Genomic DNA, 57,671 nt, shown 5'->3' with positions numbered 1-57,671 from the left:
AGATGGCGCTGCTGCTCAACGACAATGCGGTGTGGGGCCAGTCGGACGCGCCATTCTCGGTTCCGCTGCTCGGCTATCTGATGGGCAGCGATGGCGTGCCGGGCGTGTCGCTCCAGGAAGCCGGGAAGGCGGTCGCTTTCTATTGGGGCGGCGCGATGGTCGGGCGGGCGATCGGCTCGGCGCTTCTCGCGGTGGTGCGCGCTTATGTGTTGCTCGCGGTCTTCACAGTGATCGCCGCGGCGATGTGCGGCTATGTCTTCGCGGTCGGTGGCGTGTCGGCCGGGTTCGTCGCGCTTTCGATCGGGCTGTTCAATTCGATCATGTTCCCGGTGATCTTCACGCTGACGCTCGAACGGTCGAGCGGGTCGGCGGAGTCCACCTCGGGACTGCTCTGCACGGCGATCGTCGGCGGAGCGCTGTTGCCGCTAGTGGTAGGTTCGGTCTCCGACCAGCACGGCTATGCCTTCGCGTTGATCGTGCCGGCGGCCTGCTATGGGGCGCTGTTCCTGTTCGCGATGCTGGCCGGGCGCGCGCCCATCGTGCGGCGGGAGGTCGCCGGAACCACGCAGCATTGATGCGGAGCGTTCAGGCCAGCTGACAGATGTCGAGCACGTTCATATCGTCATAGTCCTGATTCTCGCCGGCCATGATCCAGATGAAGGCATAGGCGCTGGTGCCCACCCCCATGTGGATCGACCAGGGCGGCGAGATCACCGCTTCGCCTTCTGCCATGACGATGTGTCGGGTGGCGTCGCCTTCGCCCATGAAATGCATCACGCGCCCGGTCTCGGCATCGTCGAGATCGAAGTAGAAATAGATTTCGCTGCGGCGCTCATGGACGTGCGGCGGCATCGTGTTCCAGACGCTGCCGGGCTTTAGGATCGTCAGCCCCATCGCCAGTTGCGCGCTGTCACACACGCCGGGGATGATCAACTGGTGGATCGTGCGATCGTTGGCCTCTTCGCGGCTGCCGCGCTCGAGCATCCTGGCGCCGGCGAGCGAAAGCTGGCGCGTCTGGAAGGTGCGGTGCGCCGGCGACGACGCGAGATAGAAACGCGCGCCGTCGCCTGCAAAGCGGACATCGCGTGCGCCCATCGTGACGTAGAGGCTGTCCTTGGGGCCCAGCGCGAAGGCTTCGCCATCGACCGTGACGATGCCGGCGACGCTCGAGACGTTGACGATGCCCAGCTCGCGCCGCTCGAGGAAGGGGTGGCCCGCGGCCGATGCGGGCTCGGTCTGATCGGGCAGGCGAACGCTGCCAACCTCGACCATCACACCGCCGATCACCAGCCGATCGGCATGCGTGTAGTTGAGCACGCACTGGTTTGGACGGAACAAGTCGCGGATCAGGTAGCGGTCACGCAATTCGTCGTTGGAGACGCAGGCCATCATGTCCGGATGGGTGGCGTAATAGGTCCGATCGAACATCTTTACTCCGAAGCCGACGGGGCCCGACAAGCGTCAAGACACGGCCCCGAGTAGAGGAACAGCCGAGGGCGGCGTTCCACTCGCGAGGTCCGAAGATCTCGCGAGTGGCCGGCGCCCTTCAGGGTATCAGTTGGATTTCTGGAAGACCGGCGGAGTGTACGCGCCGCTGGTCGCGACGTCCCACACTTCGATCCGCGCCCATTTGCGGCCGCGCAGGTTGACGCGCTTCTCGATCGTGCGGGTGCCGAAGGGCGCGCCATCGCTCAGGTCGATGCGATCGCGATAGACTTTGTTGCCGTCGCCGCTGACGATCTCGGCGAAGGCGAGAGGGAAGGTCCACTCGATCTTGGCGCGGACCATGTTTTGGCCGAACGCGACTTCCTCGCCGCTCTTCGCGCCGTCGATCGTGAATTCGGGGATCAGAACTTCGCCGGTGGTGGTGAAGAACTTGCCCCCGCGCAGTGCGCCGAGCACCGACGACCAGCCATCGGCATAGCGCGGAAGCGGCCCATCAAGGCGGAGGTAATTGACGTTCATGTGTGCGTAGAGCTCGCTTTCGTCCGAGATCTGGAACACGTCGACTTCGCCGGGGGCGTATTTGCGTTCGGAAGGCTTGGCCGCCCAATTGTTCATGTCGTCGAGCGTATCGAGCACGCGCGACCCGAGGCGTGGCTGCGCATAGTCGGCGGGCATTGCCTTCCATGCGCCGCCCAGGAAGCGATCGCTCTTGAAGAAGGGCGTGTGCCGATGCGCGTCGGGGAAGCCGAACGAGCTCTTGATCCGCGGATGCGCGGTCCACATCAGCCCCTGCTCGGCCTCCATCAGCTTGAGGACGTCGTCCTCGGATCCGACATGATAGACCTTGCCGTGAACCGGATCATTTTCGACGAAGGGCTGCCCTTCCTTGCGGTCGAGCGTCCAGTTAACGGGCTTGGGAAAGAAGCTGATCCAGTGCCCGCCCAGATGGACGTTGGGCTCTTCGCCGGGGAGGAGCAGGAGGCGATCGTCGGAGAGGCGCGCGGTTTCCGCATGCATCGTCTTGAGCAGGGTCAGCCGGTCACCGGCGCGATCGAGCGATTCCTTCGACAGATGAAGTTCCGCCAGGTGGACGATCTCGACGTTCATGTCCTTGAAGCGCTTGATGAACGCGGGCGATTCCAGGCCGTCGGGCACGCCGGTCGACTGCTGGAAGCGCTGCCGGTTCAGAAACTCTTCGGTGTGCTCGACATGATAATGGCTGGTGAAGGTGCGGTGGCCGGCGAGCGGCTTGAAGCTGTCGTTGCGCGTATAGGCGAGGGCCGCCTGCGTCGTGGTCGCCGCGTCGCCGCCGTCGGGGAGATAGAAGACCCCCATGTCCTGCATGGTCCCCGGCGGGGCGTTGACCCAAGGCACGTAGCGACGATCGCCCTCCAGCGTCTGGCGCAGGCCGAAGCCGGTACGGCCGCGAAGCTCGCGATAGTCGCGACCGTACCAGGTCGAATTATCGTTGTTGGCGTAGTCGAGCGGATAATAGAATTGGTGCGGCGGTGGCACGATACCGAGCGCGCCGCCGTTGGTGCCCTCCGCGACGATCATCCGCGCGCGCACCTTGGGCGACGTTGCCGGGGTGCTCGATGCACCCGCTTCGCGGCGAACGATCTGGTTGGACATGTCGGTATAGGCGATCGACTTCCACGGCAGCGGCGCCGACGCCGCGGCAGTGAGGCCTGCGTCGAACGTATAGGCCGTCGCGCCGCGCTGGGTGGACATGACCATCGCCGCGCGGACGAGGCGTGAGCCCGGATAGATGGTGAACTGATAGGTGCCGGCGAAGGGCCCCGCGGTCGCGCCGCCGACGATCACCTTGGTATAGCCGCCCTCGGCGCGCACGCTGATGTCGCTGCGGGCCAGACGGAGCGGGAAGCTCTCAAACGAGCGGTTGCGGGGATTGTCGAAGAAGACCGTCCAGCCCTGCTTCAGATCGCGCGTGCCGACGGTGATGACGCCCGCCGGATCGACGTCGCCGAGCACGGTCTTTCCGGCGATCGAGATCGCGCGGACCAGGGGCTTTGCCGGATCGAGCGAGAGCGTCAACTGCGCACGCTCACCCTGTCCCGACGGCCAGTCGAGCGTCACCGAATCCTGCGCACGCGCGACGCGAACATCGCCCGGCAATGCCCGATCGGACTGGTTGAATACCGTTGCGGGGGTCTGGGCATAGGCCGCGTCGATCGCGGTCAGGCTGCCAGCCGCCAATATCGTCGCCAGTTGCAGCGCCCCGAGCATCCGTTTCTTGTTCAAGACCATCTCCTATGTCCGCCGATCCAGGTCGGCCTGTCCTTGTCCGCGGCCCGTGCTCTGCCCATCGGCTAATGGGTAGCGGCACGGGCCGGGCATGCGTCGATCCCCTCAGAAGTTGAAGCGGACCCCGAGCGAATAGGTCGTGTCGTCGTTACGTACTTCGCGAACGAAATCCTCGCGCGATTCGAAGTTCAGCGTCTTCTGGCCCGTTACGTTCGTGCCCGCCAGGCTGACCGTGATGTTGGGCGTCACGTCATAATTCAGTCCGAAGTCCAGGCGCCCCGCAGCACGAATGCCGTTGAGGCCCACCGGAATCGACGCCGGTCGGAGCGAAAGACCGTTCGTGATGTCGCCATCAAAATATTGCGAACGATAGGTGTAGATCGCCCGCGCCGAGATGCCGTACTTCTCGTAGATGACACCGGCGTTGAAGTTGTATTTGGAGACCCCGAGCAAGGGCAGGCCCTGAAGCCGGTCACCCGGCGTAGTCACTTCGCTGTCGATGATCGTGAAGTTGCCGATCAGTCCGACGCCGTTGAGCCCTTCCGGAAGGAAGTCGAGGAACAGCTGGCCACCCACTTCGACGCCCTTGATCGTCGCAGAGCCCAGGTTGCGGGGAGTCGAGATCACATATTGAAGATTGTCGATCGTGCGAGCCTCGGTCCCGGTGATCACGCGATCCTTGATGTTCCGATAGAATGCGACCGCCGAGACATAATTGCTGCGGCCAAAATAGTATTCGAGCGAGGCATCGAAGCTGTCGGCCTTCTGTGGCCGCAGGTCCGGATTCCCGCCCGATCCCGAATTCTGGATCGTGTTTACGTAGGACACGACGTAGCTGAGGCCCGGATTGAGCTGGCCGAAGCTAGGCCGCGAAAGGGTCTTCGAATAATTGAAGCGCGACTGGAGGCCGCCGCCGAATTTGATCCTGGCGCTGGCGTTGGGCAGCAAATCCGTGTCGCTGGTTTCGCGATTGACTACGACGACGCTCGACGTGCTCGTTGCCGGATCGGTAACACGGCCGGCGCCAACGATGGTGCGATTGGTGCGCGTCAGGCGTGCGCCGACCAGGCCGTCGACCGAGATCGTATCGCTCAGGGAGAAGCCATAGGCCGCTTGCACGAAGCCCGCATAATTCTTCTCCTGCGCCTCATAGTCGCGCGTCGGATCGAATGCCGGAGTGTTCGGCGAGACGCGGTATAGTGTCCGCAGCTGCCGCTTGATCGATTCCTGCAGCAGATATTCGGGGTCGATCTGCAAGTAGGACGCGCCGTCGTTCATCTGCGGAACACCGGGCGCCTGCACCAGGATGTCGGCCGGCAGCCCGGCGGTAGCCAGCGGCGTTGCGAAGGAACCCCCGGGGGCCTGCGGACCACCGAGATATTGCTCGAAGGTCGCCTTGCGACGGGCGAGGCGGACGCCTGCCTGGATATTGTCGAGGAAGCCGCCAATCTCATATTTCACGTCGCTCATGACCGCGAACAGCGTGCCGCGGCTGCGGTTGATGTCCTCGGTCATGCCGTTGAGGAATGCCAGCCCGGTGGGATCGTTGATGGTATTGCCAGGTGTCGTCGCCTGGACCGCGTGATTGACGTCGCGGACCTGTACGAGCTCGGGGATGCGCTTGCCGATGTCGATGCGGAAGCTGTTGTTCCGGTTGGTCGAGGCCTCATAGGAGACGTCGGTGTTCCAGGTGACGTTCCCGAACTCCTTGTTGAAGCCGGTCGCGATTACGTAGATGTCAGTCCGCGCCTTGTTGGCCACGGTGGCGGTGTAATATTCGACATTGCGCGCGGTGTAGCCGGTGGCGTTGCAAAGCGTCTGGCGAGTGCCGGTGGCGGAGAAATAGCCATCGTTGCCGACGTTGAACTCCTCGCACGTGTCGCCGGCCTGCGCTTCGAACGACGTGCCGGTGAAGGCGCGGAAGGTCGGGCGCGCCTGGAAGACGTTGCCGCGATATCCGGCGAAAAGCCCCTCGACGTAGATTTTGGTGGTCGTATCGGGCGCCCATTCGAGCGAGAAATTGGCCTGCGGGCGCTCATATTTGCCGAACTCAACGCCGGCCGCGAAGCCCGTCGGCGCATGGAGGTTGCGCGTCGAGCCCGCCGGGGCGTTGTTGGTGCTGCGGGTCCAGTCATTCCAGGCGATCGGTCGCGCATATTCGTTGCGCTGGTAGGAGAGGCCGACCATCGCCGCAATGTCGCCGATGCCGGTCGACCAGCGATCCGCCACTAGCAGGCTCACGGCCGGATTGAGCGTATTGTCGGACCCCGCCTCGACCATATAGGTCGCGCGCGCGCTCCCGGCGATCGTCAGCTCCTTGAAGTCGAGCGCGCGGCGCAGGCGCAGATTGACGCCGCCAGCGACACCGCCTTCGATCCGCTCCGCGGAGTTGGACTTGTAGACGTCGACGCCTGCCAGCGCCTCGGCGGGGAGATCCTGGAACGAGAAGCCGCGGCCGACGCCGGTGAAAATCTCGCGCCCGTTCAGCGTCGTGATGATATCGTCGAGGCCGCGGATGCGCGCGCCGACGATCTCGTTATTGCCGCCGACCACGACCTGAACGCCGGGAACGCGCTGAAGCGCGGCTGCGGTGGTCACGTCGGGGAGCTTGCCGATGTCCTCGGCCACGATCGAATCGACCACGGCGGTCGATTCGCGCTTGATCTCGGCGGCGCGGGCGAGGCTCTGGCGGATCCCGGTGACGACGATGTCGTCCTGCGCTGGCTGATCCGCGGTTGCTTGTTCGGTCAGTGGCTCAGCCGCCGGGGCAGTTTGCGCCGCAGCCTGTCCGATTGTCATTGGCGCGCTGCCGATAAGTGCAATCAGCGCCGCTGAGTCGCGAAGACGTACCTTCAATGATCCTCTCCCTGTAAGATGTCATACAAATTTTCGACCGGTTCATTCTGTTCTGCCGGCCGGTTTTTCGGCGCCTGATTTTGCTCAGCCGCCTAAGTTGCGTTGGTGGTCTGGCGGGCTCCGAAGGCACTGCTCGCCGACATGAAATCGTGCAATTCGCGGTGCCGCTTCAGGCTTCCGCTCATGTGCGCATGCGCAGCTTTTCGGGCGCGATCGCGATCGCTCCGGATGATCGCCTCCAGTATTGCCTCATGCTCGGTGCTGATCACGGCCTTGTAACTATCCCCGACATAGGCCTGGCCCTGGCGCAGATAGAGCGAGCGCGGCGGCACCAGCCGGACGCCCAGGAAGTCGATCAGCTTCGCATAATAAGTATTCTTGCTCGCGCGCGCGATGACGCTGTGGAACTCGACATCGGCCTTGACCGAATCCTCCAGGCCCACTTCCGATTCGGCCAAGATCTTGAGTTGCTGGCGCATATTCATGAGATCCAGCTCGCTGCGCCGCTCGGCTGCGAGCGCGGCCATCTCGGTTTCGACGCAGAGGCGGAGCTCGAGCAACTGGATCACGTCGCTGAGATTCTCGACCTCGTCACGGGTGACCTGGAACGCCTGATAGCGTGCGGTGTCGCTGACGAAGAGCCCCTTGCCCTGCCGGGCTTCGACCAGACCTTCGGCGGCTAGGCGTGCGACGGCTTCGCGGATCACCGTCCGGCTGACGCCCAGTATTTCGACGAACACCCCCTCTGTCGGGAGCTGCGATCCGGGCCGATGCGCGCCCGAGAGGATGCTGTTGCGAATATGCTCGCACGCCGCCGCGACCAGCGACGGGCGACGTTTGCGGTGCGACGGGCGTTCGTCGTCGGCGGCGTCGATGCCGGCTTGCCCCATGTCCACTCTCCCACGCCGGCGCATTGGCGCGCCGTGCCTGTCCAATGTACCCATTCTGAGTCATATGACAACTTAAATAAATTCAGTTTCTAATGGTATTCGCAAAATGGCTAGGCGGAGGCTCCGTGCGAAGGCATGGTGGCCGCATTCGCCGACTCGTCCGAAGCCGGCTGAACAGGAGAGGTCGATGCTGAATTTGATGGCTCGTGCGAGCCTTGCGGCGCTGTTGACATTGCTGGGCACCGCCGCGGCGCTGCCTTGTTCGGCCCAGGTCGCCGAGACGCCGGTTATGCCCGCCGTCGCGGGCTCGTTGCCCCCGCCGCCCAGCCGCGAGCCCCAGGCGGCCGTGGTCCTCGCCGACTATCGCTATGATGATTTGCTGTGGGAGAATGACCGCACTGCGCATCGCATCTACGCCCACGCGCTGGAAGCAGCGGAACCGCCCTCGGGTTCGGGCATAGATTCGTGGGGCAAGAATGTTGCATGGCCCTTCGCCGATCGACAACTGCGCAGCGGCGATCAGCACAGTTATCGCGGCGAGGGTCTCGATTTCTACAATGTCGGCGCCACGCGCGGTGCCGGGGGTCTCGGCATCTGGCACGACAACAAGCTGTGGACGTCGCGCAACTATGTTCGCCATCGCATCCTGTCCGGCAGCGGAAAAGCGGCGGACTTCACCGTCGATTATGCGCCCTGGCCGGTCGATGTGGGCCGCAAAGTCTGGGAGACACGGCGCTTCACGCTCCCGCTCGGCACCCATTTCACGCGGATGGTCTCGACCATTTCGTCCGATCGCGCGGAGCAGTTGCTTGTCGGCATCGGAATCGGCAAGCGGACGACCGGGCAGGGGGCCGGCGAGGTCAGCGTCGATCGTGCCAAGGGCTTGCTCTCCTGGTGGGGACCGGAGGATGGCGACCATGGCCGGATGGCAATCGCGATCCGAGTCGATCCCGCCGCGATCGCCGAGGTGCGCGCAGACGCCGACAATCATCTAATCCTGCTGCGCGTCACGCCGGGCAGGCCCTTCGTATATTATTCGGGCTCTGCCTGGCAAAAGGGCACAGGTGGTTTCCGCACGCGTCAGCAGTGGGATGCCTATGCCGGCGGCGAGAAGCTGGACTTCGCAATCCCCAAATGAAGTGAAACCACAGGGCAAGGCTCCGCTACCGTCCGCGGTTACGGGTCGCTGGCTATTATACGATATATATGCTTTCTATCTCGTCCGCACGGCGATACAGTTGGCATAACGCGGACCGCCAAGATCGATAAACGATGGCGAGGGGAGGGTGGACGATGAGAAGGATGGGCCGCAGCGCGGTGAACTTCTATCCAGGCGGGATTTCGCGATGGAAGCGAAATAGTGCTGGGCATCGATCTGCTTTCGCACGTCGGACTTCTACCGCGAACAGGTTCGGTTGGCCAAGTATCGCAACCGCGGATGCGGGGCGAGGCTGTTTGCGATTACCATGGCCTGCGGCAAGTCCCCTCAGAGGAGAATCGCACGTCTGCATCGACGCTCATTATCGACGCACCCTAGGAATCAGAATCGGCGCCAGCGTGATCGCGGCCCGCCGCCAATACGGGATACTATAACATGATCCGTCGCACTTTCCTTTTTTCGTTCGCTGCCGTCACGCTGGTCATCGGCGCAACGCCTGACGCCGAAGCGCGAGATGCCTGGACCAAGCAACAGGCGAACGATTGGTACGAACGGCAGCCCTGGATGGTTGGCGCCAATTATGCTCCGCGCACTGCGATCAACCAGTTTGAGATGTGGCAGGCGGATACTTTCGATGTCGCAACGATCGACCAGGAACTCGCCTGGGCGAACTCCATCGGCATGAACGTCATGCGGGTCTATCTTCACAACATTCTGTGGGAAGAAGACCCGCAGGGTCTGAAGCGCCGCATGGATCAGTTCCTCACGATCGCGGACAAGCATAAAGTCCGCATCATGTTCGTGCTTTTCGACAGCTGCTGGGATCCGGACCCTGTCTCCGGCAAGCAGCGGCCGCCGATTCCGGGGGTGCACAATTCGGGCTGGATGCAGGCCCCCGGCGCCGCCCGCCTCGCCGACAAGAAGCAGTATGACAAGCTTATCGCATATACCAAAGACGTGGTCGGTCATTTCAAGAACGACCGCCGTATCGTTGCTTGGGATGTGTGGAACGAGCCCAATAATGGCGGGGGTGGCAATTATAAGCCGACTCCCAGAAAGAAGGAGCTCGTTGCGGGCCTGCTTGGCCAGGTTTTCGACGCCGCGTACGGCGCGGATCCGGTCCAGCCGCTGACCAGCGGCCTGTGGATCGGCGAAAATTGGGACAAGCGGGACACGCTGGATGCCGTCGAACGGATCCAGGTGGACCGCTCCGAGGTGATGAGCTTCCACGACTATAACTGGCCGGAACAGTTCGAGAAGCGCGCGAAGCAGATGCTCAGCTACGGGCGCCCTGTATTCTGCACCGAATATATGGCGCGTGGTAACGGATCGACCTTCGACGGCTCACTGCCGCTGGGCAAGAAGCATAATATCGCGATGATCAATTGGGGGTTTGTGGACGGCAAATCGCAGACGCGTTTGCCTTGGGACAGCTGGAAGAAGCCCTATACCTATGACGAGCCGACAATCTGGTTTCACGAAGTATTTCGGGCAGATGGCAAGCCCTATCGTCAGACCGAGGTCGACTTGATCCGGCGCCTTGCATCAGCGCCCAAGGGCGTGGTCCCAGCCACGGGCAAGTGATGCGGATTGTTGGCTTTGCGACCCTGCTGGCGATCGTTCCGCTGGCAGGGTCGGCGCAGGACGCGAATTCGGTTTTCGCCGGAGCCGACCCCGATCTGGAATATGCCGAAAACCGCTACTGGGTCTACCCGACGGGAGGCGGCGGCCTTTGGGCATGGTCGTCGACCGACAAGGTGCACTGGGTCAGGCAGGACCTGCTGCTCGATCTCCAGAACATTCGATGGGCCGCGGACGATGGTGCCGCACGCCATCATCTCTGGGCACCCGACATGGTCCGCGCCAACGGCCGCTGGTACTTCTATTTCTCGATAGGGCCCCAAAATCCGACGCCGAGTCGCCTCGGCGTCGCGACCTGCAAAGGCCCCTCCGGTCCCTGCGCCGATAGCGGCAAGCCACTCTTCACGGGGGGTAACGGCTTCGAAGCGATCGACCCTGCGGTCTTCATAGATCCAAAGAGCAGGATCCCCTATCTCTATGCAGGCGGCAGCGCCGGAGCGAAGTTGCGCGTGTGGGTGTTGAAACCCGACATGGTGACGATCGAGCGCGAAGTGAGCGTTGTCCAGCCGCGCAACTTCACCGAAGGCGCCTTCATGCACGAGCGCCGCGGTGTCTATTACCTCTCATATTCGGCCGGCAGGTGGAACGACGCCTCTTATCAGGTTCACTATTCCACAGCACCATCCCCGACGGGGCCGTGGCGCTACCGCGGTACTATACTGCAGAGTGACCGGACTCATAAGGGACCTGGCCATCACAGCTTCCTCCGCGATCCTGCCGGGGGCAATTGGCTTATCGCCTATCATCGCTGGGAAGGGCAGTCCGGAGAGGGCCCGTATAAGGGCAGCCGGCGCGTCGTGATCGACAAGATCGGCTATCGAAGGGACGGATCGATTCTTCCAATCCGGATGAAGTGAACCGGTTACTGCGACGCGTCGATCGTTGCCAACTCGACTTGTTCCATCAGCGCCAGCACGTCGCCGATCAGTGCCAGCATCGCGCCACGCGCCGCACCGGGATCGCGTGCCACGATCGCGTCGCGCACCGCGGTATGATCGGCGATGTTCGCTGTCCGCCCCTTGATCCGGTTCGTAAAGCGGATCGACGTGCGCAATGCCGTTCCCACGACATCCCGGAACTGCGCATAGAAGGGATTGCCGGAGGCGCGCAGTATGGCGACGTGGAACGCGATGTCGGCTTCCAAAGGCTCCCCATGGCCCTGTTCCGCCTCATTCATCTGCCGGAGCCCCTCGGAAATACGCTTCAAGTCTGCCGGCGTCGCGAATTGCGCTGCAAGGGCTGCTGCCTCCGGCTCTATCGCTACCCGAAGTTGGTTGAACTGGCGCAGAAGATCTACCGAGAACCGCCGCTCAAGGAGCCAGCGCAGCACGTCGGTGTCGAACAAGTTCCATGAAGTCGCCGGTTGCACAACCGTCCCTTGACGCGGCCTTGCGCTCAGCAACCCCTTCGCGGTTAGCATCTTTACTGCCTCACGCGTCACCGAGCGGCTGACGCCGTGCTGCTTCGCAAGCTCAGCCTCAGTCGGAAAGGCTGCGCGCTCATAATGCCCAGTAACGATAGCCCGGCCGACCATATCAAGCATTCCGTAGGTGAGGTTGCGACCCAGTTGCGACGGGGGGTCCCCGACCAAGCTTGGATAGTTGATGTTCATCGCGCTGCCTCTAACCCTCCAAACTTTTCGAATGTCAGAACGCCTTCCCAACAATTGGAAATTGTTAGCGAAGTTGGCCTGTCGATCAAGTCCAATTAATATGACAAGAACGCCGCTTCGTATTGATGCAAGTTCTGGTTTGCTCCACTAGCGCAGCCTCTTCACGGCGAGACACTGGTGGACGGCCTGCGATCGTGACGCCGGGGGCCCTGACCGAGCGGCCAGGCGCGATCCTGCAACGGCGAAGCGAGCTTGCTTAGCGGGCCTGATCGGGGAGCTTGACCTCGCTTCCGAGGCACGAGAGTGGCATGCCAACCGCATGCGGGCCGATGTCGCCGGCCGCGCGCGCGCTCCGCGCCCCGGCGTTCCACCTAAGTTTTGCCTCACTCCTTGCAGGCGGAAAAGCCGACACATTTTTCCGCCTGCAAAGCCGGCTTCAGAACCGGACGCGCGTTCCAATCGTGTACACCGTCTCGTCGCCGTAGAGCGCGTAGTTGAGATACTCCTCGCCGCGATACAGGGAAGTCTTGTTACGCAGAATGTTGGTGCCCCCCACGTCGAGCCTGAATGAATCGGTGATGTCATAGCCGATGCTGAAATCCAGCCGGCCGGCGGGGCGGGCATAAGCGAGCAATGTCGGCGTGAATACTTCGTTGACGCGCGCGCTGTCGATCGGACGGAGCTGTACGCCGCCGCTATTATCCTCATTATAATAGCTGGAGCGATAGGTGTAGATCAGCCGGGCGCTAAGGCCCTGCTTGTCGTAGAGAAGTCCGGCGGTGTAATTATATTTCGAGACGCCGAGCAGCGGGTTGCCCGCGAGCGGATCGTTGCCGGTAATGTTCGAATCGACCAGCGTGAAGGCGCCCTGCACGCCTAGCCCGGAAAGCGCGCCGGGCAGGAAATCGAAGAAATATTGACCACTTGCCTCAAGACCTTTGAGGTTCACCGAGCCGACATTCCGCGGGCTGCTGATCAGATAATTCAGTCCATCGATCGTTTCTTGCGTCGCCGAATTTACAACTCGATCCTTAATCGAACGATAGAAGCCGGTGAAAGCAAGGTAGCCGCTCCCGAAATAGTATTCGGCGGTGGCATCGAAGCTGTCGGACTTTTGCGGCTTCAGGTCCGGATTGCCGCGCGAGCCCGTGTTGAGCAGGAAGACGTTGCCGACCAGGGTCAGCGCCTCCGCCGGATTGAGCGAGGCGAAGTCCGGCCGGCGGATCGTGCGCGAATATGACAATCGCGTCTGGAACCCGCCCGGGAATTGCAGGCGGGCAGTCGCATTGGGCAGGAAATCGGTATCGGACGTATCGGCGCCGATCGGCACGATACCGGCAGTGGTCCGGGTCGATCCGTCGATGCTGCGGTCGGTTTTGGTGACGCGCGTGCCGACGACGCCATCGAGCGTAAGCGCGCCGATCGGGACTTCATACTTGGCCTGGACATAGGCACTGTAGATATTCTCCAGCGCGTTGAACTCCTTAGTGGGGTCATAGTCCGGCTGGCGCAGGGGCAGGCGGAACAGCGCGCGCAGCTCGTTACGGCCCTCCTCCGATCGCAGATATTCGGGATTCACCCCCAGGAATTCCTGGCCGCCATTGATGCGCGGGGCATAACCGATCGTGCTGATGAAGTTCGGCGACAGTCCGAGCGAGGATACCAATCGAGCGGTAGATTCGGTGGCGGTGCCGATATTGCCGAAGCCGATCGACTGGACGGTATTGGTCTGCTGGACATTCCGCAGCCGCGCCTCGCGCTTGGCGAAGCGGACGCCAACCTGCAGCTCTTTCAGAAATCCGCCGACTTCATAGCCGCCGTCGAGACGCGCTTGGAAGAGCGAGCCCCGGCCATCAGTGAAGTTCTGGTTGATCGAATTGCGAAGCGACAGGTTGGCCGAGCTGAGCGGACGGGCGGGATCCAGGGTGATGCGCGGACCGTTTTCGTCGTCGGTTTCGAGCAGCATCGTGGGCACGCGCTGGCCGACCTCGGCATTGAAATTTTCGGTAAAGGCGTTTGACGTCTGATAGGCGACGTCCACCGTCGCCTTGGCGGGCCCTTCTTCGAACTTGAAGCCTCCGGCGACCATCTTGTTGCGCTGAGTAACCTGATTGGAGGAGGAATTCTGGTTCACGACGATGTTGTTGAACCGCGCACTTTTGATGTTGCACAGATTCTTGACGGTGAACGGCTGCAGCGACTGCGTTCCGTTGGCATTGTTGACGGTGGTGGGGTTGGTGCCCCCGGCGTTGACGCGCGTGTCGAAGCATTGATCGCTTGCGGGCACGACGTCGGTCATCGTCGTGCCGTTGGTGAAGGGCTGGGGGTTGAACCCCGCAAAGCCGGTCGTGCTGCGGAAATAGGTGTACAACCCTTCAACATAGGCCTCGACTGAAGGCGCGACTTGCCACTGCAGCGCGCCGTTGACCTGCCAGCGCGTGACTGTGCCGACGTCGGGCATGTTCTGGATGACCTGGGGGATCAGATATCCGGGATTGTTGAGCGGAGCGCTGCCCGAATCGCGCCGTTCGGTCATGTTGCTGGCGCTGCGGATCGTATCGGTCTGCGCATAGGTGGCATTGATGAGCACGCCGATCTCGCCCGCTCCGGTGTTCACGCGCGTCGTCGCGAGCGCGCCGAATTGCGGATTGCTGGCATCGACGGTCAGGCCGTAATTCTGGCGAGCAGTGAGCACGACGGTCGGCTCGCGGAAGCTGAACGGGCGATTGAGCCGCAGGTCGATCGCGCCGGCGACGCCGCCTTCGATCTGGTCGGCGGTCTGCGACTTGAACGCGTCGATCCGCGCCAGCGCTTCGGCGGGCACATCCTGCAGGTCGAAACCACGCCCGGTGGTGGTGATGACCTCCCGCCCGTTCACCGTCGTCAGGATATCGGTCAGGCCGCGGATCCGCACGCCCGACAATTCATTGTTGCGGTCGTTCTGCACCTGAATGCCGGGCACGCGCTGCAGCGCCGCGGCTACGGTGGGATCGGGCAGCTTGCCGATATCGGTGGCGACGATCGAGTCGACGACCTGGACTGATTCGCGCTTCACTTCGGCGGCGCGCTCGAGCGACTGGCGAACCCCGCTCACGACGATATCGCCACCATCGCTATCATCGGCTGCCGGGGGTTCCTGCGGCGATGCCTGCTCGGTGCCCGGGTTGGCGGGGGTGGTCACCTGCGCCCAGGCAGGCGCCCCAATCGAGAGGGCTGCCAACGAAGCGGCACACAACAAGCCAGTACGCATCTCATTCTCCCTAGTTCGCGCAGTGCGCTTTATGTTTTTGAAAGCTTTCAACGGGGCTCTTGCTGCCCCGGCCGGCGTCAACCCGTCGGTTTCGCCGTTGGATCGGGGAGGCCATAAAGCGGCCCCTCCTCGAAGTGCGGCGACCCCTCGACCGCATTGGTATCACCCTGCTTCTCGCGCCAGGCGGTCAGCTTGGTGCGAAGCGACCCGAGCAGCTTGGCATGGTGCGGATCGGCGGCCAGGTTGCGCTGCTCGTTCGGATCGGCGCGCAGATCGTACAGCTCTTCCGCCGGGCGGCGATAATAGCTGTCGACGATTGCCTTCGCGGCGGGATCGCGCTGCGCGGCCTCGCGCCAGGACGGGAAATATTTGCCCGAATCGACGCGCTTCACCCACTGGTCGATATGCGTCGTGTAGACATAATTGGGGTTCAGGTTGCGGATATATTTCCAGCGATCGGTCCGCACGCTGCGCATCGGATAGACGTTGACGTTGCCGTCATTATTGTGGGTCGTATAGATCTCGGTACGGCCCTTATAGCGGGCCGGCTGGCGAAGGAGCGGGGCGAACGACCGGCCATCGATCGTCGGCGATGGCTTGCCGCCGCCCAGATCGACCAGCGTCGGCAGGATATCGACCCAGCTGACCATCGCGTCGGTGCGCTGGCCCGGCTCTACCTTGCCCGCCCAGCGAACGATCATCGGCACGCGGGTGCCGGTGTCGTAGAGGTTCCACTTGCCGAACGGCCACTGCGCGCCATGATCGGAGGTGAACAGGACGACGCTGTTCTTGCCGAGGACCTGATCGACAGTGTCGAGCGTCTCACCCACCTCTTTGTCGAGCCGGCCGATCGCTGCATAATAGCGTGCGCGAGATTCGCGCGTTTCGGGCGTGTCGACGGTTTTGGGCGGTAGTTTCAGCGCGGCCGGATCATATCCTTCGGTCGAGACCGGCCAGGGCACGTGCGGCCAGTTGCTGCCGACGAAGATTGCGAGCGGGCGCTTGTCCTTGCGCGCCTTGAGCCATTTGATCGCGGAGGGGATGCCCTCGGGATCGTGAAATTTGTCGTGCTCGAAATGGTCGAAACCATACAAAGCGGTCTGCTGGTAATGTGCGACCTTGCCGAACGCGACGACCTGATAGCCGAGCGCCTGGAGGTAGGAAGGCAGCTTGCGCACGTCCTGGCGCGGCGGCTTCTGGTTGGATACGGCGCCGTTTCGCGCGGGCATCAGCCCGGTCAGCAGCGCCGCGCGACTGGGGGCGCAGGCGGGCGAGGCCACGAAGGCGCGATCGAAGGTAATGCCGCTTGCGGAGAGCTTCGCAATGTTGGGTGCGCGCGCATTGACGTCGCCCCAGGGCGCGGCGTCCATCCCGAGATCGTCGGCGAGGAAGACCACCAGATTGGGGGGCGTCGGGGCTTCGCGCTGTTCGTTCTTGTCCCGCGCAAGAGCGCCGGTCTGGCTCAGTGCGACCAGCGATGTCGTCGCGATCGCGCAGCGAAGGATGTAACGCAACTGCATGGAATGCCTCCCCGTTCTTCCGGAGCCGTTTGCCGGCTCTCGTAACGCAGGCGTAGCAAACATTATTTATCACATCAATGTGATTTTGAGTGTTTGACAGCAGTAGGGATGGCCTTTAGTCGGTTTGATTATAAGATAAATAGGTTCTCGTTTCTTCGAGGACAAGAAATCAAGCCGGGGGAGTGACATGCGGGCACAATGGCAGACATCGCTTCGGGGCGCTGTCGGACTCATCGGCTTCACTGCCGCGTCCGTAGCTCTGGCGCAGGCCGGCGCCCCGCCGCCCAAGCAGCCCGTCAATTCCGCGACCAACACCGCGGGCTTCACCCAGCCCGGTAGCGTCGAGACCGAAGGCCCGACCTATGTCGGCCCGATCGTCAGCAAATGGGGCAAGGCAGTCACCGCCGAAAATGCCTGGCGCAGCTATCCGCGCCCGCAGATGGTGCGCCGCGACTGGCTCAATCTCAACGGCCGTTGGGATTATGCGATCACCAAGGCGGCCGCTCCGCAGCCGACCAAGATGGACGGCAAGATCCTGGTCCCCTTCGCAGTCGAATCGCGGCTGTCCGGTGTGGCGCGCAAGCTGCTGCCCGATAGCCGGCTATGGTATCGCCGCAACTTCACCTTGCCCGCCAGCTGGGCGAACAAGCGCACCCTGCTCCACTTCGGCGCAGTCGATTTCAAGTCCGCGGTTTGGGTCAATGGCGCGCTGGCCGGCACGCATATCGGCGGATCGGATCCGTTCAGCTTCGACGTCTCGCCCTTCCTGAAGCCCGGCGCGAACGAAATCGTCGTCCAGGTCGCCGACCCGAGCTCGACCGGCGAGCAGCCGCGCGGCAAGCAGACCCTGGAGCCGCGGGGCATCTGGTACACTGCGGTCAGCGGCATCTGGCAGACCGTCTGGCTCGAGCCCGTGCCCGATCTCCACATCCAGGAAGTGCGCGCGGTGCCCGATATCGACGCGGGCACGCTCGCCGTCGATGTCCTGCTCAATTCGGGCGGCAGCCCCTCGGACGCGGTGCGCGTGACCGCACTCGCCAAGGGCAAGGCGATCGCGTCGACGGTGGTGCGAGGCAATCGCCGCGCGACGCTGGCCATCCCCAATGCGCGGCTGTGGAATCCCGACGATCCCTATCTCTACGATCTGCGCGTCGAACTGATCAGCGTCACTCCGCCAGCCGGCGCCGGCGATCCGCGCAACGGCCTGGCGCCGATGACCAAGGCCGAGACCCAGGCCTTTGCGAAGGCTCCGGTGGTCGGCGGCGTGCGCGACAGCGTCGACAGCTATTTCGGCATGCGAAAGATCTCGACCGGGCCGCACCCCGCGACCGGCAAGCCGACGCTGCTGCTCAACAACAAGCCGCTGTTCCACAATGGCGTGCTCGACCAGGGCTGGTGGCCGGAAAGCCTGCTGACCCCGCCGTCCGAGGAAGCCGCCGCGAGCGACATCATCTTCCTGAAAAAGGCCGGCTTCAACATGCTGCGCAAGCATATCAAGGTGGAGCCCGCGCAATATTATCATGATGCCGACCGGCTCGGCATGCTGATCTGGCAGGACATGCCCTCGGGCGCGTTCGGCGACCAATCCGTGCGGCGCGGCAGCGAGACCCAGGCCACCTTCAGCTCGCCCGCAATGGCGCAATATCAGGCGGAACTGGCGCGGATGATCGGCGCGCTGCGCCATTTCCCGTCGATCGTCATGTGGGTGACCAACAATGAAGGCTGGGGCCAATATGACGCCAAGTCGGTGGGCGCGATCGCCAAGACGATGGACCCAAGCCGGCTGGTGAATAATGCCAGCGGCTGGCTGGATATCGAGGGCAGCGGATCGGACGTCTATGACATCCACACCTACGACGAAGTGCCCGTAGCACCCGAGCCGCATGGCGATCGCGTGCTCGTCACGGGCGAATATGGCGGCGTCGGGCTGCCGATCGCCGACCATCTCTGGTTCACCGACCGTGACGCGCGCATCTATCAGTTCGCGACGGACAAGAATGATTATCGCGCCCGCTACAAGCGCAAGTTCGACGAGATCGTGCGCCAGGCCAGGGAGCTCGGCGTCGCGGCGGCAGTCTATACCCAGACCAGCGACGTCGAGGGTGAAGTCAACGGGCTGCTGACCTATGACCGCGCGGTCGAGAAGTTGCCGGCGGCCGAGTTCAAGGCGATGGCCAAGCCACTGTTCGACGACAAGAAGTAAGGGGGAAGCGACCGTGACCGACCTTTCTTCGCCTCGTCTGGGTCTGGTGCTGCGCCGCTCGCTCGCGGCCTGCACTGCGCTCGCCATCGCCACCACACCGGTTCCCGCGCTGGCGGGGCCGGGCGGGGCGAGGACAAACACGATCCCGGCGCCTGTCCAGACGGCAAAGCGCCCGAACATTCTGTTCATCCTCGTCGACGACATGGGCTTTAGCGACCTGTCGATCATGGGCAACAAGAAGGTCCAGACCCCCAATATCGATCGTATCGCGCGCGAAGGCGTGCTGATGACGCAGTTCTACGATCCGGCGCCGATCTGTTCGGCGTCCCGCGCGGGCTTCTTCACCGGGCGCTTTCCGGCCGAAGTGAACTTCCTGAGCTATATTGCGGGCCGCGAGAGCAATCGCGCGCTGGGCCAGGCCGATTGGCTCGATCCCAAGATGCCCAACATCGCTCGCATGCTGAAGGGCGCCGGCTACGCCACTGCGCATATCGGCAAATGGCATATGGGCGGCGGCCGCGACATCGGCGATGCACCGCGTCCCACCGACTATGGTTTCGACCGGAGCTTCACGACCTTCGAGGGGCTCGGTCCCCGCGTGCTGGTGTCCGACGAGGAGCGCGACCTGGCCGAGCAATCGGACAGGCTCGGCAACGGGCCGCGCTTCTGGGAGATCAAGACCAAGCTCACCGGGCTGTACTGCGACATGGCGGTCAACTTCATCGGCGAGCATTCGGAGGAGCCCTGGTTCGTCAACCTGTGGCTCAACGACGTCCATGACCCCTGGGCGCCGGGCGATGATGCGCTCCGCGACGTGATGGGCCGCGGCGACAGTTCGGACGACGATCGCATGCTCGCGACGCTGGTCAAGATGGACAAGACGTTGGGGCGGCTGTTCGAACGGCTCGAGCAGATGGGCGAGATGGACAATACGCTGATCGTGTTTACCTCGGACAACGGCCCCCTGTCGCTCCAGCGTTATTATCAGGGCGGCAAGACCGCGCCGGGCAGCGTGGGCACGCTGCGCGGGCGCAAGTGGAGCAATTATGAAGGCGGCATCCGCCAGCCGATGATCCTTTATTGGCGCGGACAGGCACAGGCCGGCTATCGCGACGAGCGCACTGTAGGCCACGGCGTCGATCTGCTGCCGACGCTTGCGGCGATCGTCGGTGCGAAGGTGCCCGCCGACGTCGACGGGGTCGACCTGTCCCCGGTGCTGCGCGGCCAGCCGATCGCCGAGCGGCCTGCGCTCTATTGGGGCTATGGCAAGGAGGGGGCGTCGAAGCAGCCGCCGCAGCCGCATCTGCCGCACGATGCGGCTCCGCCCTTCGCGATCCGCGACGGCAATTGGAAGCTGTTCGCCGGAATGGGCGGCGCCAACCCGCAGCTTTACGATCTCGCCGCCGATCCGGGGGAAACGACCGATCTCGCTACAACGCAGCCGGGGGTGCGCGATCGGCTGCTGGCCAAGCTCAAGACCTGGATGCAGTCGCTGCCGAAGTGATTTGCGGCGGGTCCGCTAGTCGCGGATGATGCAGCGGAAGCCGATATGCCCGGTCGAGGAATCGACCATTTGCGGGTGGCGCGCCGCTGGGCGATACCGCTGGCAGTAATTGGCGGCGCATAGATGCGATCCGCCCTTGAGCACTTTGCGCGGGATCCGCACGTCGCGCATTGCCGGATCGAAGCTGCCGCCGCGCGTGCCGCCGCGCGGATCGACTTCGGCGCCGCCGCAGCAGGAACGCACCGGCCTGGCTTTTCCGGCGGCGGATCGGTCCGAATACCAATCGGTCGTCCATTCCCAGACATTGCCTATCATGTCGTGCAGCCCGTGGCCGTTGGCGGGATAGGTACCGACAGGCGAAGTGCGCTCCCAACCGTCGAGCAACTGGTTGGCGAAGGGGAACAGCCCCTGCCAGTAATTGGCGAGCATCGCCCCGCCGGGCGCGAGTTCGTTGCCCCAGGCATAATCGGCATCCTCCAGCCCGCCGCGGGCCGCGAACTCCCACTCGGCCTCGGTCGGCAGTACCTTGCCGGCCCAAGCGGCATAGGCTTCCGCATCGGCGAAGCTGACATGGACGACGGGATGGTCATCGAGACCTTCGTTGGCGCTGTCGGGCCCCAGCGCATGGCGCCAATCGGCTCCCGCCAGGAATCTCCACCACTGGGAAGAATCGCGCGTATCCACCGGCACGGCGGTGCGATGAAAGACCAGCGATCCGGCATAGGCCAGGTCGGGGTCCAGCCCTGGATAGTCCTTGGGGTCGGGCGGCACCTCGGCAGTCGTGACATAGTCGGTTGCCGCGACGAAGGCCGCGAAATCGCAATTGGTGACCGGCTTTCGATCGATACGGAACGGACGCACCGTCACTTTTCGGCGCGGTGCTTCATCTGCGTAGAAGCGCTCCGATCCCATCAGGAAGGTGCCACCTGCCAGGGCCACCATGTCATCGGAAATCGGCTTCGTCGTCATGGGTTTAGACATAGGACCGCCGGCGCCCGGCGCCCGGCGACCAGCCCACCACAAGGTTTGCGACCCGAGGGGTGGGCTGGTGCGGCACGCACGTGGTGCCGCCGATCAGATGCGAATGCGTATGCCGAGCGAATATACCGTCTCGTCATAATAGCCTTCGAACGACTGATATTCCTGGCCCAGATAGGTGACCGTCTTTGCGTGCAGCAGGTTGGTGCCGCCGATGTCGATGCGGAATGCGCTGGTCACATCATAACCGATGCTCGCGTCCAGGCGCCCGGCGGGGCGGGTGTAACCGAGCAAGGGCGGCACGAAGACCTCGCCGACCCGCGCCGGATCGATCGGGCGGACCGAGATCGAGCCGGTCTGATCACTGTCGAAATACTTCGAGCGATAGGTGTAGATCAAGCGCCCCGAGAGTCCGCCTTTGTCGTAGAGCAGCCCGGCGGTGTAGTTATATTTGGACACGCCCTGCAACGGGAAGCCGGCGAGCGGATCGTTGCCGCCAATCTCCGAATCCGCCAGCGTGAAGGCACCCTGCACGCCGAAGCCGGCCAGCGGGCCCGGCAGGAAGTCTAGGAAATACTGGCCGCTGACTTCGATACCCTTCAGCGTCGCCTCGCCAAGGTTGCGCGGACGCGTCACATTATAATCGATGCCGCCGAAATTCTCGACCGCGGGGCCGCTGATGACGCGATCGGTGATTTGGCGATAATAGCCCGCCACCGCGATGTAACCGCCGCGGAAATAATATTCGAGCGTCGCGTCATAGGCGTTCGACTTCTGCTGGCGCAGGTCGGGATTGCCGGCGCTGCCGGCGCTCTGGACGAACGGGTTGTTCGACAGCGACAGGATCACCGACGGATTGAGCTGACCGAATTCGGGGCGGCGGATCGTCTTGGTATATCCAAGGCGCGCCTGGATGCCGTTGTCGAACTTCAGCCGCGCAGTCGCGGTGGGCAGGAAATTCTCGTCGGTCGTGTCGGCCGAAACCGGCGTGTAGGTCGTAACGCCACCCGCCGTGCTTGACGTGAAGGTCTCGATCGAGCGATCGGTGCGTACGTAGCGCCCACCGAGCACGCCGTCGATCACTGCGCTCGCGCCCAACGGGACTTCATATTCCACCTGGCCATAGGCGGCATAGGTCTTCTCGCCGGCGTTGAACTGGCGATCCTGCTGATAGCCCGGGCGACCCGTGGGCAGCCGGACATAGCGACGCAGCGCATCGAGCCCCTCGTCCGACAGGATGAACTCGGGATTGGGGACAAGGAAGCTCGCGCCGTTGTTGATCGCAGGGGAGGGGGCGCCGATCGTGAGGAAGTTGGCAGGAAGGCCCGTCGTGGAAACGCGCACCGCCGTCGCCTCGGTCGCCGTGCCGATATTGCCGCCGGGGACTGCGGTGTTGAGCACGACCTGATAATTGTCCGCGGCCCGACGCGCGAAGCGAACGCCTCCCTTCACGCGTTTGAGGATGCCGCCGAATTCATGTTCGAGGTCGAGCTTGGTGGCGAACAGATCGCCCTCGGCCTGCGTGAAATTCTGCTGGACGCTGTTACGGATGAACATCGCCGACGAATCGAGCAATGCCGCGCCATCAGTCTGATATTGCGCGATGCCGTCGACATCGGGACGGAAGGTGAAGGTCGAAACGCGGCGACCGATATCGACGACGACTGCCGTGAGGTCGTTGCGCGACGTCTGATAGGAAGCGTCGAAATTGATCCGCGTGCCGTCGCGATCATAGGTGACGCCGCCGCCGATCTGCTTGTTGACCTGGACCTGGTTGCGGGCCTGCGTGGTCAGGTTGACCACCGGATTGTTGAGCGTCGCGCTCTCGATATAGCAGAGGTTCTGCAGCGTGTTGGGCTGCAGCGATTGCGTCACCACGCCTGTCACCGGATTTACATTGTTGACGAGAGTAGGGTTCTGCCCCGCCGCCGTCACACGCGCCTGAAAGCAGTCGTCGCTCAGCTGAACATTGCTGACGCTCGAGTTGGTAGTGAACGCTTGGGTGTTCGCACCATAGCGCGCGCCGCGATCGCGGAATCGCGTGTAGAAGCCATCGGCGTAAACTTCCAGGCTTTCGCTCGGTTGCCACTGGATCGCGGCATTGACCTGCGTGCGGCGCAGCTTGCCTTCCTCAGGGAAGGTCTGGAGGATGTTGGGGATTGCCGTGCCCGCGCGGTTGAGCGGCGCGGTTGCAGCGCTGCGCAGCCCCAGCAGCACGGTATTGTCGCGGCGATAATTGGAATCGGAGAAGGTGCCGTTCACCAGGACGCCAATCTCGCCGATGCCGGTGGTCCAGCGATTGGTGAGCAGCAGGCCGAGCTGAGGATCGCTCTGATCGACGCGCGCGCCATAATTGCCGCGTGCGGAGAGCACCGCGGTCGGCTTCTTGAAGTTGAACGGCTTGTTGAGCTTGAGATCGATCACGCCGGCAAGGCCGCCTTCGATCAGATCGGGGGTCTGCGACTTGAATACATCGACTCGCGCCAGTGCCTCGGCGGGCAGATCCTGGAGATCGAGACGGCGTCCGGTGGTCGTGAAGGTCTCGCGCCCATTCACAGTGGTCAGCACGTCGGGCAGGCCGCGCACGCGAACGTCGGCCAGCTCGTTGTTGCGGTTCACAGAAACCTGGATGCCCGGCACGCGCTGCAGCGCTGCTGCGGTTGTGGCGTCGGGAAGCTTGCCGATGTCCTGGGCTACAATCGAATCGACCACCTGGACCGAGTCACGTTTAATCTCGGCGGCGCGCTCGAGCGATTCGCGGATGCCCGAGACGACGATCTCGCCGTCTGCATCCTGGCCGTCATCGGCGGGAAGCGGCTGCTCCGCAGAGGTATCAATTGATTGCAACGCGGCCGGATCGTTGCTGGCCGGCGCGGTCTGCGCCTGCGCGGTGCTCGCCACAGCCAAAGCAAAGACGGAAACCGCCGTTAGCCGGAAAAATAGTGCAGATTTCATGATCGCCCACTCCCTGTTCGTTGGCGGTCTTTGGCCGCCTTTTGTTGCAATTTACTGACTATAACCAAATAGTTAGAAGCAGTTTTGCCCCATCGAAATTTACACAAGATTGCCCCTTGCGATGCGCGCGCCGCCCTGTCAAGATAAATATGATTTATTGCTTTAATGTGCCCAGTTCGGCCCTTTCTTGGTCGTTCGGATGCTGTTGACGCTTGCTTGAGCGACGATGACAGGCGCGAAAACAGGGGAGAGGCACATGCGCGAACAGAATGGTTTCCGGCCGACGCGGCGCATCCGGGCCGCGCGCCTCCTGCAGGGGGCAGCGCTTGCGCTCGCGGTCACTGCGGGCATTGTCGCGGCGCCGGTAACTGCGCAGGAGAGGGCCGGCGGGGACCGCCCCGCCAAACCCGCACAGCGCCCGAACATCCTCTTCGTCCTGGTCGACGATATGGGCTTTGGCGACCTGTCGATCATGGGCAACCGCAAGGTGGAGACCCCCAATCTCGATCGGCTCGCGCGCGAAGGCGTGCTGCTCACTCAGTTCTACGACGCGGCGCCGATCTGCTCGTCGTCGCGCGCAGGCTTCCTCACCGGGCGCTTTCCAGCGGAAGTCAATTTCGTCGGGATAACGGCGAATCGCGCCAAGAATGTCGAACTCGGCCAGGCCGACTGGCTCGATCCCAAGCTCCCCACGATCGCGCGCACGCTCAAGTCGGCGGGCTATACGACCGCCCATTTCGGCAAATGGCATTTGGGGGGCGGCCGCGATATCGGCGATGCCCCGCGCCCGACGGCCTATGGGTTCGATCAGGGTTTCACGACGTTCGAGGGGCTCGGCCCGCGCGTGCTGGTCTCGGACGAAGAGCGGGGCCTGGCCGAACAGTCCGACAGATTAGGCAACGGCCCCCGCTTCTGGGAACTCAAGGCGAATCTGACCCAACTCTATTGCGACATGACGGTCGATTTCGTCGCACGAAATGCCGACAAGCCCTGGTTCGTAAACCTCTGGCTCAACGACGTACATGATCCCTGGGCGGCCGGCGAAGCGGCATTGTCGCAGGTGATGGGCAAGGGCACGAGCTCGGACGACGATCGCTTCCTCGCCGCGCTCGTGAAGATGGACTTGGAGCTCGGCCGCCTGATCGAGCGGCTGAAGCAGATGGGCGAGTTCGACAATACGCTGATCGTCGTCACCTCGGACAATGGCCCTTCGCCGCTCCCGCGTTACTATCGGAACGGCAATACGGCTCCGGGGAGTTCGGGCGGTCTGCGGGGCCGGAAGTTCAGCCTGTTCGAAGGCGGAATCCGCCAGCCCCTGATCCTGTCCTGGCCCGCGGGTGCGAAGAAGGGGCATCGCGACGAACGGACGGTCGGGCATGGCGTCGACCTGCTTCCCACGCTTGCCCACGTCGCCGGCGCGCGCACGCCCGATGGCGCCGACGGCGTGGACCTTTCGCCCGTCTTGGCGGGCAAGTCGGTCGATCGCCGGCCGCCGCTCTTCTGGGCCTATGGCAAGGAGGGCGCCGTGGCGCAGCCCGGGCTGTCGTCGCAGCCGCGCGATATTTCTCCCCGCTTCGCCGTGCGTGACGGCAACTGGAAATTGCTCGCGGAAGCGGGCGGCAACGCCCCCCAACTCTATGATCTGGCTGCCGATCCCGGTGAAGCGCGCGAAGTGGGTGTCCAAAATCCGGCGGTGCGCGATCGCCTGCTCGAGCGGCTGAAGCGCTGGATGGCGTCGCTGCCGCGCTATGGCCCCGCCTCGTGACGAAGCAGCCTCCCGCGGATATGGCCGTCTCCACGCTGCGAACCGTCTCCTGGCGGCTGATGCCGCTGCTCGGATTCGTCTATCTCATCGCCTATATCGATCGGCAGAACGTCTCCTTCGCCAAGCTCCAGATGGCCGAGGATCTGGGTATGAGCGAAGCCGTCTTCGGGTTGGGTGCGTCGCTCTTCTTCATCGGCTATTTCCTGTTCGAGCTACCGAGCAACATCTTCCTCGCCCGTGTCGGCGCGCCGAGATGGTTCGCACGGATCATGGTGAGCTGGGGTGCCGTCACGGTGATGCTGGCCTTCACGCGCGATGCGACCACCTTCTATATCTTGCGGTTCCTGCTTGGCGTGGCCGAGGCAGGGCTGTTCCCCGGGGTCCTCTATGCGCTGACGCTCTGGTATCCATCGGCGCATCGGGGGCGGGCGGTCGGCATGTTCATGCTTGCCCAGCCCTTTGCCAATGCGACCGGCGCGACCATCGGCGGCGTTCTGCTCGATCTCGATGGGATGGGGGGGCTGCGGGGCTGGGAATGGCTGTTCATCACCACGGGCCTTCCCGCAATCCTGATGGCGCCGGTCGTGCTGTGGCTGCTGCCGCGCGGTCCCGAAGTCGCGCCGTTTCTGACGCCCGACCAAAAGTCCTGGCTTAAAGAGGAGTTGGACCGCGAGCGTGCCGCAGTCAAAAATCCCGGCAGCGATCATGCGCTTCGCGCCGCCGTCAATCCGCGCGTGCTGCTGCTGGGGCTGACGTTTCTCGGTTACCCGCTCGCCGCTTATGGCCTCAGTTATTGGCTGCCTACCGTGGTGCGCGACATGGGCGTGGGCAACACCGCCAACGGGCTGCTCAATGCGTTGCTCTGGCTGCTCGTCGCCGTCGCGCTGTGGCTGGTGCCGCGCGACGCCGCCCGGCGCAGCCACTCGCGTTGGCACGCCGTCGTGCCGCCACTGATCGGCGCGGCGGCGCTGATCCTGAGCGTGATGCTGGCCGCTCCGCCGTTGAAGTTCGCAGCATTAATCCTGGCCGCCTGCGCAATCTTCGCGGGACAGCCGATCTTCTGGACGCTGCCGCCTCGCTTCCTTACCGGCGCGGGGGCAGCCGCGGGCTTCGCTGTGATCAACGCCACGGGCAATCTCGGCGGGTTTGTCGCTCAGGCGGTGGTGCCCCGCATCGCCACGCTGACGGGCGATGCCTTTGCGCCGATGCTGCTGCTCGCAGCCGGACTTGCGGTCACGGCGGCGGGAATATTCTTGATCGAGCGACGTCTTCCCGTCGCTGCGCCCAATGGAGCGAGATGATGACGCTGCCTCCTCTCAGCCGACGGAGCTTCACGGCGGCCGCCTTCATCGGCACCGCCTCGCTTCTCGGCACGCGCGAACTGCGCGCTGCAATGGCGCAGGCCTACCCGTTCACGCTTGGAGTCGCCTCGGGCGATCCGCGTCCGGACGGCGTCGTGCTGTGGACACGCCTGGCGCCCGATCCGCTCGCGAGCCACGGCGGCATGGATCCGGTGGCTGTCCCGGTCCGATGGGAAATCAGCGCGGACGAAAGCTTCCGAGCACCGCGCAGTGGTACGATAGTCGCAGAGCCTGCCTGGGGCCATTCGGTCCATGCCGAGATCGAGGGCCTGGCCCCCGACCGGACCTATTTCTATCGCTTCATCGCCGGGGGTGTCGCGAGCCCCGTCGGTCGAACCCGCACCGCCCCGGCCGCCGATGCCATGCCCGGACGGCTGCGCATCGCCTTCGCATCGTGCCAGCATTACGAGGCCGGCCATTATGCCGCCTACCGCCACATGGTAGCGGACGAACCCGACCTCATCATCTTCCTCGGCGACTATATCTACGAAGGAAAGCCAGGCGACCGCGGCGTCCGCCGGCACCAGAATGCGGAGCCGCGCGACCTCGCAGGCTATCGGGCGCGATACGCGACGTACAAAGGCGATCCGCTGCTTCAGGCCGCGCACCACGCCGCCCCCTGGGTCATGACCTGGGACGATCATGAGGTCGAGGACAATTATGGGGGTGACAGCAACAAGTTCCAGCACGATCCGGCCGCCTTCCTCGCGCGTCGCGCCGCAGCCTATCAGGCCTATTTTGAGCACATGCCGCTGCGGCGGGCGGCGACGCCAAAGGGCGCCGCGATGCGGCTCTATCGCACGGTCGACTGGGGTCGACTTGCCCAGTTTCAGGTGATCGACGATCGCCAGTATCGCGACCTGCCGCCCTGCCAGCCGGCGGACCTAATAGCGAATCGCAAGCCGACAGTGGGGCTGATCCGCGACTGCCCCGAGCGCCATCGGGCCGACCGATCGCTTCTCGGCCAGGCCCAGGAACGGTGGCTACTCGACCGGCTGCAGGACACGCGCGCTCGGTGGAACCTGCTGTCGCAGCAGACATTGATGAAATCGCAGCTCCGCATTCCCTTCGACGATGCTGAGCAGGGTCCGAGCGTCTACAATAGCGATAGCTGGGATGGGTACACCGCGGCAAGAGATCGCGTGCTTCGACGCTGGCGCGACGCTGGCACGCCGAACCCGATCGTACTGAGCGGTGACATCCATTCCTTTGTCGCAGGCGATCATTTCGACCCGGACAAGCACGATCGAATAATTGCGTCGGAGTTCGTAGGTGGCTCGCTCACCTCGGGCGCCCGCGACACGATGCTAAAGCAGAATGCCGCCAACAATCCCGGCTTCCATTTCGCCGAAAATCAGGTTCGCGGATATGCCCGCATGGACCTCACCCCCGGGCGCTGCGACGTCGCGTTTCGAGGTCTCTCGGAAGTGCGGGACCCACTCTCGGCTGCGTCCGACATAGCCCGGTTCACGGTGGAGAATGGGCAAGCGGGAATGAAGCTGGGGTAAATGCAACCTTGGGCATCCACCCCTGGCACGCGTGGATCGTATAGGGGAAGTTGCGCTTGAACACGCCCCTCAAGTGATGGCCGTTCGCGTCGCGGGTACAGATTGCTCCTGCGGGCGCGGTTACCGAACTCGAGGGCGCGCCAGCTCGCAACGACGCCAAGCGGGAGGCCAACGTCAGCTGGACGCCAGCTGCACGACCTCCCTGAGGGACCGCTTGTTCAGAAGCGGAAGGCGACGGTTGCCCGCACTGCGTGGAAATCGAACCGCTCTTCCTCGCGCTGGAACTCCGTACCCGGCGCGCCGAACAGGATGAACGGGTTGATCGCATTTGCCGCGCCCCGCGTCACGCGTACGCGATAGTCATCGTCCTTGTAGCGCGAATAGAGATATTCGACGCCGATCGACACGCCTTCAGCGATGCTGCGCTCGAGCCCGCCACCGGCGGTGAAGCCCCAGCTCTCCGACTTGCCATTGTCCGAAAAGGCGTTGGCGGTGTTGCTCGTCGAGAAGCGATTGTCGATCTTCGCATAAGCCGGACCGCCGGTCACATAAGCCAGGGTCTTCTCGCCGAGCACATAGCCCAGACGTGCGCGCACGCTACCCTCGAGATCGATCGTACGCGTCATCGTATAGGATGCAGGCGTCGTGCTGAAGCTGCTGACGCTGTCCTGCACCGTGCTGCGGCCGAACTCGCCGACAACGCCGACAACGAAGTTGCCGAACTGCACGTCATATCCTGCGCGCAGGTGGAACTCGATGCCGCCGTCGTCCTTTTCGCAATCGGAATTGGCGGATGAGGTCGCAGAACCGCCACAGAAACCGGGCGAGAAGGCATCCGTGCCGGCCGTGGTGGTAATGACGTCTTCGCTGCCGTCGAAGCCGCGATCGAAGCGGATCCGCTCGTCATCGCCGCCCTTTGAGATGCCATAGCCGATCGAGCCGCCGAAATAGGGCCCGTTAAATTCCTGCGCGTAAGCGGCAGGCGCGGCAAGGGTCATCAGACCGGACGTCGCGAGGATCAGAGTGCGCATATTTTTCTCCCTGTTGCGGCGCGGGGGACGCCGTCGCATCCCCCGCCCGTCCCGATTATGTTAGTTGCCCATGCTCAGGCGGATCGAACCGTTGACGCCGGCGGGGAAAAAGCCGCCCCGATCGGTGGCCATGCGGTTGAGATAGGCGATGTTGAGGACCTGGCCGGTGGTACGGCTGAACGCCACGCCGCTCGAATCGGCCGGCACGATGTTCGAAGCGGTGCCGATCGCGCGGACGCCCTGGTCGAGATCGCTTGCGCCGTCGAGGCTGTCGCGCGCGCCGGAGACGCTCTCGGTGGCCTCGATGATCGTCTTCGTTCCGATCATCGCGGTTGGGGCATTGATGCCCTTGCGATAGAGCACGGTGCGCACCAGCCCGGCATGATAGGCCTCGGCGGCAAGGATGCCGGCTGCCGCCTCCAGGAAGGTCTTGTTGGTGATCAGCGGCGATGCGCCCTTATAGGCAGTCACGCCGACATCCTCGAAGATGAAGGCGCCGAGCAGGAAGGCTTCGTCGCTCGCATACGGATCGAACGCCGCCCCCGCCGGGATCACCCCCGCCGCCTGCGCGGCGGCCGAGAAGGCGCTCGTCGCCGAGCTGCCGATATCGATGGCCGGCTGCGAAACCGCAGTCGCGCCGATGGCGGTGCGCAGAAAGCGGACATGTGCGACTTCGTCGGCGGCAATCTCGCGGGCATATTGTGCCACGAGCGGATCGGTGAAGGCGACCTGACGGCCCCCCGTCACCGCACCTTGGGTACCGGCGCCGCCCAGGATATTGGCGGGGAGCCCGGTGCCGAATGCCGCGAAGGAATAGAATTGCGCTTCGAGATATTCGAGGTTGAGCGCGAAGTTCAGAACGTCCTGATCGGTGATCGCCGGCGCCGGGGTCGGCGTTGGCGTGATGATCGGCGTGAAGACATCGCTGTCGTCATTGCCACCACTGCAGGCGCTCAAGATGGAGGCGCCGGCGACGGCTGCGGAGGCAGCCCCGGCAACCTTGATGAAACGGCGGCGGTCCGCCTGACGCTTTTCGCGTGCCTCGAGAACCTCGAGGACCAAGTCGTGCTCATTCATGACGATTAGCTCCCTCAGAGATTTCAGTTGGCTGCGCTCAGGCGCAAGGTCCCGTTGACACCGGCGGGGAAGAAGCCGCCCCCGGTGACCGCAGCCCGATTGAGATAGACAATGTTAAGGACCTGGCCGGGCGAGCGGCTGTAGGCGATCCCGTCGGCGTCCAACGGCGCGATATTGCTCGCGGTTGTTGCGCCCGAACCCGTGGCGCGGACGCCCTGATCCAGGTCGCTCGCACCGTCTAGGCTGTCGCGCGCGCCGGAGACGCTCTCGGTGGCTTCGATGATCGTACGGGTTCCGATCATCGCCGTCGGCGTCGCCATGCCCTTTGCATAGAGCGTCGTGCGGATGATCGCCGCATGATAGGCTTCGACAGCGAGGATGCCCGCTGCGGCTTCGAGAAACACCTTGTTCGCCAGCAGCGGCGACGCACCCTTATAGGCAGTGACGCCGACGTCCTCGAATATGAAGGCGGCGAGCAGAAAAGCCTCGTCGCTCGCATAAGGGTCAAACGAAGCACCGGCCGGGATCAGGCCGGACGCGCGGGCGGCGGTAGAAAAGGCGCCGTCCGGCGTCGCGCCGATGTCGATGGCCGGCTGGCCGACCGCGGTCGCGCCGATCGCGCTGCGCAGAAAGGTGACATGGGCGATCTCGTCGGCAGCGATCTCGCGGGCATACTGCGCCACCACTGGATCCGTGAAGGTCACGCGGCGACCGCCGGTGGCCGTGCCCGTGGCGCCAGGGCCGCTCAACAGGTTGGCGGGGAGTCCGACGCCATTGGCCGCGAACGAATAGAATTGCGCCTCGAGATATTCGAGGTTGAGCGCGAAATTGAGAATGTCGGCGTCGCTTGGCGCCGCTTGAGCGGAGAGCGGATCGCTCTTGGTGGCGAGCACGAAGCCGCCGGCGACCGCCGAGGCAGTCCCAAACGCCTTGAAAAAATCGCGCCGTGAGTCCCGGCGCTTGGCGCGCGCATCGAAGGCCTCGAGCAATTCGGTATCCGTCGTCATGTCGGCAGCCTCCCTGTTTCGTTCCTTCGCCCAACCCGACCGGGAGCTGGCAAGTTCCGCTAAATGGGGGCGTCGGTACGCTGGCGTACGCAGTGCATCTTTTTCCGATTTTGCGCCGAATCTTTTTCATGGTCGTAAATGAACTGAGATTGTCGCCTTTTCGACGCGCGCACGCCGTGACGCCGAGGCCGCATGGCAACTTGCTGCTGCGCTCGCTGGCGCCCGGAGACCTTCGTCTCCTCGCCCCGCATCTGAAGCGCATCAGCTTCGGGCCCGGCGAGCGCGTCGCCAGTCCACAGGAGCAACTGGATCAGCTGCTCTTCCCCGAAAGTCTGCTCGTCACCTACCATGAGCCACGCATTGCCGACGATCGCGCGCATGTTGGCATGGTCGGGCGGGAGGGCATGGTGGGCTGGCCGCTTCTGCTGGGTGGCGACCGTTCATCCTTCCTCGCCATCGCTCAGCTCCAGGGCGGAACCGCGCTCTCGATCCGAAAGCATATCCTCCTCGAAGCCTGCCGCATCAGCGCGTCGCTCAGCCCGGCCCTGCTGCGCTACGTGCACAATTTCATGATGCAGCTGGCATGCACGATCGTTTCGAACGCGTCGGATCCGATCGAGCGGCGCGTGGTGCGCTGGTTGCTAATGATGCACGATCGCACCCCGGAGGATGTCCTGCCGCTGACGCATGATCATGTCAGCAGCGCGCTCAATGTGCGCCGCGCGAGCGTGACCGATTGTTTCCACATCCTCGAGGGAGAGGGCCTGCTCCGATGCATGCGCGGCAGGATCGCGATCCGAGATCGGGCGGGGCTTCAGGCACTGGCCGGCGATTCCTACGGCATGGTCGAGGGGCATTATGCCAGGGACATCGGCCCGTTCGGCAGGGCCGCCTGACCGATCGCTACAGTACGGAGAGCGGCGCCGTGCCCAATATGTCTCCCGTCGGGGCGCTGTGCGGTGCGCCATCCGCCGGCTCGTACGTGACTGCGATCACCGATCCCGGGCGCAGATAGTCGCGGGTCCGCGCGTCCGCGGCGATGTCGCTGGTTCCATTGCGACCGATCAAGCCCAGCGAATGCGGCACGCCGCCGGCAGGGATGACCCACAGCTCGGGCTCGCCCGCGCCGTCCGGAAGGTCGAGTGAGCGGACGCGCAGGTTGCCCGTTGCCACATTCACTCGCACGACCAGCAGTGCCTGGCCCGATTTGTCGAGCAATTGGGCGACTGCCACGGGCTGCGCCGCGGGTCGCGGTGGGACGGGCTGCGGCGCGTCCGGCGGCGCGAACAAGAGCGCAAGTGCCAAGGCTGCGGCCACGGCGGAGGCGGAAAGCGCGCCGGTCCGCCACGCGCGCAGCCTGCGCACGATTCCGTCGGGCGCCCGATCCTCGATCTGGGATTCGATGCGCGTCCAGAGCGCCGGCCCCGGCTCCGCGTCGGGCAGGTGGGCAAGCATCGGCACGAGGCGATCCTGCCAGGCAGCCACGGCGACCCGGAAGCTACGGTCCGAGAGCTGGAGGCGCAGCGCACGCACGCGCTCTTCACCCTCCAGCACGCCGAGCGCGAGCTCGGCGGCGAGCAGATCGAGTTCGTCGGCGGAAAGCGCTTCGTCAGGCATCTTCGATGCACTTTCTCAGCTGGGCAAGCCCGCGGCGGACCCAGCTCTTCATCGTGCCCAGCGGCACGCTCGCCCGCGTCGCGAGCTCGGAATAGGTAAAGCCCTCCATGAAGGCCGAACTGATCGACGACCGGGGTTCGCTCTCCAGGCTGTTCAGGCATTGGTGGAGCAGCCGGTGGCGCTCCTCCACGTCCGATCCGAGCTCTCCCGCTTCGGCGGGCATTACATCGCCCGCCGCGCGCACCGCCGCCTCATAGCGTCCCGACGCGCGCTGCCAGTCGATCGCCCGATTCCGCGCGATCATGCAGAGCCAAGTGATCGGGCTCGCTTTCTGCGGATCGAAGGCGGCGGCATTCTGCCAGACCTTCAGATAAACCTCCTGCACCACGTCCTCGGCAAGCGCGCGATCGGGCAGGAAGTGCAGGCAGATGCCGAAAAGCTTGGCGGAGGTCAGATCATAGACCGTGCGCAACGCCGCCTTGTCCCCTTGGGCAACGCGCGCGAGCTCTGCGCTGAGAAGCGCCCGGGCGGGTTCGGTAAACGACATGCGGGCCTGCATTGCCGTTATGGGAAGCCATTGCAAGGTGGATTGTTCGCTGCAGAAGTGCTTTCGCAGGTTCTGACGAGACGGGCCGAGATCGCGGCGCAGCACGACGCCGAACCGCTTGAAAGTGGGGTCGCTGCCAGAGGCTGGGAATAATCTGCGTGCACGAGCATGGTGAGGCCGATTCCGTCGGGTCAGAGCGACGCTCATCCGTTTCCGCCCGATCGATGGCGCACTCCTATCTTGCCAAGCGCTTCCATCAGCGTGGCGGGATCATAGGGCTTGGGGATCACGCCGATCTCGCCAAGCGCTTCCATCAGCGTGGCGGGATCATAGGGCTTGGGGATCACGCCGATCTTAGAGTTGGACGACGGCCTTGATGGGGGGGCCGCCGCCCGAGGACTGTTTACCATATGCATGATCGTGAAGCTATAGACCTCAATGATGTCCAACGCGGCGCGCTCCCATGGCGCGAACACCGGGGCATAGGCGGCCTGGTAAAGGTTCGTGGCCATGACGGCGGGCGGGGCGATGTCCCGCAGCACGATCTGGCGGCGGCGCGGGTTGCGGGTGCGGCGGAAGAGGGCGCGAAGATCGTAGCGCATCAGCGCCCTGGATTCTGGCGCGTGAACATGTCCTCGGCGGAGGTGTTGAGCGGCGCGACGCCTCGCGACGCGAGGCGGGCGTGGTGATTGCGGGGGCGGGGGGGCGGGGGGCGATGGTGAGGGCCATGCTCACACCTTTACCTCTTCGAAAATCTCCGGCCCGAGCCGCGGCGCGCCATGGAAAGGCTCGACCTTAGACAGGTCCAGACCCTCGGGCGCCGATCGGTGATCGTCACATGCGGCTGATACTCGTCGAAGTCGTGGCTCGCAGCGTTACGGATCATCTCCTCGTGACGCTAGGACAGGCGCGAGGAATTGAACAGCAGCACGATCGCGCCTTTCTCGCCGAGCGGCTCGACGATGCGCGCACCACCGGCAGGGACAATCAACTCGCCCTTGTCGTTCCCCTCCCACGGCGCTCCCATCTTCATCCAGTCGACGCGCTGGCGGCTGTAGCAGACGGTTATGTGGATATCATCAGCCGGCGTGGTAGCCTCGAACCCTTGCGCGTTTGCCCAGGCGATGAATTCGGCGGCGTTTAGAAGCTTGCGCTGGACGTAGAGCGTGCGGGGGTGGCATCGTTGAAGCGCGCGTCATTCCCAGCAAGACGACGGGGAGCGCTTCCACCGCCCCCCGAACCCCGTAGAACGGGATCACCTTCTTCCGTCAGTTTGCTGGGATCGGTGTCCTCGGGTTCGGCGGCCAGTCCGAAGCGTTTACTCCGTCGAACGCATCCATGATCGCGGGGACTCCGGCCCAGTTGACCCGAAAATCGCTGATCGTCTAGCCGGCGCGGTCCTTCTCTGCGGCGGCACCATAGACGGAGGCGTTGAGCATGCTCTCGCCCGTCGCGATCGTCGAGATGCGCGCATTGAGCTTCGCCTGTCCGTCGGCGGTCGTGGTGTAATTGATGATGTTCGTAATGCCGATGCGGAGCCGCTGGGCCTTCTTCACCAGCTCGGAGAACCAGGCCTTGGTATCGTCGGTGCGCTGGCCTTCACGGAAGATTTGTTCGAGGCGACAGTCGCCCCAAATGCATCCTCGTCGCTAATTGCGATGGCGCCGGCGGCAATCGGGTCGCCCCGGAAAGCGATGACGCGGCTGGGGTGGATCTTGGTCTGCTTGTCGCCGAATACGTAGAAGGCGGGCAGGCCGAAGTTCGGATTGGTGATCTCTTTCGCCACGTCGAGGAGCGTCAATTGCGTTCGATAGACCACATTGACGGCGGCCAGTGCGCCTTTGGTGATCGTGGCCGGTGCCGGGGCCTCGGGATCGCCGGGCAGCGCAAGGATTAATGCACCACCGCCGATGCCATGCAGGATTTCGGCCTGGCGTACCTTCGCCACGAGCCCGAGCTGCTTCTCCTCGGCGTCAAGTGCGGTGATCTGCTGCTCGTCGGCCTGCCAATCCCGCCATTCCCTGACGCAATCGTCCGCGCAGATGGTGGCTTTGCGCCTCAGGCCGCTGAATTGGTACGCGACGAGCGCGAGCTGCCGGCCGAACATCGCATTGATGAACCCGCCGATTGGACTTTGGCGAAAGGCACTGGCGGCGAGGATTGCAGCGCCGAGGCTATCGGACGTGCGCATCGGGGAGCATGCCGGTGCGGATGCCTTTGGCGCGCCGCGGCTGTCTAGAGTTAGCGAACCGGCCATGGGGGAGGGGTAGGCCGGGGGGTGTGAGGGGGTTACCGCCCTCAGGTCCGAAAGAGCTGGGAACGGCGTGTCCGAACCCACAACGTGCAACATACCTCAATTCGTCGCACGAATGCCCCAACTCGGGACAATTGCGAATCGCGGCTCCTAAACTCTCTTTTTTAGATGAACAGAGTGTTAATCCGGCGTACGGGACCTCATCCGCTGTGAGTCTCGCGGCTGAACTGAATTGGCAACGAACATAAAAGCGCCTGGTCCGGGCGGATCGTTGTAAAAGGGGGAACTGCACGTGAAGGCTTCTACCACGATCATGTACGCTCTCGGCGCTGCTGCCGCGGTCATGACTACACCTGCCGTACTGGCGCAATCTAATCAGACCGTAACCAGCACTTCGCAGAACGTTTTCGTCGGCGGCGTGAACTTCACGGCTGGTACTCCGGTCGGAGAGAACACTGGCGGTGGCTCTGCCGCGGTGACGTCTGTGCGCCCGAACGCTGTGGCAGGAGATACTGGTTCCCTTGAGATCCACGGCGACCGCAGCCGCTACGTGATTGGTGACCTCTATGGCACGACTGCCTCGCCCAGCATCAAGCTGAGCGATCTCAGCTCGTTTACGTTCAACTGGAACGTCGATCAGACTACTGGTTCGCAGCTTCACGCAGCGCCAGTCGCACGGGTGATCGTTGCTGACACGGGCGGGGCCCGGACCGAACTGATCTGGGAACATGTGTACAATGGCGGCGCCAGCGGGGTGCAGCCGCCGCTTGATGTCTGGAACAATGCTGGCGCAGGCGATGTATGGTACGCAAACCTTCGTGCGCCGGGCGGGGCAGTGCTCAGCACCTTTGAGAACAACAGCCAGGCCGACACTACGGGGTTCGGCGTACTTTTCCCGAATGGAGCCGGCGCCGGTGTTCTTGCACTTAACGGCAATCAGCTGAATATGCAGCTGTCGAGCTGGGCGCAGTACTTCTCCACCGATGCCAGGGTCGTGGGGCTTAGCTTTGGTGCGGGTAGCGCCTTCGGCGCTGGCTTCACCGGCTTTGTCGACAACGCTCAGTTCACTACGAACCTTGGCACCGACACGGTCAACTTCGAGAAAACTGCCGCTGTCAGCGCGGTACCCGAGCCCGCCACCTGGGCGATGATGTTGATCGGTTTTGGCGCGATCGGCACTTCGATGCGGCGCCGCAAGTCCAAGCTCACCACAAATGTCGCCATCGCATAAGCTTGAAAGCATCCTCTAGGCTAAGCAGAATACCGTCGTCCCTGTAGACCGGGACGACGGTTTTCGTTTTGACCTCTACGGCGACCATCAACCCGCTTAACTAGATTTCTTCATATCCATTGAAGTATCGACCGCAGCGCCCATATTTTATAGCGACTGGAGCCCTCGCCGGCTTCGGTCTTCCCCGAGCCGCCGGTGCGTTTATTCCCTTGTCCGTACCGACGGACGAAGGGCTGCGGGCGCTCACGGAAGTGACGCCCGCAGTTACATTGCATCTCGATCAGATCAGCGCATCGATGTCATATCCAGCCTTGCCCAGCGCGAGCTCATTCAGCGCATCAGCGAACGCATCCACCTGGTCGTCGTTCGTCGCCGCGGGGAAGGTACAGACCTCGTCGAGAAACGCGTCGCTCCACGGCCCGCGCAGCAGCTTTATGCTGCCGGCCTCGGCCTCGGCCTGGGCGGACGCCGGGCGCGCGCGGACCGACTTTTCGCCGGTCGCCCGCAACGATTTCACGGCATTGCCCGTGAGGAGCTTGATCTTGGTCGCGGTGTCTGCGGGATGTGCGTCATGGAAGTCGATGACTTCGACGCGATCGCCGGGGCCACTGGCCCGAGCTCTGGCAGGGCGACGAGCGACCCAAGGCCATCGCCGCGGTCGAGGAGGCGCTGCGGGGTAGCACGGGTCGCAACGACTGCCGGCAGCGCCCGAAGCTTCTGCCGAAGGGTCATTGGGGGTGAGCGGCGGCAAGGATAGACGGCAGAATCCTCCCGCTATGCCAGACTGGGTCGATCTGTCGTGAGCTGGCACGCGAATCGGAGGCGCGTATCTGTAACCGCAAGCATCAGTCCGAAAAAGGCGCTCCAGCTATGGCTCGACCATCTCCCCGCACCGGCGTGTAGGAGAAGGAGAAGTGCGCCTCTCCGCGGAAGCCCTTGCGCTCCATCCAAAGCTCGATGTCGTCCATCTCGGTGGGCTGGCCCCCATAGGCTCGCTCGACGATCGGGCGCAGGTCGTCGTGGAGTTCGTACCAAACCTCGAAAAAGTCGCGCCCCATCGCTTTCGGGTGCTTCGACGCCAGGATTTCGCCATAAACGTCATTGTGCAACAAGGTGCGCTCGTGCCCCCAACTGATGAACATGGGCTGGCTGAGCCCAGCATCCCCTCGGCCAGCATGCGTAGTGCTGCGGGCTAGGCGGTGAAGGCGCCAAGCGGCGTCTTTGCCCAATCGTGCGCGCGGATCAACGCGCCGTTATTGCCGTCGCCTGCAAACCGCATCGCGGCCTCCGTGGCCCCCTGGTCGGCAAGGTTTGCAGGCGAGGGATTATTCTGATCGTTTGATCGCACCGCATCTCTTCTCGTCATCGCCCCCCGGCAGGAAAGTCCACAGAGAGGTGACTATGGGACGCCAAAGGAATTCGCCTTTGTTTACAATATGTTAGTCGGTATGACTGTGTGCAGAACGGCACTAGCAAACCGCGTGATCTCCGCAGGTTCCATTTCTGGATTGCAATTCGACCCGACTGGTTATCGCATATGTCGTCGTCGGCTTGCTGCCCATCAATGCGTTTCGGAGCGCTGAAGCCGAACCGAAAGAACCCACGGCCGCCCGATTGACGACTGGCGTTGCAAAGGTGCTTTACTGCTCGAAGCGACAGTCCAGCCAAGGTGAATGATCTCGATGCGCCAGACCTCACCTGCCCGATACCCACGCCGGCGGTTTCTTGCGGGTGCCGGCACCGGCGCGCTCGTGGCGGGAGTCGGGAATGCGATGCCGGCGCACGCTTTCTCCCTTCCTGGGCAAGGGTTGCCGGTGGAGGCCGTCGCCAAGGCGCAGCCCTTCGACATGGCCGACGTGACGCTGGGGGAGGGGCCCTTCCTCCACGCGCAGCGGATGACCGAGGCTTATCTGCTTAGCCTGCAGCCCGACCGCATGCTCCACAATTTCCGCAAGAATGCCGGCCTGGAGCCCAAGGCGCCCATCTATGGTGGCTGGGAATCGGAGGCGATGTGGGCGGACATCCATTGTCATGGCCACACACTTGGCCACTATCTCTCGGGGGCCGCGCTCGCCTATCGCTCAACCCTGGACAAGCGCTTCAAGCAGCGCGTCGACTATATTGCGAAAGAGCTCGCGGCGTGCCAGGCGGCGGCGGGCAGCGGGCTGGTCTGCGCCTTTCCCGAGGGGCCGGCACTGATCGCGGCGCATCTGCGGGGGGAAGCGATTACCGGGGTGCCCTGGTATACGCTGCACAAGGTCTATGCAGGCCTGCGCGACGCGGCGCTGCTGGCCGACTGCGCGGCCGCACGCGCGGTGCTGCTGCGACTGGCGGACTGGGGCGTCGTCGCCACCCGGCCGCTGTCCGACGCCGCGTTCGAGGCGATGCTGGCTACCGAACATGGCGGCATGAACGAGATCTATGCCGACCTCTATCTGATGACCGGCAATGCCGATTATCGCGCCCTTGCCGAGCGCTTTTCGCACAAAGCGATCCTCGATCCCCTGGCGAAACGGCAGGATCGGCTCGACGGGCTGCACGCCAACACCCAGGTCCCGAAGGTGGTCGGCTTTCTGCGGGTCTACGAAGCGACAGGCGAGACCAAATATCGCGATGCCGCCGGATTCTTCTGGCGCACGGTCGCTCTTACGCGCTCCTTCGCGACCGGCGGGCATGGCGACGGCGAGCATTTCTTTCCGATGGCGGACTTCGCGGACCACGTCTTCTCGCCCAAAGCGTCGGAAACCTGCTGCCAGCACAATATGCTCAAGCTGGCGCGCGCGCTGTTCCTGGACGATCCGCGCGCCGAATATGCCGATTATTACGAGCGCACGCTCTACAACGGCATCCTGGCCTCGCAGGATCCGGATTCGGGAATGACGACCTACTTCCAGGGCGCACGCCCGGGTTACATGAAGCTCTACCATACGCCCGAGGATTCCTTCTGGTGCTGCACCGGAACGGGCATGGAGAACCACGTAAAGTATCGCGACTCGATCTACTTCCACGACGAGACCGCGCTCTATGTGAACCTGTTCCTGCCCTCGTCGGTCGCATGGAGGGCCAAAGGGGCGCTGCTCACCCAGACGACCCGCTTCCCCGATGCGCCCACGACGACGCTGCGCTGGACGCTGGGGCGCCCGACCAAACTGACGCTCAAGCTGCGGCATCCGCGCTGGAGCCGAAACGCGACGGTGCTCGTCAACGGCGCCGAAGCCGCGCGATCGAACGATGCCGGCAGCTATATCGCGCTTGCCCGTACCTGGCGTAGCGGCGACCAGGTCGAGTTGCGGCTGACAATGGAAGTCGCGACCGACCATGCGCCGGCCGCAGCGGACATCGTCGCCTTCACCTATGGGCCGCTGGTGCTCGCCGCCGATCTGGGGCGCGAGGGGTTGGCGCCCGGTGCCGACATCGTCGTCAACGAGCGCAACTATGGCAGCTACAACGATAGCGCGTTCGATGCGCCGACGCTTGCCGGCGATCCTGCGAGGCTTGCCGGATCGATACTGCCTTCGGGACGGCCGCTGGAATTCATGATCGCTTCGGCCGAAGGGGCGCCGGTGCGGCTGATCCCGTACCACCAGATCGCGCATCAGCGCTACGCGACCTATTGGAAGATATCTCCCAAAGCGTAGCATTTTGGCGCTGTATGTTTTCGATGGACCGCCCGGGCTTCCGCGGCGGGCGCATATCCGCGCGTGATTGCGGGGCGGGCCACTGACCCCTCAGCATCTGCCGCCATCTCCGATCCGAGGCATCACGGCGAGAACCTGTCTCCGTATCGATACGGTGCAGCCAATATGCTCGCAATGCCGTAACGGCAGCGATCTCGGGGGGGCCTCGATAACATTATATGGGACAGCGGGTGGGATACTCCTAAGTCTCATATGTCTGACAAGTACCTTGCCTGAATGTCGGGATCCTTTTATCGAATATGCAGCCGCACGAGACGATGCGCGCAATAACAGGGAGAGGGAAAATGAAGGCGAAGGCACTTCTGTACGCATCTGTCGCGACCTTGGCGCTGGCCGGCATGGCCCCGCTTGCCGCGCAGGCGGCGCCGGTTTCGGGTGGCGAAGGGCAGGATCTGCCCAAGCCGACCACCGCGTCGGACCAGAATGCGAACCCCGCAGCACCGCAGCCATCGGTTCAGGAAAGCCCCACCGAAGACGAAGCGATCGTCGTCACCGGGCTTCGCCGCAGCCTCGAATCGGCGCAGGCGGTCAAGCGGAACTCCGATGGGATCGTCGACGCGATCGTCGCCGAGGATATCGGCAAGCTTCCCGACACCTTCGCGTCCTCCGCGCTCGCACGCGTCTCGGGCGTGCAGGTCAATCGCGGCGGCGGCGAGTCTGCGGGCGTCACGGTCCGTGGTCTGCCCGACATCAGCACGACCTATAACGGCCGCGAGATATTCACGGCCGAGGGCCGCTTCGTCCAGATCCAGGATTTTCCGGCGGGCACCGTCGCGGCGCTCGAAGTCTATAAGTCCGGCACGGCCAATCTGATCGAGGGCGGCATCGGCGGCCAGGTCAACGTGCGGGGGCGCCGGCCGTTCGATTTCGACGGCTTCGAGATTTCCGGCTCGCTCAACGGCGTGAACTGGGAGCAGTCAGGCAAATTGTCGTGGAACGGCAATCTGCTGGTCAGCGATCGCTGGGACACCGGCATCGGCGAGATGGGCCTGCTGGTGAACGCATCCTATGTCGGCATCAACTTCCTCGATTCGACGCGCGAACAATCGCTGGTGATCGGAACCACGAGCCCGACGAGCGCGCCCGGCACCACCGGCGGCGTCCGCTTCCCCGACGCCCAAGGCATGTTCCTGGGATATGGCGATCGCTTCCGCCCCTCGGTGAACGCGGCGTTCCAGTGGAAGCCGACACCCGAGCTCGAAATTTATGTCGACGGCCTGTTCCAGGGCTATCGCGGCGAAGATACCAACCGTTGGCTGTTCGTGCCGATCTTCGGGGACATTCGGCTGAGCAATCTGGTGACCCGTCCAGGCAACGCCAACCTCGCAGAGAGCGCCACCGTGAGCAACGCAGCCGCTCCCGACGGCTATTACGGTGCAGCCAAGGGCAAGACCGACACCTATCAGGTGGGCGGCGGTGCCGTCTGGAAGCGCGGAGGTCTGCAGATCTCGGGTGACGTCGCGTTCACCGACAGCAAATACACCTTCGATCTGGTCAACATCGACTATGCATTCGCCAGTTCGCCAGTGCGCAACGTTTCGTTTAACGCTGCCGAAGACGGCGGTGCGTCGTTCAATTTCCTCAACTTCGATGCGACCAACCCGGCCAATTTCCTGAGCCGCGGGCTCTACCAGCAATATTTGCAGGTCAGCGGCAAGGACATGCAGGCGCGCGCCGACCTTTCCTATGATTTCGCCGAAGGGTTCCTGAAGCGACTTCAATTCGGCGTTCGCTACAACGATCGCGACGCGGGGCGGACGTTCGGCGATTCCTACGTCAACAATCTCGGTGCGCAGCTTCCGCTCTCGCGGTTGCCGGTGAGTTTCTCCACCGGATTGCCCGGCTTCAAGAATACGAGTTCGCAGCCGGTGCGCACCTACACCTTCATTCCGCAGGAAAGCATCCGCGAGAATCTGCCGGCGCTGCGGCAGTTCTTCGGACAGCCGGCGTCGCTTCCGGCCGACAACCCGACCGAAGCCTTCAACGGCAACGAAAAGGCGCTCGCCGTCTATGGTCAGCTGAAATATGGCGTGGATATCGGCGACATGACGCTCGACGGGCTTGTCGGTCTGCGTGCGGTTCGGACCCAGACCGAGATCAGCGGCTTCCTGCGCCAGCCCGACGGCAGCATCGCGCCGACTACGCAGGACAATGAATATTGGGACTATCTCCCCAATGTCAGCGCGCGGCTTGCCTTCTCGCCGGAAGTGCAGCTTCGCCTGGCCTATACCGAAACGCGCACGCGCCCGGGCTTCTTCTCGCTCCGGCCGGCGCTCACCATAAACCAGCCGGCGGGCAACCAGAGCCCGATCACGCTGACCGACGGCACCACGACGACCAATTACCGCACTGCCAATGGCGGCAACCCGGACCTGACGCCGCTGACGTCGCAAAATTACGATGCGAGCCTGGAATGGTATTTCTCGCGCAGCGGCTCGCTGACCGGCGCGATCTTCCGGCGCGATGCCACGGGGTTCATCTTCAACGACTTCAGGAACGTGCCCGACCCGATTTATAACGCACTGCGGATCGACCAGCCGCTCAACTCGGGCCGCACGCGCTTCCAGGGCGCCGAAATCTCCTTCACCACCTTTCTCGATTTCGAGGGGCTGCCCGATTGGGCAAAGGGTTTCGGCGTGCAGGCGAACGGGACCTATATCGACTCGAAGGGCGATCTCTCGCCGCGCTTCAACACGCTGCTCGACAACGAGCAGGTGCCGTTCAACGGCGTGTCGAAATGGACCTATAATCTGGTCGCGCTGTACGAACGGCCCTTCTTCTCGGCGCGCCTTGCCTATAATTATCGGTCGGACTTCGTAGTCAACTATACCGAAGAAGCGTTCGACGTCGGCCCCAGCTACACCGTCGCGGGCCAGAACGACCCGCGCATTCGCGGCATCACCGAGCGCGGCCGCGGGCAACTCGATTTCTCGACCACGCTCACGCCGTTGCCCAACGTCACGCTCGCTTTCGATATCGTGAACGTGCTCGGCAATCCGCTCCAGCGCTATCGCCAGTTCAACGATACGGGGGAGGCGTTCGAGCGCCAAACGATCTATCTCGAGCGCACTTACTCGCTGGGCGTGCGGTTCCGCTTCTGACCGCGGCGGGGAGGGAGATCGATGTTGCTCAGTATTTCCCTCGCTGCGCTCAGCCTGACGCTCCTGTTCCCCGCGCCGTCGGTCGCGGGTGGGCCGGACGCGCGGGCAAACAGACCGGTCGACCTCCTCGAACATGTCGCGCGAGCATGTCGGGTTCGTTGACCAGCTTGAGCCGGCGCGGGCTGCTTTCGATCGGCGTGGCGGGCGCCGGCGCGGCGCTTGCCCGTCCCGTGCTCGGGGAGCCTGCCACGCTCAACGCCCAGCTTTCGGGCTATCTCGACGGGCTGCATGATCCGGTGATGATCCGTGACGGTGATATCTATCACGTCTTCGGATCGGGCGGCTGGACCGGCAAGGCTGGACTGAGCTGGCGGATCTCGAACGACCTTCATAGCTGGCGCGACAATGGCTCGCCCTTCGATTCGGTGCCCGATTGGGCCGCGAAGGCGATACCCGACGCGCGCGCGATCTGGGCGCCCGACATCCAGTTCGTCGATGGGCTGTTCCGGCTCTATTATTCGGTATCCACCGCGGGTTCGATGCGCTCGGTCACGGGCTTCGCGACCAGCCCGACGCTCGATCGCGGGAGCGCGCGCTATGGCTGGACCGATCATGGCCTGGTCGTCGAGTCCTTCGCCGGAGGCACTTACAACGTGATCGACGCCAATTTCGTCGTGGATTTCGCGGGCGACCACTGGCTGGCGTTCGGCAGCTATTGGAGCGGCCTCAAGCTGGTCGCGCTGGACAAGAAGAGCGGCAAACCCAAGGCGGGCGCGCCGATCCATCCGATCGCCTATCGACCACCCGCCGCGCCCGGCGGCGACGAGCCGGTCGAGGGCGCCTTCCTCTTTCCGCGCGACGGCTATTACTATCTCTTCGTCAGCTACGATTATTGCTGCCGCAAGGAGAAGAGCAATTATTATGTCGCAGTCGGCCGCGCCCGCTCGATCACCGGCCCCTATCTGAGCAAGGAGGGCGAGCCGATTCTGGACGGCCACGGCACCGTCGTCCTCGCCGAAACTCCCTGGGGATCGACCAATTGGCGCGGACCTGGACATTGCGGGCTCTACCGCGACCGCACCCGCGATCTCATCGTCTACCACGCCTATGACGTGGCCAATGCGGCGCGCCCGACGCTGCGACTGGCCGAATTGGCATGGGACAAAGAAGGCTGGCCGATCGCGCTGGCATGAACCGGAACGCCGGACCTGGAGCCCTGAGGCGCGGGGACGCCCTGCTTGCCAGGTCGTCATGCGATCTCAGGCACCGCAGTCTCGCGGGCCGATCCTCCGGGGCGATGCGTGGTTCAAGGTGCCCGGGCAGTATCGCCTTTTCAAGAAGCTCAGGACCGGCCGTTGGTGCATTGCCTATCATCGCCGCGAAGGCGAGAAGGGCCAGGGTCCCTACCGCGGCGATCGCCGCATCGTTATCCAGAAGCTGGGCGATGGTGCCGATCGGATGACGGGCGTATAAAAATGAAACGACCAGGAGAGAGACAATGATCGCTGCCCTCAGGCGTACTGCCCTGGCCCTGCTGCTTTCGACGGCAGCGGCGGGCGCGCATGCCCAGACCGCGACGCCGGCTCCCACGACCACCATCGCCGTGAAGGGCGACCAACCCGGCCCGGTCTATGACCGGCGGATGTTCACGCAATTCGCCGAGCATCTCGGCACCGGCATCTATGGCGGGCTTTGGGTAGGGGCCGATTCCAAGATTCCCAACACCCGCGGTTTCCGCAACGATGTCGTGCGCGCACTCAAGGAATTGGGGGTGCCGACGATCCGCTGGCCCGGCGGCTGCTTCGCCGACGAATATCATTGGCGCGAAGGTGTGGGGCCGCGGGCGAAGCGCCCGGTCAAGATCAACACCCATTGGGGCGGCGTGACCGAGCCGAACACCGTCGGCACGCACGAGTTCATGGACCTAACCGAACAGGTCGGCGCGGAAGCCTATGTCGCGGGCAATGTCGGCAACGGCACCCCGCAGGAAATGGCCGAGTGGGTCGAATATATGACCGCGCCGGCCGGCAGCCTCGCCGACGAGCGGGCGCGCAACGGCCGCAAGGCGCCGTGGAAAGTGCCCTTTTTCGGAGTCGGCAACGAGCTGTGGGGCTGCGGCGGCAACATGCGGCCCGAATATGCTGCGGACCTGACGCGGCGCTATGCGACCTTCATCAAGGCCCCCAGCGGCACGCGGATCCTGAAGATCGCCGCCGGCGCCAATGTCGACGATTATCGCTGGACCGAGACGATGATGCGCGAGGCGATCGGCCAGATCGACGCGGTATCACTCCATTATTACACCGTCCCCGGCAATTGGCCGCCGCGCGCCTCGGCGAGCGATTTCGACGAGACGGGCTGGGCGGAGACGCTGGCGGGCGCGGTGCGCATGGACGAGCTCGTCACCAAGCACAGCGCGATCATGGACAAATATGATCCGAAGAAGCGGATCTGGCTCGCGGTGGACGAATGGGGGACCTGGTACGCCGGCAATCCGGGCACCAATCCGGGCTTCCTGCGCCAGCAGAACACGCTGCGCGATGCGCTGGTCGCGGCGATCCACCTCAATGTCTTCGCCAAACATGCCGAGCGCGTCAAGATGAGCGCCATCGCCCAGATGGTGAACGTGCTGCAGGCGATGATCCTGACCGACGGGGCGAAGATGGTGCGCACCCCGACCTACCACGTCTTCCACATGTACAAGCCGTATATGGACGCGACGGTGCTCCCGATCGAAATCAAGTCGCCCTGGTACAACAAGGACCAGTGGACGATGCCGGCGGTCAGCGCCTCGGCGGTGCGCGACAAGGCGGGAGTGGTCCATGTCGGCCTCGCCAACCTCGATCCCAACCGTGCGAACACGGTGACGGTCTCGCTCGCCGGGGTAAATGCGAGCCAGGTGAGCGGGAAGGTGCTGACTGCGCCGGCGATCAACACGCTCAACAGCTTCGATGCGCCCGACACCGTCGCTCCAGTGGCGTTCGACGGGGCGCAGCTGAACGGCGGAACGCTGACCGTCACGCTTCCGGCGAAGTCGGTGGTGATGCTCGATCTGCGATGACTTAGAGGGGCGCTTGGCCGACATGCCGGGCGCCCCGTTCACCTTAAGAGAGGTTCGATGATGGGTTTCCGGCCGCTATTCGCCACTTGCGCTTCGATTGCGCTGCTCGCGGCCTCTGGGGCGTCCGCGCAAACGGCGACTCCCGCGAAGCTCAACGATCGGCTGAGCGGCGATCTGGCGCCGACCCATGACCCGGTGATCGCGCGCGAGGGTGACACTTATTATGTGTTCGGCACCGGCCATGGCCAGCGGCTGATTGAGACCCGCAGCTCGCCGAATCTCGCGCGCTGGACCGCGGGCGCGCCGCTGTTCACTGCGATCCCCGAATGGGGGCAAAAGGCGGTTCCGGGCACCAAGGGCATGTGGGCGCCGGACATCGCCTTCGTGAACGGCCGCTGGCGGCTTTATTATTCGCTGTCGACCTTCGGCTCGAACCGGTCGGCGATCGGGATGTTCACCAGCCCGACGCTCGACCCCAAGGCGCCGAACTATGGCTGGCGCGACGAGGGGCTGGTCGTCGCCTCGGGGCCGTCCGACGATTTCAATGCGATCGATCCCAATTTCGTGATCGACCGCGAAGGCAAGCATTGGCTGTCGCTCGGCAGCTTTTGGACCGGGATCAAGCTGTTCCGCCTCGATCCCGCGACCGGCAAGCCGCTGAACCCAAGCGAGGCGCCGCTTTCGATCGCGCGCCGCCCCGCACCCGCGGGCGGACCTGCGCCGGTCGAGGCGCCGTTCATCGTGCCGCATGGCGACTATTATTATCTGTTCGTGTCCTACGACTATTGCTGCAAGGGCGTGAACAGCACCTATTACACCGTCGTCGGCCGATCGAAGGCGATCGGCGGACCCTATCTCGGCAAGGACGGCAGTTCGCTGATGGACGGGAAGGGCACGGTCTTCCTGCGCGCCGACCTGGAAGAGCAGCAGCGCTTCCGCGGGCCGGGGCACCCGGGGTGGCTGCGCGACAAGGACGGTCGCGAGTATGTCGTCTATCACGCCTATGACAAGGAAAGCCGCGGCGCGCCGACGCTGCGCATCGCTCCGGTACGCTGGGGCGCCGACGGCTGGCCCATCGCCGACTATTGATTTGCCCGCACAGCCAAGGGAGCCGACATGATCGACCTGAACCGCCGACTGTTCCTCGCCGGTGCCGCCGGCACCGCGATCGCGGCGCGTGCCTCCGCGTCCGGCCTCGCGCCTGCGGCCGATCCGAGCGCGGTTCCGGTGAATCCGCTCGTCCGCCAGCGCGCCGACGCGCAGATATTCCGCCATAGCGACGGCTTTTATTATCTGACCGGCTCGGTGCCCGAATATGACCGGCTGGTGCTGCGCCGTTCGCGCACGATCGCCGGGCTGGCGACCGCCGAGGAGCGCGTGCTGTGGCGGCACCAGACGAGCGGGCCGATGTCCGGCTACCTCTGGGCGCCCGAATTGCACCTGATCGACGGCAAGTGGATCATGTACTTCGCAGCCGGCCCCAGCGGCGGCGGCGAGGACGTGTTCCGCATCCGTACCTATGCAGTGGTCTGCGACGGCCCCGATCCGATGGCGGGCAGCTGGACGGTGCTCGGCAAGCTCGAGACGCCCTGGGACGGCTTCAACCTCGATTCGACCGTATTCGACCATCGCGGCGTGCGCTATCTCTGCTGGGCCGAGCGCGAGCCGGGGATCGCCACCAATTCGAACCTCTATCTGGCGCCGCTCGCCACCCCGCTGACGCTCGGCGCGAAGCCCGCGCGGCTGACCGTGCCGACGCTCGATTGGGAGATCCGCGGGTATAAGGTCGCCGAGGCCCCGGCGCTGCTCGCGCGCAACGGGCGGTTGTTCCTCACTTATTCGGCGAGCGCCACCGACGCGCGCTATTGCCTGGGCATGCTGACCGCGGCCGACGACGCCGACATCATGAACCCGGCGAGCTGGACCAAATCCCCCGAACCCGTCTTCACCACTTCGCGCCTGACCAATGTCTATGGCCCCGGCCACAATAGTTTCACGGTGGACGAGCAGGGCCGCGACCTGCTCGTCTATCACGGACGCGACTATGAGAAGATCGAGGGCGATCCGCTGCTCGATCCCAATCGCCACACCCGCGTCCAGCGCATCTATTATCGCGACGACGGCACGCCGGACTTCGGCATTCCCGTCGGCAATGGGCCGGTCCCCGATCGATTCAGCCCGCTCGGCGCGTCTGGGTCGTTCATCCGCCACGAGGGCGCCGCGATGCTGGTGGGCAAGGGGTCGATCGCGTCGAGCCAGTTCCGCCAGATCCCCAGCCCATTGGGCGGCGGCGCGGTCTCGCTGGAACCGATCGATGCGCCGGGCCAGCTTGTCGCTGCCTTTGCCGATGGTCGCGTCGCTTTGATCGCCGGAGACGCCAGCCCCGCAACGGCGCGTGCCACCGCCTTCCTGCGCACGCAGGTCGGCGAAAAGGGCGTCCGCTTCGCGCTCGCGGCGCGCCCGAAGGTCTTCCTGCGCCACGCAGGCGGTGCACTGCGCGGCGGAAGTGGAGCGGGCTCCGAGTCGGTCTTCACGATAAGCTGACCGGCCGTCCCACGCCGGCCATTCTCAACCGAACCCGCGCAACTGCAACAACGCGGCTTCGTCCGGGTCGCGGCCGCGAAAGGCGATGAACGAGTCCGCCGGGTCGCGGCTGTTGCCTGGCGCGAGAACTTCCTTGCGGAAGCGGGCGGCCAGCGCCGGGTCGAAGATGCTGCCCGCCTCGCCGAACGCTGCGAAGGCGTCGGCATCGAGTACTTCGGACCAGAGATAGGAATAGTAAGCGGCGGCATAACCGCCGTCGAAGACATGGGTGAAGTGCGCCAGGCCATGGCGCGGAACGATGATCGCGGGCATCGCGATCCGCGCGAGGATTTCGGCCTCGAGCGCCCTGGAATCGGGTGCGGCGTCGGCGCTGCGGTGCAGCTCGAGGTCCAGGATTGCCGAGGCGAGGAATTCGACCGTCGCAAAGCCCTCGCCGAAATCGTCGGCCTGGCCGATCGCGGCGATGAGCGCGGGGGGAACGCCGAACCCCGCCAGCGTCTCGGGCGCGACGATCCAATGCTCCATGAACTTGCTGGGAAACTCGACGAAATCGCGAGGGACCGCGGTCCCGGCCTGGCTCGGATAAGTCACGTCGGACAGCAAGGCATGCAGCGCGTGGCCGAATTCGTGGAACAGCGTGCGTGCCTCGTCGATCGATAGGCCGGTGTCGGCGCCGGGGGGCGCCTTGGCGAAATTGGCGACGAGATAGGCGATCGGAAGGACCGGGCCGTCGATCTTCTCCTGCACGCGCAGCGAGCCCATCCAGGCGCCGCCATGCTTGCCCGCGCGGGCGAGATAATCGGTGTAGAGCAAGCCGAGCGGCGTCCCGTCGGTCTCGCTCACGGCCCATGCGGTGACGTCTTCGTGCCAGCCGGGGAGATCGGTTCGCGGCTGGAAACGCAGGCCGTAGAGGCGCGACGCCGTGCCGAAAGCGGCTTCGCGCACGCGATCGAGGGTGAGATGCTTCTTCACTTCGCCGCCGTCGAGCGCGTAGCGATCGCGCCGGACCTGCTCGGCATAGAAGCGCCAGTCCCAGGGCGCGAGGGTGATGCCGTCGGCGTCTGCGAGCCGCTGCAGTTCCTCCTGCTCGGCCTGCGCCTGGCGCAATGCGGGGGTCCAAACGCGCATCAGCAGTCCCGATGCCGCCTCGGGCGTTTTAGCCATGCTGTCGACCAGGGCATAATCTGCATAGCTGGGATATCCGAGCATCGCCGCGCGCTCCTGACGCAGCGCCAGAATGGCGTCGACCAAAGCGCGATTGTCGTGCGGGCCGCCGTCACACCGGCCGGTAAAGGCGCGCCACATCGTCTCGCGCAGGTCGCGTCCGCGCGAGAAAGTGAGCAGGCCCTCAGCGTCGCCGCGATCGAGCGTGAACAGATAGCGGCCGTCGTGACCGCGCTCGGTCGCGCTACTCGCCGCTGACTCGCACATCGGCTGCGGCAGGCCGTCGAGATCGTCCGCGTCGAGCAGCAGCTCCCATTCGTCGGCGGCGGCGAGCACATTCTGGCCGAACTGGGTGCCGAGCGCCGAGAGCTGCTGGGAAAGCTCGGCGAATCGCGCCTTGCCGGCCGCGTCGAGCAGCGCGCCGCCGTCGACGAAGCCCCGATAGCGGTCGTCGACCAAGCGCATCTGCGCTTCGTCGAGGCCGGCGGACTCGCGCGCCTCCCACAGCGATCGTATCCGGGCGAACAGCTTCGCGTCGTGCGAGATCGCCGTGCCGTGCGCCGTCAGCATCGCCGAGATGTCGGTCTCGATCGCGCGCATTGCCGCGTCAGACCGTGCCGAGGAAAGCGTCCAGAAGATGCGCCGGATCCGCGCGAGCCGGGCACCGCTACGCTCGAGTTGGGCGATGCTGTTGTCGAAGGTCGCCGGAGCAGGATCGTTCGCGATCGCCGCGATCTCCGCCTTGGCCTCGGCGAGCGCGGTGCGGAAGGCGGGAAGAAAATCCGCGGTATCGATCCGGGCGAAATCGGGCGCGCCGAACGGCAGCGCGCTTTCGTCGAGCAAGGGGTCGGCTTCGAGCAGCTCAATCACGCGCCGGCACCTCATCGGTGAAGACGTCGAAGCCCACCAGTTGCGCGGGGCCGAAGGTGTTGGTGAGCGCCGTATCGGTTGCGTCGCGGCCGCGCGCCATCAGGATGCGGCCGATCCGGGGCTGATTGTGGCGCGCGTCGAACGTGTGCCAGGTCCCGCCCAGATAGACGTCGAACCAAGCCGAGAAGTCCATCGGCGCGTCGACGACGGGCACGCCGATATCGCCGAGATAGCCGGTGCAATAGCGCGCCGGAATGTTCATGCAGCGGCACAGCGTGATCGCGAGATGAGCGAAATCGCGGCACACGCCCTGCCGCTCCTGATGCGCATCCCAGGCGGTCTTGGTCGAGCGGGCGAAATGATAGCCGAACTCGATATGATTGTGGGTGAAGGCGACGATCGCCTGGACCCGCTCCCAGCCGGCTGGGATGTGGCCGAACAACGACCATGCCGTCTCCGACAATCGATCGGTTTCGCAATAGCGACTGCCTAGCAGGTAGACGAGTACGTCGTCGGGCAGGTCTTCGACGGCGTGCTGGATCGCGTCCGGGGTCGCGCGATCCGGGAGCCCGTCATCCTCGATCGTGAAGTCGCAGCGCAAAGTCAGCCCGCCAGCCGGCACCGTCACTCGCGTGCAGACATTGCCGAATGAGTCGACATAGTCGTAGATCGGGACTGCCGGCGTGGCCTCGATCCGATGTTCGGTCTGGAGATCCTTGTGCCGCGACGGGTGGATGCTCAGCATCGCCAGCATCGGGGTTTCCACCTCGGTTTCGTACCGGATTTCATATCCCGCGCGGATCAGCATTCATCGTATCTTTCGTGAGCCGTTGGCGGCGATTGGGGTGTCATCAGCCGAAACTCCTTGATCCACCGAAATGTTCACGGAGACCTCCATGTCCAGGAAACTGCCAGGAAATCCCGACCAGGTCCCCGATACCGGCACCGCCTGATAGATGTCGCGCGCCACCGCCACGCGGATCAGCCCGCGGCTGCCGACGATGCCGTTGGTCGGATCGAACTCGACCCAGCCCGATCCCGGCAGATAGACTCGCACCCAGGCATGGGTATTGCCGCCACCGGTGCGCTGGTCGCGCGCGGACGGGTTATAGACATAGCCAGAGACGAAGCGCGCGGCGAAGCCAAGCGCGCGCGCCGCCTCGATCATCAGCATAGCATAGTCGCGGCAGGTGCCCTTGCGGCGGGCGAGCGTTTCGATCGGCGTCTGGGTGCCCTTTTCGGGGCGGGGGACGTAGGTGAATTCGCGTTTGATCGCGGTCGTCATGTCCGAGAGCAGAGCGAGCGTCTCGGTATGCCCGGTTGGGCTGATGAAGCGCCGCGCCCAGCCGTCGATCTGCCGCTGCGGATCGAGATGCTGGCGCTCGATCGAGCGCAGCAGGTCGGGCATCTCTTCCGAAGAGTAAGTGAAGGGATAGAGCCGCGCATATTCCTCGATGTCGACATGCTCGACTTCGGCGGGAGCGTGCAGCACCTGCACCCGGCTGTCGATCACCAGCCGCTTGGCGCGCCGATTGAACGTCGCGATCGCCACCGAATTGCCGAACACGTCCTGCAGCCAGCGCAGATCGGAGGGGGGCGGATCGATATGCAGATCGGCGTCGATCAAATGCTGGTCGTAGCTCTCGCGCGGCCGAACCATGATCCGGTGCTCGCCGAATGACACGGGCTGGCGGTATGTATAGGAAGTCACATGCGAAAGATTCAGAAGCGGCATCGGACACTCGTTGCATGAACGGCCAGCCAAGCCAATCGCTGCTTGCGCCGCAGGACCCACCGCCGGTTCGAATGTTCAATCCGGGGCGTGAAGCATCGTTCCTGCTGATCGGCGATCATGCCGGCAATGCGATCCCTTCGGCGCTGGGCACGCTGGGGCTCGATCAGGCAGAGCGCGAACGGCATATCGCCTGGGACATCGGGATCGCGGGGCTCGGGCCGCTGCTTGCCGAGAGGTTGGACGCGACCTTTATCAGCCAGGCCTATTCGCGACTGGTGGTCGACTGCAACCGGGGGCTCGATGCCCCGGACGCGATTGCGGAAGCGAGCGACGGCATCCGGATTCCCGGCAATGTCGGGTTGCGTCCGGAGGATCGCGCAGCGCGCTTTGCGGAAATTCACGAACCCTATCATCATGCGATCGCCGCCGAGCTGGCGCGGCGCGACGGGCTGGGGATCGAGACGATCCTGGTGGCGCTGCACAGCTTTACGCCCGCGATGGGCGGGAAGGCGCGCCCTTGGCAGATCGGCATCCTCCACGATCGTGGAAACGCGACGCTTGCCCGGACGGTGCTGGACGCGCTGAGAGAAAAACGCGATCTGGTCGTCGGCGACAACGAGCCCTATGCGATGGACGGGATCGACTATACCGTCCCGCGGCACGCCTATCCCGCGCGGCCCTATGTCGAAGTGGAGATCCGCCAGGATCTGCTGGCCAGCGCGGACCAGCAGGCTGATTGGGCGCGGATACTGGCCGAAGCGCTGATGGATTCCGCAACGGGGAAGGGATAAAGATGGTCGTCCCTGGCCGCGACTTCGAAAAAGACAGCGCATAAATTTCGCGGTTCTTGGCGTAGAAGGATGAGCATGACTCACGCGGCGCAGCTTTCGAACGATACGGCGACCCTTCTTGTCGTCGATGACGACCGGGACATTCGCGAACTGCTGGCGAACAGTCTCGGCGCGCGGGGCTACCGGGTAGAAACCGCGGCCAGCGCGCAGGAAATGGACGAAGTGCTGGCGCGCATGCCGGTCGATTGCGTAATCCTGGATGTGATGATGCCCGGCGAGGACGGACTGAATGCCTGTCGCCGGATCGCGCAGCGCGGCGGGCCCGAGGTCGTCCTGCTCAGCGCATTGGGTGAAGAACCGGATCGCATCCTGGGCCTGGAGGTGGGTGCGAGCCATTATCTGTCCAAGCCCTGCAGCCCGCGCGAGATATTGGCGACGGTGCGCGCGGCGCTCCGCCGTCGCGGCGCCCCGGCCGAACCGTCGGGCGAAGTCTATGGCTTCGACGGCTGGCATATCGATTTCGACAGTCACGAGCTGTTCGATCCGCAGGGCGTGCTGGTGGGGCTCACCGACGGCGAGTTTGCAGTGCTGCGCGTCTTCATCGAGCGGCCACGCCGCGTGCTCACGCGCGAGGCGTTGCTTTCCGCGGCGCGCGGGCCCGATTCGGATGCCTATGATCGCGCGATCGACGTCCAGGTGAGCCGGCTGCGGCGCAAGCTGCGCACGGGGGGCGACGAGATCATTCGCACGGTGCGCAATGAAGGCTATCTCTTCGTGCCGCGCGTCGCTCGCACATGAAGCTTTTCGGAGGCGCGGCCCGTTCGCCGCTCTTCCTGCGGATATTTGGGCTGATGCTGGCCTGCGTCGCCGTCGTCCAGCTGATGAACCTGATCCTGCTGGTCGCGGCGCAGGCGCCCTCGGCCAAGCTCTATACGGTCGGCCAGATCACCGATGTGATGGCGCGCGGAACCGACGAAAGCGGCGAGATGGAGGTAGAGCGGATACGCCGCGTCGATCGTGCGCCATGGAATCCTCGCCGCGAACGGATCAAATCCGCACTCGCGGCCGCCCTCGGCGTTGGAGCAGGCGACATCGAGATCAGCTTTCCGACGCCTTTCCCGCAGCGCGAGCCGGTGTTCGACCGTGCCCGCGTGCGCCTTCCGGACTCGAATATTAGCGCAGCCGATGCGCGCGAGGTGATCGTAATCGGCGCCTTTTCGGCTGCGCGCCGTCAGCCCGACGGGACGTGGCTGCGCGTGAAGTCTGCGGAGGGTTTCGAGGCGTGGCGCTGGTTCGGCTTGCTGTGGCTTGCAATCTCGGCGCTGGCGGTAGCACCCTTCGCCTGGATGCTTGCACGCCGCTTCGCCGAGCCGATCGGCGCGTTTGCCGCGGCCGCCGAGCGACTTGGCCGCGATCCGCGCGCGCCTCCGCTCGAACTCAGCGGCCCGAGCGAGATCGCCGAGGCGGCGACTGCGTTCAATCGCATGCAGGCGCGGCTCAACCGCTATGTCGACGATCGCACGGTGGTGATCGGCGCGGTCGCGCACGATCTGCGCACACCGCTGATGCGACTGGCGCTCCGGCTCGAAGACGTGCCCGCAAAGGTTCGGCACGCGTGCGAAGCGGACATACGCGATCTGGAAGGTCTGATCTCCGCCGCGCTCGCTTATGTGCGCGATACCGGCCAGCCGGTGGCGCGCCGCCCGCTCGACCTGCAATCGCTCGCGGAAACCGTGGTCGACGACATGAGCGACCGCGGCGAGGCAGTGACGCTGACGCCCGGCCCGCCGATCGTGCTCAACGGCAATCCGGCCGGTCTGATGACGATGGTCACCAATCTCGTCACCAATGCAGTCAAATATGCCGGCGGTGCGCAGGTTTCGATCCACCGGGACGAAGACCATGCGATCATCGAGGTGCGGGATGCCGGGCCGGGGATCGCGGCCGAAGATATGGACCGCGTCTTCGAGCCTTTCTTCCGCGGCGAGCGATCGCGCAATCGCGACACCGGGGGGATCGGCCTCGGGCTTCCGAGCGCCCGGGCAGTCGCGCGCGCGCATGGCGGCGATGTCGAGGTCGCAAACCGTCCCGAGGGTGGGCTGATCGCGCGGGCGACGCTGCCGCTCTGACTTTGCGCCACCACGCTTCGGTGATAGCGCGATCATGACGGGCAGGGCGAAGCGCAGACTTCCGCACCCCGCCGAAGACAAGAGGAGAGAGACAATGACCCGCCTCGACTTGACGCGCCGCGCCGCGCTGGCCGGAATGGCCGCGCTGCCGCTTTTGCCGAGGTTGGCGCACGCGCAAACCGTAGGCGGCATCACCCGCCTCGATCCTGCGCTCGACGCAATCGTGGATATCGGCGCGCCGATCGAAGTGCTGGGGTCCGGCTTCAAATGGGCCGAGGGGCCGGCTTGGGTGAAGGAGGGTGGCTATCTGCTCTTCACCGACGTGCCCGCGAACATCATCTATCGCTGGAAGCAAGGCGAGGGGGTTACCTCGTTCCTGAACCCCTCGGGGCTGGCAGGCCCGATCCCCGCCGGGATACGGGAAGCGGGGGCCAACGGCCTGCTGAGCGATGGCCAGGGCAATCTGATCATGGCCGATTCCGGCACCCGCCTGATCGCGACTGTGGACCTCAAGACCAAGCGCAAGACGGTGTTGGCCGACCGCTTCGAGGGCAAGCGCTTCAACAGCTGCAACGATGTCGCGGCCGGGAAGGGTGGCACGCTCTACTTCACCGATCCGCCCTATGGCCTTGCCGATGGCGACAGTTCCCCGCTGCGCGAACTCTCCTTCAACGGCGTGTTCCGGCGCGCTGCCTCGGGCGAGATCACGCTGATCGATTCGAGCCTGAAGCGGCCCAACGGCGTTGCGGTCTCGCCAGATCATCGCACGCTCTACATCGCGATGTCCGACGATCAGCGGCCCGAAATCCTCGCCTACGAACTCGACGGCAACGGCGTGGCGACGAGGAAGAAGCGCGTATTTCACGATTTCCGCGCAGCACTTGCCCGAAAACTGCCCGGG

At 64.2% G+C, this 57,671-nt stretch carries 45 protein-coding genes and 1 pseudogene (2 of these 46 cut by a window edge); 22 read left to right on the top strand and 24 right to left on the bottom strand.

Features of this window, described 5'->3' with window-relative positions; all coding sequences use genetic code 11:
• A protein-coding gene (locus tag OKW87_RS07675) for an MFS transporter (RefSeq protein WP_265543621.1) crosses the window boundary here: on the top strand, positions 1-575 show its 3' end. 757 nt of this gene lie to the left of the window's left edge; 575 of the gene's 1,332 nt are visible here — the last part of the coding sequence; the start codon falls outside the window, past its left edge; its stop codon occupies positions 573-575.
• A gap of 10 nt (positions 576-585) precedes the next feature.
• On the opposite strand, the gene kduI is transcribed toward OKW87_RS07675, so the two are convergent.
• The 4 genes from kduI to OKW87_RS07655 form a co-directional block, all read right to left on the bottom strand.
• Positions 586-1,428, bottom strand: coding sequence for a 5-dehydro-4-deoxy-D-glucuronate isomerase (kduI, locus tag OKW87_RS07670; protein WP_265543620.1), 843 nt, complete (start codon positions 1,426-1,428; stop codon positions 586-588).
• 126 nt (positions 1,429-1,554) lie between these two features.
• The gene (locus OKW87_RS07665) at positions 1,555-3,708 is read right to left on the bottom strand and encodes a hypothetical protein (RefSeq protein ID WP_265543618.1); all 2,154 of its coding nucleotides are present in this window, start codon (positions 3,706-3,708) and stop codon (positions 1,555-1,557) included.
• A gap of 108 nt (positions 3,709-3,816) precedes the next feature.
• Positions 3,817-6,510, bottom strand: a complete 2,694-nt coding sequence (locus tag OKW87_RS07660) for a TonB-dependent receptor (protein WP_265543616.1) — start codon at positions 6,508-6,510, stop codon at positions 3,817-3,819.
• A gap of 149 nt (positions 6,511-6,659) precedes the next feature.
• Positions 6,660-7,457 (bottom strand): FadR/GntR family transcriptional regulator, encoded by a 798-nt coding sequence (locus OKW87_RS07655; RefSeq protein ID WP_265543614.1) that lies wholly within the window; start codon positions 7,455-7,457, stop codon positions 6,660-6,662.
• A 187-nt stretch (positions 7,458-7,644) separates the two neighbouring features.
• Between OKW87_RS07655 and OKW87_RS07650 the strand changes: the two genes are divergently transcribed.
• The 3 genes from OKW87_RS07650 (at position 7,645) to OKW87_RS07640 (ending at position 11,114) form a co-directional block, all read left to right on the top strand.
• Positions 7,645-8,595 carry a DUF4861 family protein gene (locus OKW87_RS07650; protein WP_322740338.1) on the top strand — a complete coding sequence of 317 codons (951 nt, stop codon included), beginning with the start codon at positions 7,645-7,647 and terminating at the stop codon, positions 8,593-8,595.
• 456 nt (positions 8,596-9,051) lie between these two features.
• Entirely contained in the window at positions 9,052-10,200 is a 1,149-nt protein-coding gene (locus OKW87_RS07645) for a cellulase family glycosylhydrolase (protein ID WP_265543613.1), read from the top strand.
• A complete protein-coding gene (locus OKW87_RS07640; protein WP_265544040.1) occupies positions 10,200-11,114 on the top strand; it encodes a family 43 glycosylhydrolase in 915 nt (304 codons plus the stop codon). The genes OKW87_RS07645 and OKW87_RS07640 overlap by 1 nt, the downstream gene beginning before the upstream one ends.
• Positions 11,115-11,119: 5 nt before the next feature.
• Here the strand turns inward: OKW87_RS07640 and OKW87_RS07635 are convergent, their stop codons facing one another.
• The 3 genes from OKW87_RS07635 to OKW87_RS07625 all read right to left on the bottom strand — a co-directional run bounded on the left by OKW87_RS07635 (position 11,120) and on the right by OKW87_RS07625 (position 16,639).
• Positions 11,120-11,869, bottom strand: coding sequence for a FadR/GntR family transcriptional regulator (locus tag OKW87_RS07635; RefSeq protein WP_265543611.1), 750 nt, complete (start codon positions 11,867-11,869; stop codon positions 11,120-11,122).
• A gap of 436 nt (positions 11,870-12,305) precedes the next feature.
• A complete protein-coding gene (locus OKW87_RS07630) occupies positions 12,306-15,089 on the bottom strand; it encodes a TonB-dependent receptor (RefSeq protein ID WP_265543609.1) in 2,784 nt (927 codons plus the stop codon).
• Positions 15,090-15,196: 107 nt separating this feature from the next.
• On the bottom strand, positions 15,197-16,639 hold the full coding sequence (locus OKW87_RS07625; RefSeq protein ID WP_265543607.1) for a sulfatase family protein: 1,443 nt from the start codon (positions 16,637-16,639) through the stop codon (positions 15,197-15,199).
• Positions 16,640-16,826: 187 nt separating this feature from the next.
• Here OKW87_RS07625 and OKW87_RS07620 point away from each other — a divergent pair, with 187 nt between their 5' ends.
• Positions 16,827-18,842, top strand: coding sequence for a glycoside hydrolase family 2 protein (locus OKW87_RS07620; RefSeq protein ID WP_265543605.1), 2,016 nt, complete (start codon positions 16,827-16,829; stop codon positions 18,840-18,842).
• Between the two features lie 13 nt (positions 18,843-18,855).
• A complete protein-coding gene (locus tag OKW87_RS07615) occupies positions 18,856-20,346 on the top strand; it encodes a sulfatase-like hydrolase/transferase (RefSeq protein ID WP_265543603.1) in 1,491 nt (496 codons plus the stop codon).
• 15 nt (positions 20,347-20,361) lie between these two features.
• On the opposite strand, the gene OKW87_RS07610 is transcribed toward OKW87_RS07615, so the two are convergent.
• Entirely contained in the window at positions 20,362-21,288 is a 927-nt protein-coding gene (locus OKW87_RS07610; protein ID WP_265543601.1) for a formylglycine-generating enzyme family protein, read from the bottom strand.
• A 132-nt stretch (positions 21,289-21,420) separates the two neighbouring features.
• Positions 21,421-24,279: a TonB-dependent receptor gene (locus tag OKW87_RS07605; RefSeq protein WP_265543599.1), complete on the bottom strand. Its 2,859-nt coding sequence runs from the start codon at positions 24,277-24,279 to the stop codon at positions 21,421-21,423.
• A 256-nt stretch (positions 24,280-24,535) separates the two neighbouring features.
• Here OKW87_RS07605 and OKW87_RS07600 point away from each other — a divergent pair, with 256 nt between their 5' ends.
• The 3 genes from OKW87_RS07600 to OKW87_RS07590 are packed head-to-tail and all read left to right on the top strand — an operon-like array spanning position 24,536 to position 28,913.
• Positions 24,536-26,044: a sulfatase family protein gene (locus tag OKW87_RS07600; protein WP_265543597.1), complete on the top strand. Its 1,509-nt coding sequence runs from the start codon at positions 24,536-24,538 to the stop codon at positions 26,042-26,044.
• 20 nt (positions 26,045-26,064) lie between these two features.
• Complete coding sequence (locus tag OKW87_RS07595; protein ID WP_265543595.1) at positions 26,065-27,345, top strand: MFS transporter; 1,281 nt, start codon at positions 26,065-26,067, stop codon at positions 27,343-27,345.
• The gene (locus OKW87_RS07590) at positions 27,345-28,913 is read left to right on the top strand and encodes an alkaline phosphatase D family protein (protein ID WP_265543593.1); all 1,569 of its coding nucleotides are present in this window, start codon (positions 27,345-27,347) and stop codon (positions 28,911-28,913) included. Before OKW87_RS07595 ends, OKW87_RS07590 begins: the two co-directional genes overlap by 1 nt.
• A 218-nt stretch (positions 28,914-29,131) precedes the next feature.
• Here the strand turns inward: OKW87_RS07590 and OKW87_RS07585 are convergent, their stop codons facing one another.
• Genes OKW87_RS07585 through OKW87_RS07575 form a run of 3 tightly spaced genes read right to left on the bottom strand, consistent with a single transcriptional unit; the run spans position 29,132 to position 32,028 of the window.
• Positions 29,132-29,944 (bottom strand): outer membrane protein, encoded by an 813-nt coding sequence (locus OKW87_RS07585; protein ID WP_265543591.1) that lies wholly within the window; start codon positions 29,942-29,944, stop codon positions 29,132-29,134.
• Between the two features lie 60 nt (positions 29,945-30,004).
• Positions 30,005-31,021 carry a ferritin-like domain-containing protein gene (locus OKW87_RS07580; RefSeq protein ID WP_265543590.1) on the bottom strand — a complete coding sequence of 339 codons (1,017 nt, stop codon included), beginning with the start codon at positions 31,019-31,021 and terminating at the stop codon, positions 30,005-30,007.
• A gap of 23 nt (positions 31,022-31,044) precedes the next feature.
• On the bottom strand, positions 31,045-32,028 hold the full coding sequence (locus OKW87_RS07575) for a ferritin-like domain-containing protein (protein WP_265543588.1): 984 nt from the start codon (positions 32,026-32,028) through the stop codon (positions 31,045-31,047).
• A 176-nt stretch (positions 32,029-32,204) separates the two neighbouring features.
• Between OKW87_RS07575 and OKW87_RS07570 the strand changes: the two genes are divergently transcribed.
• Entirely contained in the window at positions 32,205-32,924 is a 720-nt protein-coding gene (locus OKW87_RS07570) for a Crp/Fnr family transcriptional regulator (RefSeq protein ID WP_265543587.1), read from the top strand.
• A 7-nt stretch (positions 32,925-32,931) separates the two neighbouring features.
• Here OKW87_RS07570 and OKW87_RS07565 read toward each other — a convergent pair whose 3' ends face one another.
• The 6 genes and pseudogenes from OKW87_RS07565 to OKW87_RS07540 form a co-directional block, all read right to left on the bottom strand.
• Positions 32,932-33,645, bottom strand: a complete 714-nt coding sequence (locus tag OKW87_RS07565) for an anti-sigma factor (RefSeq protein WP_265543585.1) — start codon at positions 33,643-33,645, stop codon at positions 32,932-32,934.
• Positions 33,638-34,192 carry a sigma-70 family RNA polymerase sigma factor gene (locus OKW87_RS07560; RefSeq protein WP_265543584.1) on the bottom strand — a complete coding sequence of 185 codons (555 nt, stop codon included), beginning with the start codon at positions 34,190-34,192 and terminating at the stop codon, positions 33,638-33,640. The genes OKW87_RS07565 and OKW87_RS07560 overlap by 8 nt, the downstream gene beginning before the upstream one ends.
• Before the next feature lie 203 nt (positions 34,193-34,395).
• Positions 34,396-34,794, bottom strand: coding sequence for a hypothetical protein (locus tag OKW87_RS07555; RefSeq protein WP_265543583.1), 399 nt, complete (start codon positions 34,792-34,794; stop codon positions 34,396-34,398).
• Between the two features lie 137 nt (positions 34,795-34,931).
• A pseudogene (locus tag OKW87_RS17525) lies at positions 34,932-35,351 on the bottom strand (hypothetical protein); the annotation flags it as partial.
• Positions 35,352-35,577: 226 nt separating this feature from the next.
• Entirely contained in the window at positions 35,578-35,748 is a 171-nt protein-coding gene (locus tag OKW87_RS07545) for a hypothetical protein (RefSeq protein WP_265543579.1), read from the bottom strand.
• On the bottom strand, positions 35,745-36,383 hold the full coding sequence (locus tag OKW87_RS07540) for an anti-CBASS protein Acb1 family protein (RefSeq protein WP_265543577.1): 639 nt from the start codon (positions 36,381-36,383) through the stop codon (positions 35,745-35,747). Before OKW87_RS07540 ends, OKW87_RS07545 begins: the two co-directional genes overlap by 4 nt.
• Positions 36,384-36,738: 355 nt before the next feature.
• Here OKW87_RS07540 and OKW87_RS07535 point away from each other — a divergent pair, with 355 nt between their 5' ends.
• Positions 36,739-37,677 (top strand): PEPxxWA-CTERM sorting domain-containing protein, encoded by a 939-nt coding sequence (locus tag OKW87_RS07535; RefSeq protein WP_265543575.1) that lies wholly within the window; start codon positions 36,739-36,741, stop codon positions 37,675-37,677.
• A 280-nt stretch (positions 37,678-37,957) separates the two neighbouring features.
• Here the strand turns inward: OKW87_RS07535 and OKW87_RS07530 are convergent, their stop codons facing one another.
• From OKW87_RS07530 to OKW87_RS07520, 3 genes are all read right to left on the bottom strand, one after another.
• Positions 37,958-38,185, bottom strand: a complete 228-nt coding sequence (locus OKW87_RS07530) for a hypothetical protein (RefSeq protein WP_265543574.1) — start codon at positions 38,183-38,185, stop codon at positions 37,958-37,960.
• A 337-nt stretch (positions 38,186-38,522) separates the two neighbouring features.
• Positions 38,523-38,819, bottom strand: a complete 297-nt coding sequence (locus tag OKW87_RS07525; RefSeq protein WP_265543571.1) for a hypothetical protein — start codon at positions 38,817-38,819, stop codon at positions 38,523-38,525.
• A 50-nt stretch (positions 38,820-38,869) separates the two neighbouring features.
• Positions 38,870-39,025, bottom strand: a complete 156-nt coding sequence (locus OKW87_RS07520) for a hypothetical protein (RefSeq protein WP_265543569.1) — start codon at positions 39,023-39,025, stop codon at positions 38,870-38,872.
• Between the two features lie 334 nt (positions 39,026-39,359).
• Here OKW87_RS07520 and OKW87_RS07515 point away from each other — a divergent pair, with 334 nt between their 5' ends.
• The 7 genes from OKW87_RS07515 to OKW87_RS07485 all read left to right on the top strand — a co-directional run bounded on the left by OKW87_RS07515 (position 39,360) and on the right by OKW87_RS07485 (position 50,081).
• Positions 39,360-41,315: a glycoside hydrolase family 127 protein gene (locus tag OKW87_RS07515; protein WP_265543568.1), complete on the top strand. Its 1,956-nt coding sequence runs from the start codon at positions 39,360-39,362 to the stop codon at positions 41,313-41,315.
• Positions 41,316-41,659: 344 nt separating this feature from the next.
• Entirely contained in the window at positions 41,660-44,476 is a 2,817-nt protein-coding gene (locus OKW87_RS07510; RefSeq protein WP_265543566.1) for a TonB-dependent receptor, read from the top strand.
• A 146-nt stretch (positions 44,477-44,622) separates the two neighbouring features.
• Entirely contained in the window at positions 44,623-45,669 is a 1,047-nt protein-coding gene (locus OKW87_RS07505) for an arabinan endo-1,5-alpha-L-arabinosidase (RefSeq protein WP_265543564.1), read from the top strand.
• Positions 45,670-45,727: 58 nt separating this feature from the next.
• A complete protein-coding gene (locus OKW87_RS07500) occupies positions 45,728-45,949 on the top strand; it encodes a hypothetical protein (protein ID WP_265543562.1) in 222 nt (73 codons plus the stop codon).
• 25 nt (positions 45,950-45,974) lie between these two features.
• Positions 45,975-47,537, top strand: a complete 1,563-nt coding sequence (locus OKW87_RS07495) for an alpha-N-arabinofuranosidase (RefSeq protein ID WP_265543560.1) — start codon at positions 45,975-45,977, stop codon at positions 47,535-47,537.
• Between the two features lie 57 nt (positions 47,538-47,594).
• The gene (locus OKW87_RS07490; RefSeq protein ID WP_265543559.1) at positions 47,595-48,626 is read left to right on the top strand and encodes an arabinan endo-1,5-alpha-L-arabinosidase; all 1,032 of its coding nucleotides are present in this window, start codon (positions 47,595-47,597) and stop codon (positions 48,624-48,626) included.
• 27 nt (positions 48,627-48,653) lie between these two features.
• Positions 48,654-50,081 (top strand): glycoside hydrolase family 43 protein, encoded by a 1,428-nt coding sequence (locus tag OKW87_RS07485; RefSeq protein ID WP_265543557.1) that lies wholly within the window; start codon positions 48,654-48,656, stop codon positions 50,079-50,081.
• A gap of 24 nt (positions 50,082-50,105) precedes the next feature.
• Here the strand turns inward: OKW87_RS07485 and OKW87_RS07480 are convergent, their stop codons facing one another.
• The 3 genes from OKW87_RS07480 to OKW87_RS07470 are packed head-to-tail and all read right to left on the bottom strand — an operon-like array spanning position 50,106 to position 53,850.
• A complete protein-coding gene (locus tag OKW87_RS07480; RefSeq protein ID WP_265543554.1) occupies positions 50,106-52,115 on the bottom strand; it encodes a M3 family metallopeptidase in 2,010 nt (669 codons plus the stop codon).
• Positions 52,108-52,923 (bottom strand): transglutaminase-like domain-containing protein, encoded by an 816-nt coding sequence (locus OKW87_RS07475; protein ID WP_265543552.1) that lies wholly within the window; start codon positions 52,921-52,923, stop codon positions 52,108-52,110. The genes OKW87_RS07480 and OKW87_RS07475 overlap by 8 nt, the downstream gene beginning before the upstream one ends.
• Positions 52,924-53,850, bottom strand: coding sequence for a transglutaminase family protein (locus OKW87_RS07470; RefSeq protein WP_265543550.1), 927 nt, complete (start codon positions 53,848-53,850; stop codon positions 52,924-52,926). It lies immediately after the preceding gene.
• 14 nt (positions 53,851-53,864) lie between these two features.
• Here OKW87_RS07470 and OKW87_RS07465 point away from each other — a divergent pair, with 14 nt between their 5' ends.
• The 4 genes from OKW87_RS07465 to OKW87_RS07450 form a co-directional block, all read left to right on the top strand.
• Positions 53,865-54,641, top strand: a complete 777-nt coding sequence (locus OKW87_RS07465) for an N-formylglutamate amidohydrolase (RefSeq protein WP_265543549.1) — start codon at positions 53,865-53,867, stop codon at positions 54,639-54,641.
• Between the two features lie 69 nt (positions 54,642-54,710).
• The gene (locus tag OKW87_RS07460) at positions 54,711-55,439 is read left to right on the top strand and encodes a response regulator (protein ID WP_265543547.1); all 729 of its coding nucleotides are present in this window, start codon (positions 54,711-54,713) and stop codon (positions 55,437-55,439) included.
• A complete protein-coding gene (locus tag OKW87_RS07455; protein WP_265543544.1) occupies positions 55,436-56,770 on the top strand; it encodes an ATP-binding protein in 1,335 nt (444 codons plus the stop codon). The genes OKW87_RS07460 and OKW87_RS07455 overlap by 4 nt, the downstream gene beginning before the upstream one ends.
• Before the next feature lie 94 nt (positions 56,771-56,864).
• Positions 56,865-57,671 carry the 5' portion of an SMP-30/gluconolactonase/LRE family protein gene (locus tag OKW87_RS07450; protein WP_265543542.1) on the top strand. 213 nt of this gene lie beyond the right edge of the window, so only the first 807 of its 1,020 coding nucleotides appear in the window; it begins with the start codon at positions 56,865-56,867; its stop codon lies beyond the right edge, outside the window.

The organism is Sphingomonas sp. M1-B02, from assembly GCF_026167525.1.
In the GTDB taxonomy this organism is placed as follows: domain Bacteria; phylum Pseudomonadota; class Alphaproteobacteria; order Sphingomonadales; family Sphingomonadaceae; genus Sphingomonas.
This window is presented reverse-complemented; position numbering and strand designations above follow the sequence as displayed.

Excerpts from the sequence above, each read along its gene's own strand:
- OKW87_RS07495 (WP_265543560.1), top strand. The coding sequence starts at position 45,975 with ATGATCGCTGCCCTCAGGCGTACTGCCCTGGCCCTGCTGCTTTCGACG.
- OKW87_RS07470 (WP_265543550.1), bottom strand. The coding sequence starts at position 53,850 with ATGCCGCTTCTGAATCTTTCGCATGTGACTTCCTATACATACCGCCAG.
- OKW87_RS07600 (WP_265543597.1), top strand. The coding sequence starts at position 24,536 with ATGCGCGAACAGAATGGTTTCCGGCCGACGCGGCGCATCCGGGCCGCG.
- OKW87_RS07475 (WP_265543552.1), bottom strand. The coding sequence starts at position 52,923 with ATGCTGATCCGCGCGGGATATGAAATCCGGTACGAAACCGAGGTGGAA.
- OKW87_RS07540 (WP_265543577.1), bottom strand. The coding sequence starts at position 36,383 with ATGCGCACGTCCGATAGCCTCGGCGCTGCAATCCTCGCCGCCAGTGCC.
- OKW87_RS07635 (WP_265543611.1), bottom strand. The coding sequence starts at position 11,869 with ATGAACATCAACTATCCAAGCTTGGTCGGGGACCCCCCGTCGCAACTG.
- OKW87_RS07455 (WP_265543544.1), top strand. The coding sequence starts at position 55,436 with ATGAAGCTTTTCGGAGGCGCGGCCCGTTCGCCGCTCTTCCTGCGGATA.
- OKW87_RS07610 (WP_265543601.1), bottom strand. The coding sequence starts at position 21,288 with ATGGTGGCCCTGGCAGGTGGCACCTTCCTGATGGGATCGGAGCGCTTC.
- OKW87_RS07565 (WP_265543585.1), bottom strand. The coding sequence starts at position 33,645 with ATGCCTGACGAAGCGCTTTCCGCCGACGAACTCGATCTGCTCGCCGCC.
- OKW87_RS07655 (WP_265543614.1), bottom strand. The coding sequence starts at position 7,457 with ATGGGGCAAGCCGGCATCGACGCCGCCGACGACGAACGCCCGTCGCAC.
- OKW87_RS07490 (WP_265543559.1), top strand. The coding sequence starts at position 47,595 with ATGATGGGTTTCCGGCCGCTATTCGCCACTTGCGCTTCGATTGCGCTG.
- OKW87_RS07515 (WP_265543568.1), top strand. The coding sequence starts at position 39,360 with ATGCGCCAGACCTCACCTGCCCGATACCCACGCCGGCGGTTTCTTGCG.
- OKW87_RS07595 (WP_265543595.1), top strand. The coding sequence starts at position 26,065 with ATGGCCGTCTCCACGCTGCGAACCGTCTCCTGGCGGCTGATGCCGCTG.
- OKW87_RS07485 (WP_265543557.1), top strand. The coding sequence starts at position 48,654 with ATGATCGACCTGAACCGCCGACTGTTCCTCGCCGGTGCCGCCGGCACC.
- OKW87_RS07660 (WP_265543616.1), bottom strand. The coding sequence starts at position 6,510 with ATGACAATCGGACAGGCTGCGGCGCAAACTGCCCCGGCGGCTGAGCCA.
- OKW87_RS07525 (WP_265543571.1), bottom strand. The coding sequence starts at position 38,819 with ATGTTCATCAGTTGGGGGCACGAGCGCACCTTGTTGCACAATGACGTT.
- kduI (WP_265543620.1), bottom strand. The coding sequence starts at position 1,428 with ATGTTCGATCGGACCTATTACGCCACCCATCCGGACATGATGGCCTGC.
- OKW87_RS07505 (WP_265543564.1), top strand. The coding sequence starts at position 44,623 with ATGTCGGGTTCGTTGACCAGCTTGAGCCGGCGCGGGCTGCTTTCGATC.
- OKW87_RS07500 (WP_265543562.1), top strand. The coding sequence starts at position 45,728 with ATGCGATCTCAGGCACCGCAGTCTCGCGGGCCGATCCTCCGGGGCGAT.
- OKW87_RS07555 (WP_265543583.1), bottom strand. The coding sequence starts at position 34,794 with ATGCGCTACGATCTTCGCGCCCTCTTCCGCCGCACCCGCAACCCGCGC.
- OKW87_RS07640 (WP_265544040.1), top strand. The coding sequence starts at position 10,200 with ATGCGGATTGTTGGCTTTGCGACCCTGCTGGCGATCGTTCCGCTGGCA.
- OKW87_RS07465 (WP_265543549.1), top strand. The coding sequence starts at position 53,865 with ATGAACGGCCAGCCAAGCCAATCGCTGCTTGCGCCGCAGGACCCACCG.
- OKW87_RS07625 (WP_265543607.1), bottom strand. The coding sequence starts at position 16,639 with ATGCAGTTGCGTTACATCCTTCGCTGCGCGATCGCGACGACATCGCTG.
- OKW87_RS07585 (WP_265543591.1), bottom strand. The coding sequence starts at position 29,944 with ATGCGCACTCTGATCCTCGCGACGTCCGGTCTGATGACCCTTGCCGCG.
- OKW87_RS07510 (WP_265543566.1), top strand. The coding sequence starts at position 41,660 with ATGAAGGCGAAGGCACTTCTGTACGCATCTGTCGCGACCTTGGCGCTG.
- OKW87_RS07590 (WP_265543593.1), top strand. The coding sequence starts at position 27,345 with ATGACGCTGCCTCCTCTCAGCCGACGGAGCTTCACGGCGGCCGCCTTC.
- OKW87_RS07605 (WP_265543599.1), bottom strand. The coding sequence starts at position 24,279 with ATGAAATCTGCACTATTTTTCCGGCTAACGGCGGTTTCCGTCTTTGCT.
- OKW87_RS07580 (WP_265543590.1), bottom strand. The coding sequence starts at position 31,021 with ATGAATGAGCACGACTTGGTCCTCGAGGTTCTCGAGGCACGCGAAAAG.
- OKW87_RS07460 (WP_265543547.1), top strand. The coding sequence starts at position 54,711 with ATGAGCATGACTCACGCGGCGCAGCTTTCGAACGATACGGCGACCCTT.
- OKW87_RS07560 (WP_265543584.1), bottom strand. The coding sequence starts at position 34,192 with ATGTCGTTTACCGAACCCGCCCGGGCGCTTCTCAGCGCAGAGCTCGCG.
- OKW87_RS07650 (WP_322740338.1), top strand. The coding sequence starts at position 7,645 with ATGCTGAATTTGATGGCTCGTGCGAGCCTTGCGGCGCTGTTGACATTG.
- OKW87_RS07645 (WP_265543613.1), top strand. The coding sequence starts at position 9,052 with ATGATCCGTCGCACTTTCCTTTTTTCGTTCGCTGCCGTCACGCTGGTC.
- OKW87_RS07575 (WP_265543588.1), bottom strand. The coding sequence starts at position 32,028 with ATGACGACGGATACCGAATTGCTCGAGGCCTTCGATGCGCGCGCCAAG.
- OKW87_RS07620 (WP_265543605.1), top strand. The coding sequence starts at position 16,827 with ATGCGGGCACAATGGCAGACATCGCTTCGGGGCGCTGTCGGACTCATC.